The 56,780-nt window shown below is 52.6% G+C and carries 57 protein-coding genes (1 of these 57 running past the window's edge); 21 read left to right on the forward strand and 36 right to left on the reverse strand.

All coding sequences use genetic code 11. The annotated features are described in order from the left end of the window. Positions 1-99 precede the first annotated feature (99 nt). From C0081_RS06055 to gcvA, 9 genes are all read right to left on the reverse strand, one after another. Positions 100-1,746 (reverse strand): ABC transporter ATP-binding protein, encoded by a 1,647-nt coding sequence (locus C0081_RS06055; RefSeq protein ID WP_101532924.1) that lies wholly within the window; start codon positions 1,744-1,746, stop codon positions 100-102. After that, on the reverse strand, positions 1,743-2,648 hold the full coding sequence (locus C0081_RS06060; RefSeq protein WP_245417867.1) for an ABC transporter permease: 906 nt from the start codon (positions 2,646-2,648) through the stop codon (positions 1,743-1,745). The genes C0081_RS06055 and C0081_RS06060 overlap by 4 nt, the downstream gene beginning before the upstream one ends. After that, positions 2,645-3,598 carry an ABC transporter permease gene (locus C0081_RS06065; protein WP_101532925.1) on the reverse strand — a complete coding sequence of 318 codons (954 nt, stop codon included), beginning with the start codon at positions 3,596-3,598 and terminating at the stop codon, positions 2,645-2,647. Before C0081_RS06065 ends, C0081_RS06060 begins: the two co-directional genes overlap by 4 nt. An 88-nt stretch (positions 3,599-3,686) precedes the next feature. Continuing rightward, positions 3,687-5,174, reverse strand: coding sequence for an ABC transporter substrate-binding protein (locus C0081_RS06070; RefSeq protein WP_101532926.1), 1,488 nt, complete (start codon positions 5,172-5,174; stop codon positions 3,687-3,689). 85 nt (positions 5,175-5,259) lie between these two features. Beyond that, positions 5,260-6,534 (reverse strand): acetylornithine deacetylase/succinyl-diaminopimelate desuccinylase family protein, encoded by a 1,275-nt coding sequence (locus tag C0081_RS06075; RefSeq protein ID WP_101533017.1) that lies wholly within the window; start codon positions 6,532-6,534, stop codon positions 5,260-5,262. Positions 6,535-6,614: 80 nt separating this feature from the next. Continuing rightward, entirely contained in the window at positions 6,615-8,282 is a 1,668-nt protein-coding gene (locus C0081_RS06080) for a thiamine pyrophosphate-binding protein (protein WP_101532927.1), read from the reverse strand. Positions 8,283-8,317: 35 nt separating this feature from the next. After that, the gene (locus C0081_RS06085) at positions 8,318-9,559 is read right to left on the reverse strand and encodes a CaiB/BaiF CoA transferase family protein (RefSeq protein ID WP_101532928.1); all 1,242 of its coding nucleotides are present in this window, start codon (positions 9,557-9,559) and stop codon (positions 8,318-8,320) included. Positions 9,560-9,589: 30 nt separating this feature from the next. Continuing rightward, entirely contained in the window at positions 9,590-10,777 is a 1,188-nt protein-coding gene (locus tag C0081_RS06090) for an acyl-CoA dehydrogenase (protein ID WP_101533018.1), read from the reverse strand. Positions 10,778-10,951: 174 nt separating this feature from the next. Further along, the gene (gene gcvA / locus C0081_RS06095; RefSeq protein WP_101532929.1) at positions 10,952-11,872 is read right to left on the reverse strand and encodes a transcriptional regulator GcvA; all 921 of its coding nucleotides are present in this window, start codon (positions 11,870-11,872) and stop codon (positions 10,952-10,954) included. A gap of 404 nt (positions 11,873-12,276) precedes the next feature. Between gcvA and C0081_RS06100 the strand changes: the two genes are divergently transcribed. Then, complete coding sequence (locus C0081_RS06100) at positions 12,277-12,744, forward strand: Rrf2 family transcriptional regulator (RefSeq protein ID WP_101532930.1); 468 nt, start codon at positions 12,277-12,279, stop codon at positions 12,742-12,744. A gap of 88 nt (positions 12,745-12,832) precedes the next feature. On the opposite strand, the gene C0081_RS06105 is transcribed toward C0081_RS06100, so the two are convergent. Next, positions 12,833-13,627, reverse strand: a complete 795-nt coding sequence (locus tag C0081_RS06105) for a 3-hydroxybutyrate dehydrogenase (protein ID WP_101532931.1) — start codon at positions 13,625-13,627, stop codon at positions 12,833-12,835. Between the two features lie 186 nt (positions 13,628-13,813). On the opposite strand from C0081_RS06105, the gene C0081_RS06110 reads away from it, so the two are divergent. Next, positions 13,814-14,317: a Fur family transcriptional regulator gene (locus tag C0081_RS06110; protein ID WP_101532932.1), complete on the forward strand. Its 504-nt coding sequence runs from the start codon at positions 13,814-13,816 to the stop codon at positions 14,315-14,317. Between the two features lie 127 nt (positions 14,318-14,444). Then, positions 14,445-15,671, forward strand: coding sequence for a flavodoxin-dependent (E)-4-hydroxy-3-methylbut-2-enyl-diphosphate synthase (gene ispG / locus C0081_RS06115; protein WP_101532933.1), 1,227 nt, complete (start codon positions 14,445-14,447; stop codon positions 15,669-15,671). 22 nt (positions 15,672-15,693) lie between these two features. Here the strand turns inward: ispG and C0081_RS06120 are convergent, their stop codons facing one another. The 3 genes from C0081_RS06120 to C0081_RS06130 all read right to left on the reverse strand — a co-directional run bounded on the left by C0081_RS06120 (position 15,694) and on the right by C0081_RS06130 (position 18,014). After that, entirely contained in the window at positions 15,694-16,629 is a 936-nt protein-coding gene (locus C0081_RS06120; protein WP_101532934.1) for a polyprenyl synthetase family protein, read from the reverse strand. A 166-nt stretch (positions 16,630-16,795) separates the two neighbouring features. Further along, a complete protein-coding gene (gene ahpD, locus C0081_RS06125; protein ID WP_101532935.1) occupies positions 16,796-17,314 on the reverse strand; it encodes an alkylhydroperoxidase, AhpD family in 519 nt (172 codons plus the stop codon). Positions 17,315-17,465: 151 nt separating this feature from the next. Then, complete coding sequence (locus C0081_RS06130; protein ID WP_101532936.1) at positions 17,466-18,014, reverse strand: peroxiredoxin; 549 nt, start codon at positions 18,012-18,014, stop codon at positions 17,466-17,468. A gap of 185 nt (positions 18,015-18,199) precedes the next feature. Here C0081_RS06130 and C0081_RS06135 point away from each other — a divergent pair, with 185 nt between their 5' ends. The 4 genes from C0081_RS06135 to ggt all read left to right on the forward strand — a co-directional run bounded on the left by C0081_RS06135 (position 18,200) and on the right by ggt (position 21,897). Beyond that, positions 18,200-19,108, forward strand: a complete 909-nt coding sequence (locus C0081_RS06135; RefSeq protein WP_101532937.1) for a hydrogen peroxide-inducible genes activator — start codon at positions 18,200-18,202, stop codon at positions 19,106-19,108. Between the two features lie 250 nt (positions 19,109-19,358). Beyond that, positions 19,359-19,541: a 50S ribosomal protein L32 gene (gene rpmF, locus C0081_RS06140; protein ID WP_101532938.1), complete on the forward strand. Its 183-nt coding sequence runs from the start codon at positions 19,359-19,361 to the stop codon at positions 19,539-19,541. A gap of 194 nt (positions 19,542-19,735) precedes the next feature. Next, entirely contained in the window at positions 19,736-20,155 is a 420-nt protein-coding gene (locus C0081_RS06145) for a hypothetical protein (RefSeq protein WP_101532939.1), read from the forward strand. A 155-nt stretch (positions 20,156-20,310) separates the two neighbouring features. Beyond that, positions 20,311-21,897, forward strand: a complete 1,587-nt coding sequence (gene ggt / locus C0081_RS06150) for a gamma-glutamyltransferase (RefSeq protein WP_101532940.1) — start codon at positions 20,311-20,313, stop codon at positions 21,895-21,897. Positions 21,898-21,940: 43 nt separating this feature from the next. On the opposite strand, the gene C0081_RS06155 is transcribed toward ggt, so the two are convergent. Next, positions 21,941-22,267, reverse strand: coding sequence for a hypothetical protein (locus C0081_RS06155; protein WP_101532941.1), 327 nt, complete (start codon positions 22,265-22,267; stop codon positions 21,941-21,943). Positions 22,268-22,618: 351 nt separating this feature from the next. Here C0081_RS06155 and C0081_RS06160 point away from each other — a divergent pair, with 351 nt between their 5' ends. Further along, positions 22,619-24,307 (forward strand): phosphodiesterase, encoded by a 1,689-nt coding sequence (locus C0081_RS06160; protein ID WP_180966778.1) that lies wholly within the window; start codon positions 22,619-22,621, stop codon positions 24,305-24,307. A 103-nt stretch (positions 24,308-24,410) separates the two neighbouring features. On the opposite strand, the gene phaR is transcribed toward C0081_RS06160, so the two are convergent. Beyond that, the gene (gene phaR / locus C0081_RS06165) at positions 24,411-24,983 is read right to left on the reverse strand and encodes a polyhydroxyalkanoate synthesis repressor PhaR (RefSeq protein ID WP_101532943.1); all 573 of its coding nucleotides are present in this window, start codon (positions 24,981-24,983) and stop codon (positions 24,411-24,413) included. A gap of 336 nt (positions 24,984-25,319) precedes the next feature. Between phaR and C0081_RS06170 the strand changes: the two genes are divergently transcribed. The 3 genes from C0081_RS06170 to yddG all read left to right on the forward strand — a co-directional run bounded on the left by C0081_RS06170 (position 25,320) and on the right by yddG (position 28,531). Next, entirely contained in the window at positions 25,320-26,504 is a 1,185-nt protein-coding gene (locus tag C0081_RS06170) for an acetyl-CoA C-acetyltransferase (RefSeq protein ID WP_101532944.1), read from the forward strand. A 248-nt stretch (positions 26,505-26,752) separates the two neighbouring features. Continuing rightward, a complete protein-coding gene (gene phbB, locus C0081_RS06175) occupies positions 26,753-27,481 on the forward strand; it encodes an acetoacetyl-CoA reductase (RefSeq protein WP_101532945.1) in 729 nt (242 codons plus the stop codon). Positions 27,482-27,646: 165 nt separating this feature from the next. Further along, positions 27,647-28,531, forward strand: a complete 885-nt coding sequence (gene yddG, locus C0081_RS06180; protein WP_101532946.1) for an aromatic amino acid exporter YddG — start codon at positions 27,647-27,649, stop codon at positions 28,529-28,531. A 4-nt stretch (positions 28,532-28,535) separates the two neighbouring features. Here the strand turns inward: yddG and C0081_RS06185 are convergent, their stop codons facing one another. From C0081_RS06185 to amaB, 3 genes are all read right to left on the reverse strand, one after another. Then, positions 28,536-29,342, reverse strand: coding sequence for a metal ABC transporter permease (locus C0081_RS06185; protein ID WP_101532947.1), 807 nt, complete (start codon positions 29,340-29,342; stop codon positions 28,536-28,538). Next, the gene (locus tag C0081_RS06190; RefSeq protein ID WP_180966779.1) at positions 29,335-30,129 is read right to left on the reverse strand and encodes a metal ABC transporter ATP-binding protein; all 795 of its coding nucleotides are present in this window, start codon (positions 30,127-30,129) and stop codon (positions 29,335-29,337) included. The genes C0081_RS06185 and C0081_RS06190 overlap by 8 nt, the downstream gene beginning before the upstream one ends. A 140-nt stretch (positions 30,130-30,269) precedes the next feature. Beyond that, complete coding sequence (amaB, locus tag C0081_RS06195) at positions 30,270-31,781, reverse strand: L-piperidine-6-carboxylate dehydrogenase (RefSeq protein ID WP_425349449.1); 1,512 nt, start codon at positions 31,779-31,781, stop codon at positions 30,270-30,272. A gap of 345 nt (positions 31,782-32,126) precedes the next feature. Between amaB and C0081_RS06200 the strand changes: the two genes are divergently transcribed. After that, the gene (locus tag C0081_RS06200; RefSeq protein WP_101532950.1) at positions 32,127-32,618 is read left to right on the forward strand and encodes an Lrp/AsnC family transcriptional regulator; all 492 of its coding nucleotides are present in this window, start codon (positions 32,127-32,129) and stop codon (positions 32,616-32,618) included. Between the two features lie 26 nt (positions 32,619-32,644). Here C0081_RS06200 and gloB read toward each other — a convergent pair whose 3' ends face one another. Next, positions 32,645-33,421 (reverse strand): hydroxyacylglutathione hydrolase, encoded by a 777-nt coding sequence (gloB, locus tag C0081_RS06205; protein ID WP_101532951.1) that lies wholly within the window; start codon positions 33,419-33,421, stop codon positions 32,645-32,647. A 259-nt stretch (positions 33,422-33,680) separates the two neighbouring features. Here gloB and C0081_RS06210 point away from each other — a divergent pair, with 259 nt between their 5' ends. Then, on the forward strand, positions 33,681-34,487 hold the full coding sequence (locus C0081_RS06210; RefSeq protein ID WP_101532952.1) for a class I SAM-dependent methyltransferase: 807 nt from the start codon (positions 33,681-33,683) through the stop codon (positions 34,485-34,487). On the opposite strand, the gene metW is transcribed toward C0081_RS06210, so the two are convergent. Then, on the reverse strand, positions 34,484-35,140 hold the full coding sequence (gene metW / locus C0081_RS06215) for a methionine biosynthesis protein MetW (RefSeq protein ID WP_101532953.1): 657 nt from the start codon (positions 35,138-35,140) through the stop codon (positions 34,484-34,486). The two genes, C0081_RS06210 and metW, sit on opposite strands and share 4 nt — an antisense overlap. Continuing rightward, on the reverse strand, positions 35,137-36,372 hold the full coding sequence (metX, locus tag C0081_RS06220; RefSeq protein WP_101532954.1) for a homoserine O-acetyltransferase MetX: 1,236 nt from the start codon (positions 36,370-36,372) through the stop codon (positions 35,137-35,139). The genes metW and metX overlap by 4 nt, the downstream gene beginning before the upstream one ends. A 267-nt stretch (positions 36,373-36,639) precedes the next feature. Between metX and C0081_RS06225 the strand changes: the two genes are divergently transcribed. The 3 genes from C0081_RS06225 to C0081_RS06235 all read left to right on the forward strand — a co-directional run bounded on the left by C0081_RS06225 (position 36,640) and on the right by C0081_RS06235 (position 39,722). Next, the gene (locus tag C0081_RS06225; protein WP_180966780.1) at positions 36,640-37,482 is read left to right on the forward strand and encodes a chorismate mutase; all 843 of its coding nucleotides are present in this window, start codon (positions 36,640-36,642) and stop codon (positions 37,480-37,482) included. A gap of 147 nt (positions 37,483-37,629) precedes the next feature. After that, entirely contained in the window at positions 37,630-38,742 is a 1,113-nt protein-coding gene (gene hisC / locus C0081_RS06230) for a histidinol-phosphate transaminase (RefSeq protein WP_101532956.1), read from the forward strand. Positions 38,743-38,744: 2 nt separating this feature from the next. Then, positions 38,745-39,722 carry a prephenate/arogenate dehydrogenase family protein gene (locus C0081_RS06235; RefSeq protein ID WP_101532957.1) on the forward strand — a complete coding sequence of 326 codons (978 nt, stop codon included), beginning with the start codon at positions 38,745-38,747 and terminating at the stop codon, positions 39,720-39,722. Positions 39,723-39,769: 47 nt separating this feature from the next. On the opposite strand, the gene C0081_RS06240 is transcribed toward C0081_RS06235, so the two are convergent. Further along, positions 39,770-40,813, reverse strand: a complete 1,044-nt coding sequence (locus tag C0081_RS06240; protein WP_180966781.1) for a DUF2125 domain-containing protein — start codon at positions 40,811-40,813, stop codon at positions 39,770-39,772. A gap of 139 nt (positions 40,814-40,952) precedes the next feature. Between C0081_RS06240 and C0081_RS06245 the strand changes: the two genes are divergently transcribed. Next, positions 40,953-41,519, forward strand: coding sequence for a gamma-glutamylcyclotransferase (locus tag C0081_RS06245; RefSeq protein ID WP_210200412.1), 567 nt, complete (start codon positions 40,953-40,955; stop codon positions 41,517-41,519). A 24-nt stretch (positions 41,520-41,543) separates the two neighbouring features. Here the strand turns inward: C0081_RS06245 and C0081_RS06250 are convergent, their stop codons facing one another. The 5 genes from C0081_RS06250 to ftsE all read right to left on the reverse strand — a co-directional run bounded on the left by C0081_RS06250 (position 41,544) and on the right by ftsE (position 45,695). Beyond that, a complete protein-coding gene (locus tag C0081_RS06250; protein WP_101532960.1) occupies positions 41,544-41,900 on the reverse strand; it encodes a hypothetical protein in 357 nt (118 codons plus the stop codon). Between the two features lie 133 nt (positions 41,901-42,033). Then, on the reverse strand, positions 42,034-42,789 hold the full coding sequence (locus tag C0081_RS06255; RefSeq protein ID WP_101532961.1) for a lysophospholipid acyltransferase family protein: 756 nt from the start codon (positions 42,787-42,789) through the stop codon (positions 42,034-42,036). 137 nt (positions 42,790-42,926) lie between these two features. Beyond that, positions 42,927-43,682: a YdcF family protein gene (locus C0081_RS06260; protein ID WP_101532962.1), complete on the reverse strand. Its 756-nt coding sequence runs from the start codon at positions 43,680-43,682 to the stop codon at positions 42,927-42,929. 28 nt (positions 43,683-43,710) lie between these two features. Beyond that, positions 43,711-45,018, reverse strand: coding sequence for a cell division protein FtsX (locus tag C0081_RS06265; protein ID WP_101532963.1), 1,308 nt, complete (start codon positions 45,016-45,018; stop codon positions 43,711-43,713). Between the two features lie 17 nt (positions 45,019-45,035). Next, entirely contained in the window at positions 45,036-45,695 is a 660-nt protein-coding gene (gene ftsE, locus C0081_RS06270; RefSeq protein ID WP_101533019.1) for a cell division ATP-binding protein FtsE, read from the reverse strand. Between the two features lie 235 nt (positions 45,696-45,930). On the opposite strand from ftsE, the gene C0081_RS06275 reads away from it, so the two are divergent. From C0081_RS06275 to C0081_RS06285, 3 genes are all read left to right on the forward strand, one after another. After that, positions 45,931-47,049, forward strand: coding sequence for a zinc-ribbon domain-containing protein (locus C0081_RS06275; protein WP_180966782.1), 1,119 nt, complete (start codon positions 45,931-45,933; stop codon positions 47,047-47,049). Between the two features lie 63 nt (positions 47,050-47,112). Beyond that, the gene (gene hpt / locus C0081_RS06280; RefSeq protein WP_101532965.1) at positions 47,113-47,637 is read left to right on the forward strand and encodes a hypoxanthine phosphoribosyltransferase; all 525 of its coding nucleotides are present in this window, start codon (positions 47,113-47,115) and stop codon (positions 47,635-47,637) included. Between the two features lie 165 nt (positions 47,638-47,802). Next, on the forward strand, positions 47,803-48,213 hold the full coding sequence (locus C0081_RS06285; protein WP_101532966.1) for a response regulator: 411 nt from the start codon (positions 47,803-47,805) through the stop codon (positions 48,211-48,213). A gap of 88 nt (positions 48,214-48,301) precedes the next feature. Here the strand turns inward: C0081_RS06285 and lysA are convergent, their stop codons facing one another. The 3 genes from lysA to argH form a co-directional block, all read right to left on the reverse strand. Beyond that, positions 48,302-49,573 carry a diaminopimelate decarboxylase gene (gene lysA / locus C0081_RS06290; protein WP_101532967.1) on the reverse strand — a complete coding sequence of 424 codons (1,272 nt, stop codon included), beginning with the start codon at positions 49,571-49,573 and terminating at the stop codon, positions 48,302-48,304. Between the two features lie 84 nt (positions 49,574-49,657). Next, positions 49,658-49,906, reverse strand: a complete 249-nt coding sequence (gene lptM, locus C0081_RS06295) for an LPS translocon maturation chaperone LptM (protein WP_101532968.1) — start codon at positions 49,904-49,906, stop codon at positions 49,658-49,660. A 119-nt stretch (positions 49,907-50,025) separates the two neighbouring features. Further along, a complete protein-coding gene (argH, locus tag C0081_RS06300; RefSeq protein ID WP_101532969.1) occupies positions 50,026-51,426 on the reverse strand; it encodes an argininosuccinate lyase in 1,401 nt (466 codons plus the stop codon). Between the two features lie 159 nt (positions 51,427-51,585). On the opposite strand from argH, the gene tlpA reads away from it, so the two are divergent. Beyond that, on the forward strand, positions 51,586-52,215 hold the full coding sequence (tlpA, locus tag C0081_RS06305; protein WP_101532970.1) for a thiol:disulfide interchange protein TlpA: 630 nt from the start codon (positions 51,586-51,588) through the stop codon (positions 52,213-52,215). Between the two features lie 143 nt (positions 52,216-52,358). Here tlpA and C0081_RS06310 read toward each other — a convergent pair whose 3' ends face one another. From C0081_RS06310 to C0081_RS06335, 6 genes are all read right to left on the reverse strand, one after another. Continuing rightward, on the reverse strand, positions 52,359-52,565 hold the full coding sequence (locus C0081_RS06310) for a hypothetical protein (protein ID WP_101532971.1): 207 nt from the start codon (positions 52,563-52,565) through the stop codon (positions 52,359-52,361). Between the two features lie 228 nt (positions 52,566-52,793). Beyond that, on the reverse strand, positions 52,794-53,675 hold the full coding sequence (locus C0081_RS06315; RefSeq protein WP_101533020.1) for a 3-hydroxybutyryl-CoA dehydrogenase: 882 nt from the start codon (positions 53,673-53,675) through the stop codon (positions 52,794-52,796). A gap of 249 nt (positions 53,676-53,924) precedes the next feature. Continuing rightward, on the reverse strand, positions 53,925-54,854 hold the full coding sequence (locus C0081_RS06320; RefSeq protein WP_101532972.1) for an electron transfer flavoprotein subunit alpha/FixB family protein: 930 nt from the start codon (positions 54,852-54,854) through the stop codon (positions 53,925-53,927). 20 nt (positions 54,855-54,874) lie between these two features. Then, the gene (locus tag C0081_RS06325) at positions 54,875-55,624 is read right to left on the reverse strand and encodes an electron transfer flavoprotein subunit beta/FixA family protein (protein WP_101533021.1); all 750 of its coding nucleotides are present in this window, start codon (positions 55,622-55,624) and stop codon (positions 54,875-54,877) included. A 234-nt stretch (positions 55,625-55,858) separates the two neighbouring features. Next, positions 55,859-56,542 (reverse strand): rhomboid family intramembrane serine protease, encoded by a 684-nt coding sequence (locus tag C0081_RS06330; protein ID WP_101532973.1) that lies wholly within the window; start codon positions 56,540-56,542, stop codon positions 55,859-55,861. Positions 56,543-56,669: 127 nt separating this feature from the next. Then, a protein-coding gene (locus tag C0081_RS06335; RefSeq protein WP_101532974.1) for a cob(I)yrinic acid a,c-diamide adenosyltransferase crosses the window boundary here: on the reverse strand, positions 56,670-56,780 show its final stretch. 468 nt of this gene lie beyond the right edge of the window; only the last 111 of its 579 coding nucleotides appear in the window; its start codon lies off the right edge, out of view — the gene reads right to left on this strand; the stop codon is at positions 56,670-56,672.

Consider the following 56,780-nt stretch of genomic DNA (forward strand, 5'->3'; position numbering starts at 1 on the left):
ACGCAGCATGCGTCACAATGGGCTCTATCCGGACCTTTGTTCATCGTAGGGTTTGATCTCGAATTTAGCCAATCCACCTGCAAACCGCATGGCGGGCATTTATTGATGCCTGGTCGCTGCTTGCCGTCTTTTAATGGTGCTGTGCAGGTCAGGGGCGGCGTTGATGAGGGTGCGGGTGTAGGCCTGTTTCGGTTTGTTAAAGATGTCTTCGGTCCGGCCGCGCTCTATGATGCTGCCGCGATACATCACCAACACTTCGTCAGTGATCGCGCGGACGACGGACAGGTCGTGGGAAATGAACAAATAGGCCAGATCCAACCGGTCGCGCAAGTCGGTCAACAGGTCCAGAATCTGGGCGCGGATGGAAACATCTAGCGCCGACACTGGCTCATCCGCGATGATGATTTTGGGTCGGGTGATCAGGGCGCGGGCAATGGCAAGCCGCTGACGCTCGCCACCGGAAAACTCATGTGGGTAACGCTCGGCAATATCTGGATCAAGACCCACCTGTTTTAAACTGTCTGCAATGCGTTTGTTTTTCTCGTCTTTGTCGAGGCCGTGCCGATACAGATGCAGCGGTTCGGCAACCGACCGGCCGACCTTGTGGCGCGGATTAAAAGAGCCGTTGGGGTCTTGAAAGACAATCTGGATATCCTTGCGTACATCCAACAAATCGGTGCGATTGGCTGAATAGGGATCATGTGCCCCGATGGTGATGTTGCCTTCTTGCGGCGCTTCCAGTCCCAACAGAGCGCGGGCCAAGGTGGATTTACCACAGCCGGACTCCCCAACCAAACCAATGCTTTGGCCTGCATGAATGGTCAGGTCGATATGCTTAACAGCGCGAAACCACTGTTTCTCAATATAGGGGAACTGGCGCGGCATGGGATAATCGCGCGCCACATCACGGGTCACCAAAATCGGCTTTTGGGCCTTGAGAACGGGATCATCGCTGTAAAGCGCCGGTTTTTTGCGGGCCGGTCTGTGGGTGGAGGCATCGAACAGGCTCAGGCTATAGGGGTGGGAAAGGCTGTCAAATGCTGCCGGCAGCGGACCTTGTTCTACGATCCTGCCTTCTTTCATAATGGCGATGCTGTCGGCCATATCTGCGACCACTGCCAGATCATGGGATATCAGCATGAGGGCGGATTGTTCTTCGGCCATCAGATCACGCAGCAGGGATAAGATCTCGGCCTGACTGGTGACGTCCAGCGCCGTTGTTGGTTCATCGGCAATGATCAGTGCGGGATGCATGGCGATGGCAATGGCAATCACGACCCGTTGGCGTTGGCCTCCTGATAATTGATGGGGGAAGCGGTCTGGCGAAATACGGGCGGGGGGAAGGCCAACCCGTTCGAGCAGCTGCTTGGTTTTTTGTTCCGCTTCCTTGCGCGTCAGTGGGCTGTGCAGCAACAGGCTTTCGCTGATCTGGGCCTTGATGCTCTTGAGCGGATTAAGTGCGGTCATGGGCTCTTGAAAGACCATGCCCATGACATTGCCACGCCGATTGCACAACTGGGGTTCTGTCAGGCCGACCAGATTGTCTCCAGCCAGATTGATGGTGCCAGAGAGGCGGGACTGGCGTGGTAGCAAGCGCATGATGGACAGAGCTGTAAGGCTTTTGCCAGAGCCGGATTCACCCACCAGTCCCAGACATTGGCTTGCTTCAATCGAGAAGGAAATATTTTTCAGGATTTGCGTATCGCCGATTGACAGGTTGACCCTGTCTAGTTCGAGCAGGCTCATGATGGTTTGCTCCCGCCGATATCCAGACTGGTGCGCGTTTTGGGGTCAAGCATATCGCGCAAGCCATCGCCTAGCAGATTAAGCCCGAGTACGGTGAAGATGATGGCAAGGCCGGGAATGATTGCCAGTTGCGGGGCTATGATCATCCAGGTTTGGGCGTCAGATAGCATTTGCCCCCAGCTTGGCATGGGTGGTTGGGTGCCAAGGCCGACATACGACAAACCAGCTTCAGCCAGAATGCCCAGCGAGAATTGGATGGTGCCCTGTACGATCAGCAGGTTGGTGATGTTGGGCAAAATATGCTCGATGGTTATGCGAGCTGCACCCTTGCCGGATAGCCGTGCGGCCAGAATATAGTCTCGTGCCCACAGGCTGAGAGCCGCGCCGCGCGACAGGCGGGCAAAGACGGGGATGTTGAAAATGCCGATCGCTATGATGGCATTTATCGCTCCCGGTCCGGCGATGGCGGTGATCATGATGGCTGAAATGATGGCGGGAAACGCAAAGATAAAATCGCCGGTGCGCATCAGGGCTTCATCCAGCCAGCCGCCTTTGGCCGCGGCCCATGTGCCGATTGGGACGCCCAGCCCCATGCCGATGCCAACCGCGACCAGCGCCACCGCGATCGAGTTGCGAGCGCCCAACATGATCATCGAAGCGAGATCGTGGCCAAAATGGTCAGTCCCTAGCCAATAGACGCTGCTAATGGGTTTGAGCCGCTCCATGATGTTGACCGAAAGAGCATCATGAGGTGTCCAGACAAACGAAATGAGTGCAATGGAGACAAAAAACAGCGTGATCAATCCACCCAATACAAAGGAGGGAGATCGCAGGGCACGCGCCAGATAGCTTGGTTCTTTGTTATGCACTTTAGACGCGGAGGAGAGATTGAGTTCGGTCACGACGCTCTCCTTTTGTGCAGGCGTGGGTCAATGATGGCGTAGGTCAGGTCTACCAAAAAGTTGACGGTGATCACCGTGGCAACGAGCAGCACGATCACGGCTTTGACGGTGATCAGGTCGCGTTGATTGATGGCTTGGAATACCAGACGGCCAAGGCCGGGCAGCGAAAAGACATTCTCAATAATCACAGTGCCCGCCAACAGAAAGGAAAATTGCAGCCCCAGAATGGTAACCACCGGAATGAGCGCATTGCGCAAGCCGTGGCGGTTGAGGGTTTGATTGAAGGTGAGGCCTTTAGCACGGGCGGTACGCATATAATCTTCATGCATCACTTCCAACATTGACGAGCGCATGATGCGCACCAATATCGAAGCCTGTGGCAAAGCCAGAGCTATGGCTGGCAGAAGCAAGGCTTTGAGGCTGGGTAGTAGCCCCGCATCCCAACCGGGAAAGCCGCCAGAAGGAAACCAGCGCAAGGTAACGGCAAAGACCATCACCAGCAACATGGCAAACCAGAAGTTGGGAATTGCGATCCCCAGTTGGGTTGCGCCAATCAAGCTGATGTCTGGCCATTTGTTGTGATTGCTGGCGGCCAGGATTCCTAGGGGAATGGCGATCAGAGTGGACAGCAGCAGGGCTATCAAGGCCAAGGGCAAAGATACACTCAGACGCTCACCGATCAGTTCTGTCACGGGGACGGAATAGGTGTAGCTGGTACCAAAATCTCCCGCCAACATACCGGTAATCCAGATCCAATAGCGCTCGACAAGTGGCGCGTTGAGCCCCAATTGCTCGCGCAGGGCGGCGAGTGTGTCTTCTTGTCCATTGATGCCGAGGATCAATTCAGCGGGATCGCCGGGTAAGACTTCCATGACGGCAAACACGAAGAGCGATGCCGCGATAAGCGTCAAGCATAGTGAGGCAAGGCGGCGCAGGGTGTAGATGATCATGAGGAGTTGTCTGCCGGTCCGTCAGGCACGAAATTGAAAAGGCATGGTGCCAAATGCCATGCCTTTTCTTTTAACGAGGTCGTAAGAGTTAGTCCATCCACTCCACTTTGGTCAGGTCGGTGGCCTGTACCGGAGCGTTGGCCCATAGGCCCTTGATTTTTGCGTTCCATACACCGGTTTTGGCCAGTTGGAACAGGAAACCATTGACGGCATCCTCGTTGAGTTTGACTTGGGCTTTTTGCAATAGTTCTGTGCGCTTGGCTTCATCCGATGTGGCGTTCAGCGCGGTGATTATCGCTTTGAAGTCGGTGTCTTTATATTGGAAGTAATAATCGTCACGGGCATAGATGTTGATGTCCATCGGCTCTGTGTGGGAGACAATGGTCAGGTCATAATCTTTGCCTTTGAAGACTTGTTTTAGCCACTGCCCCCATTCGACATTGATGATTTCCAACTCAATGCCGATCTTCTTTAAATCGGACGCAATGATCAGTCCAGATCGGCGTGCATAGTCCGTCGGTGGCAGGTGCAGGCGTGCCTTGAATCCCTTTTCCAAACCGGCTTCTTTGAGCAATGCTTTGGCTTTGTCCAAATCATAATCATAGACCGCTGACAGGTCTATATATGCCGGGTGATGCGGTGCGAAGTGAGACCCGATCAGGGTGCCGTAACCGAACATGGCGCCATCGATGATGGATTGGCGGTTGATGGCATGGGCCATCGCCTTGCGCACCCGCACGTCATCAAACGGCTTTTGCGCATTGTTGGTCGCAAGCACCGTTTCGCCCTCTGTTGTGCCAATGACAACAGCAAAGCGGTCATCTGCTTCGAATTGGGGCAGCATTTCCGGTGCTGAGAAGATCGGAAATGCGTCAACGTCTCCTGCCAGAAGAGAGGAAAGCTGGGCAGTGGCGTCTCCGACGATTTTGAAGGTCGCTTTATCCAGCTTGGCAGGCTCTCCCCAATAGGTGTCGCTTTTTGTCAGCGAGAGCGAATCGCCTTTGGTCCATTTGGTCAGCTTGAAGGGGCCGGTGCCGACGGGCTTGGTTTTGTTGGTTTCTGCGCTTTCGGGTGCGACCATCACAGCGTCACCCCACCCTAAATTGAACAGCATGTTGCCGGTCGGGCGCTTGAGGGTGATGACGACGGTGTGAGCATCCTTGGCGGTCACTGTTTCAATTGGCTCGAACAGGGCTTTTTGGGCGTTGATCGACTCTTCTCCTCGCGCACGGTCTAGCGAAAAGACGACGTCCTTGGCATCAAAATCAGTGCCGTCATGAAATTTGACGCCCTGATGCAGGGTGAATGTGTAGGTCTTGCCATCGTCGGAAATGGTCCAGCTTCTCGCCAGAGCTGGTTTGACCGCTCCGGTCTCGTCAATGCGGGTCAGGCCCTCAAAAATATTGGCATAGACCACTTCATCGATAGCGGCTGCGGCGCCAGCGGTGGGATCAAGATGGGGGGGCTCCAAGCGGACACCAACGATCAGATCCGTTCGGGCTGCCAGTGCGCTGGAGGCAAGAAGCGAGGTGGCAATTGATAGGGCGGCCGTCCATTTCAGTGCTGTTTTGATCATAAAGGTCTCCCCAACCTTGTGGTTGCTTTGATATCTAGTCAGCTGATTAAGCCAGAATTTTGATTGTTCGGCTATAGACCGAATTTTATGATGGGTTTGTATTGCCCAGAAGTGTTTGGATGGCAAGGGCCATGATCTTAGTAGAATCGACCATATCCTTTATGCCTACATACTCATCTGGCTGATGGGCGAGGTCTAGGATGCCCGGCCCGTAGGCTATGCAATCCTTCAGTTTGCCAATGCGATCGATATGCTTTTGGTCATAGGTGCCCGGTGATATGACATAGTCTGGTTGGGTGCCCAATATCTGCGAAATTGCACCGCTGACGGCTTTGACGACCGGCTGATCCTTGTCTGTCATGGTTGGCAACACTTCAAACAATTCGCGCAAGTCATAGGTAAAAGAAGGGCGCTTGGCTTTCAGCGTGTCGAGCAAATGGGAGATCTCGCGTTTGACTGCACCGATGTCTTCTTCGATGAGGAACCGCCGGTCAATGATCATCCGGCAGCTGTCGGGAACGCAAGGGCTGGGCAGACCGTCTGCCCCTTCGGTTTGGCCGCCATGGATGGAGTTGATGTTGAGGGTGGATTGTTTTGCGCCTTCGGGCACCACCGGCATGTCTGTGCGTTTGAGAGCCAAAGCGGGGAACAGGGTGGTCTCGAATGCGTCCAGCACCGCACCCATGTGGCGGATTGCACAATCGCCCAAAAAGGGCATAGAGCCATGGGCAATGTGGCCGTGTGTTTCAATCTCGGCCCACCAGACACCTCGGTGTCCAAGGCAAATGCGATCTTTGTTTAGTGGTTCGGGAATGATCACGTGATCGACGCGGTCTGGATCAAAAAAGCCCCGTTTTGCAAGATAGGCAACGCCGCCAAAACCACCGGATTCTTCATCGCAAGTGCCCGATATTTCTATCGCTCCGGCAAAGTCGGGGTTGCATTCGATATAGGCCTCGGCAGCAATGATTGAGGCTGCCAATCCGCCCTTCATGTCACAGGCGCCGCGGCCGTAGATATTGTCGCCTTCAATCACGCCTTCAAAGGGAGGGCGCGTCCAGCCTTTGCCGACCTCAACCACATCAATGTGAGAATTGAAATGCACACAAGGTCCCGGTCTTTTGCCTTCATAACGGGCGATGACATTCAGGCGCGGGTAGGTGTCGCTGTCGCCGGGGGTGTTGAAGGCGCGGATATACTGGACCGAAAAACCACGATAGGCCAACCTTTCGCCGATGAAGCGGGCGCAGGGAGCATAAGCCTCACCCGGCGGGTTGATGGTGGGAAAGCGAATCAGATCCTGTGTCAAGGCGACAAGGTCGTCCCGTTTGCTTTCTATTCGTTTGATGAGCTCTTCCAACGTTGATGCCCCCGCAGCGTAGAATGGTTTGTCAGCATGGGACGAAAAGTCGGCGCTGTCGAGGGCTGCAAGGGTGAATGTCAACCACCGTCGCGAATTTCATCCAAGCTTTTTGCTGGTGTCAGGGCTTGCGGGTCGATGCGTATTTCAATCAGCGACGGGCCGTCATGGGCCATCATGCGTGCAAAAGCGTCGGGGAATTGGCTGGTTTCAGATACGGTTTCACCCAATCCACCCATAGCGCGGGCCATGGCGGCAAAATCAGGGTTGGACAGATTGGTGCCAGACACACGGGCAGGATAGTGGCGTTCCTGATGCATGCGAATGGTGCCATACATGGAATTGTTGACCACGATAACCTTGATGGGTGCGCCTTCTTGCGTGGCGGTGGCGAACTCTTGGCAGGTCATTTGAAAACAGCCGTCGCCAGCAAAACAGATTACCGTGCGGCTCGGGTCCTCAACAGATGCGGCCACAGCGGCAGGCAGGCCGTAGCCCATGGAGCCAGAGGTCGGGGCCAATTGCGTGCGCCATGCACCATAGGTCAAAAAGCGGTGCACCCAGATGGCATAATTGCCTGCGCCATTGGTGTAGACCACATTATCCGGCGTATGGGCGTCGATATGCTTCATCACCTCTGCCATCTGCACCATGCCGGGGTTTTTCTTTGGTGGAATTGCAAAAAAATCGTCGTAGCCAGCATGGATGTCGCGGACCCAATCCATTGTCTTGTCTTGTCGCACCGTGCCCAAGGAAGCCAGCGTTAGAGCCATGGTTTCATGGCGCGCCGCGATAGCCAATGTTGGCGAATAGACGCGGCCCAGCTCTTCAGGGTCTGCGTGAATATGGATTAGTGGCTGCGCAGGGATCGGACAACCAATCAGACTGTACCCCGATGTGGTGATCTCGCCCAGTCGTGCGCCGAGCACAAGCAACAAATCGCTTTCTTTCACCCGTTTTGCCAGAGCGGGGTCAATGCCAATGCCGACGTGGCCTGCATAGTTGGGATGGGTATTGGGGAAATAATCCTGACAACGAAAGGACACGCCGACGGGGATGGCATTGGTCTCTGCGAATTGGGTGACGGCCTCGCGTGCGGCTTGAGACCAACCTCCGCCGCCGACAATCATGAAGGGGCGCTGTGATGTGCCAAGCATGCTTTTGAGCTGGTCAATGGCTTGTTGGCTGGGGGCGCTGTCCGCAGGCGTCGCCTTGGCGGGCAATTGAGCGGGTGCCGTGACTTCATCGGTGAGCATGTCTTCGGGCAGGGCCAGAACGACGGGACCGGGACGGCCGGACAAGGCTGTGCGATAGGCGCGGGCGATAAATTCTGGCACGCGAGCGGCATCATCTATCTGGGCGACCCATTTGGCCATTTGGCCGAACATGCGGCGATAGTCGATTTCCTGAAAAGCTTCGCGCTCGATCTGATCACGGGCGACTTGCCCGATGAAGAGGATCATTGGAGTGGAGTCCTGGAATGCGACATGCACACCAGCGCTGGCGTTGGTGGCGCCGGGACCGCGGGTGACCATGCAAATGCCGACGCCGCCGGTTAGTTTTGCGTGGGCGTCCGCCATCATAGCGGCTCCGCCCTCTTGTCGTGCGTTGACATAGCGCAAAGACGGCGCGTCATGCATGGCATCAAGCACTGCGAGATAGCTCTCGCCGGGAACGCCAAAAATTGTCGAGGCGCCTTGTTTTACAAGACTATCAACCAGAAGGGTTGCACCAGTTGTCGGCTTCATGGCTCTGTCCTTTGCCTTTCAAACGTTCCGCTTGTTTAGTTGGCGATGATCTGACGCTGTATCAGCGTATCTATTTCTTTTTCACTCAGCTTAAGTTCACTTGCAAGGATGGCTCGGCTGTGCTCTCCCAATTTGGGGGGAGCCGTGCGATATGTCACGGGTGTGTCGCTGAATTTGATCGGGTTGGCCACGCCGGGGATCGATGCGCCGTCGGAGCGTTGGAGGTCAACTTTCATGCCGCGATGCTGAACCTGTGGCTCTTTGAACACCTGTTCAATATCGTTGATTGGCCCGCATGGAATGCCTGCTCCGCTGCAAGCCAACAACCAATGGTCAACCGGCTTGTCCGCTGTGACTGCTGTTATTTTGGCCGACAGGATGTCGCGATTTTCAACACGGGCGCGGTTGGTTTTGAAACGAAGATCGCCGGGCAAATTATCCAGTCCGGCAATGGCGCAGAATTTGGCGAATTGTGTGTCATTGCCGACGGCCAAAATAAAAGGCCCATCGCTGGCTGAAAAACTTTGATAAGGCACAAGGTTGGGGTGGGCATTGCCCATTTGGGTCGGAATCTTGCCACTGACCAGATAATTGGTTGCCTGATTGGCAAGCGTCGCAACTTGAACATCCAGCAGGGCAAGGTCAATATATTGCCCCTTGCCGGTTTCGCCACGATGAGCCAACGCTGCCAATATGGCCGATGTGGCATAAAGCCCTGTCAGGATATCAGCCAAGGCAACACCGACCTTGATCGGCCCGCCACCTGCCGTATCCTGTGGTTGTCCGGTAACACTCATCAAACCGCCCATAGCCTGAATCATGAAATCATATCCGGCCTTGTGCGCGTCTGGGCCGGTTTGGCCAAACCCTGTTATCGAGCAATAAACCAGATCGGGTTTGATCGCAGATAGGCTTGCATAATCCAAACCGTATTTGGCAAGGCCACCGACCTTGAAATTTTCTAGCACTACGTCGCTTTGTTTGACCAATTCGCGCACCAGTGCCTGACCCTCAGGCGCGGTGATATCAAGGGCCAGTGAGCGTTTGTTGCGATTGGTACAGGCAAAATAGGCTGCGTCCGGCTGCGTGTTTTCTTGTGCACTGTCCTCGAAGGCCGGCAAATAGGGCGGTCCCCAGCCACGGGTGTCGTCGCCGGTAACGGGTCGTTCAATCTTAATGATGTCCGCACCCATATCCCCCAAAATCTGACTGGCCCAAGGGCCGGCCAGAATGCGGGAGAGATCAAGAACGCGAATGTGAGACAGAGCGCCCGTCATGATGCATGCCTTGGGTTCAATTTTACAGGATCAACAGAAGGCTTGCAGACCAGTTTGCGCGCGGCCCAAAATCAGTGCGTGAATGTCGTGGGTGCCTTCATAAGTGTTGACGGTTTCCAGGTTGACCATATGGCGGATGACGTGGAACTCATCGGAGATGCCATTGCCGCCATGCATATCGCGTGACAACCGCGCCACCGTGAGGGCTTTGCCGCAGTTGTTGCGTTTGATCATCGAGACATTTTCAACTGCACAAGTGCCTTCATCCATCATTCGCGCCACGCGCAGGGCTGCTTGTAGACTCAGAGTGATTTCGGTTTGCATGTCAGCCAATTTGAGCTGGACCAGTTGGGTTTGTGCCAGTGGGCGTCCAAACTGTTTTCGGTCAAGGGTATATTGCCGTGCTGCGTGCCAACAGAATTCAGCCGCTCCAACCACGCCCCAAGCGATGCCGAAACGGGCTTTGTTGAGGCAGCCAAAAGGACCGGCGAGGCCCTGCGTGTTTGGCAACAGATTTTCATCCGGCACAAAGGCGTCATCGAGCACAATTTCACCGGTGATCGAGCTGCGCAGGCTCATTTTTCCGTCAATCTTGGGTGTGGTAAAGCCTTCTGTGCCACGCTCGACGATGAAGCCCTTTATTTTACCATCATGGGCGTCTGACTTGGCCCAGACGATGGCAATGTCGGCAATCGGGCTGTTGGTGATCCACATTTTAGCGCCAGTCAGACGATAGCCGCCGTCGACTTTTGTGGCGCGGGTCACCATTGATCCGGGGTCGGACCCATGGTCCGGTTCGGTCAGGCCAAAGCAGCCGATCTTTTCTCCTGTGGCCAGTTTGGGTAGGAATTTATGCTTTTGCTCTTCTGTGCCATAGGCAAAAATGGGATGCATGACCAGAGATGACTGAACCGACATAGCAGATCGATACCCAGAATCGACCCGTTCGACTTCGCGGGCGATGAGACCATAGGCAACATGATTGACGCCAGCGCCACCATATTCTTCCGGAATGGTCGAGCCGAGAAAACCCTGTTCACCCAATTCGCGCATGATGGCCGTATCAAAGGTCTCGTTGCGGTTGGCTTCGAGAATGCGCGGCATTAATTTGTCATCACAAAAAGCGCGGGCGCTGTCCATGATCATGCGCTCTTCTTCGCTCAGTTGCTCCGCAACAAGGAAGGGGTCATCCCAGATAAAAGTTGGTTTGGCGCACATGACGGTCAGCTCCTTGATGGCCCTTGGGTTGGGCGTGTCGATATTTTGACTGTAGTTTAAACGCACCATGAGCCAGCGAACAGCGATGATAAATCAGACTTGCATGAGATATTGTTATGCTGGATGGGCAATGTTTGGCTGAATTGGTGTTTGGTCATGATCTCGGGTAATGGTTCAGCCATACAGTTTATTCAGTTGTTTCTTGGTGGTGAGTGCTTCACGCATCACCCATGTGCGGAAGGTTTGGAGATTGGGATTGGCGCGTTTGGCCTGAGGGTAGGCAAAATAATAATCGCCGTTCGATTGAACCACTCGGTCATCGAGTGCAACCAGATTGCCGGCCGAGATTTCTTCTTCGACCAGGAAGCGGGGCAGTAGAGCAATGCCCATTTTGGACGCGGCGGCGCGAATGACCATGTGGAAATGCTCAAACCGCGGCCCGACGTGCGGACTTGGATGCTGGACGTCGGATTCATTGAACCAATGCGCCCACAAAGTTGGGCGCGACGTTGCCTGTAGCAGGGGATAGTGCAGCAAGAGCTGTTGCAGGCCCATTTTGTTTTTTTCTTGCAGCAGATCAGGGTGCCCCAGAGGCACGATATATTCGGGCATCAGTGTGTCGGTCAGGGCATTGGCCCAAGAATGCTCACCGAAATGGAAGGCGGCATCAATATCAATATCGCCAAATTCGAATGGTTCAATCTTTGTGACAATATGGATCAGAATTTCCGGGTGAGCGGTTGTGAATTTATTGAGGCGTGGTACCAACCAACGAGCGCCCAAAGTTGGCAGGCAAGCGATCGTCAGCTCTCCACCTTGACCGCGATAGGCCAACAATTCCAGCGTTGCTGTTTCAATGTCTTGCAGTTTGGTGCGGATTTTTTCCGCATAGACTGCGCCTGCTTCCGTCAGGATCAAACCATGTCCGGTGCGTTCGAACAATCGCAAGCCAAGCAAATCTTCCATGGATCGCATTTGCCGCGATATGGCGCTTTGCGTCACACCCAGTTCGCTGGCCGCTTTGGTGAAGCTGAGATGCCGCGCTGCAGCTTCAAAGGCGCGCAGAGCGGAAAGTGACGGAAGATAATTGAGCATGTCTATGAGCTTTTGTTATGTGTGATTTTGAGACGCTAGTCTCATTTGTCAGGGATTTCTACATTCTTGCCCCAATTTTTGCTTAAAAGGACGGATGGGGGTTATCGACGGGGAAAAAAGCCATTTTTGTCATGCGAAAATGTTGAGCTGAATTTTTTTAAAATAGAGATTATCGATATGATGAAAGGCAAATGAAGATATTTGACCTATGCTATAGTAAAGGGTGAGCGATTGGCCCATATATAAGACTTCCTGCAATTTCGATGAATGCATCATCGGGATCGGGATTGAAGATTTTGCCTAAAAGCAGTAAAAGACTATTCATCATGAATTGGTGAGTGTAATTTACCAAAATTCGCCAAACCATGTCCCTTAACAGTTGATCTAGAATAGGTGATGAGACTATGAGACTGACCCAACAGGCCAACTATTCTGTCCGCATTCTGATGTATTGCGCCACCAAGCGGGACGAGTTTGCAAAGGTCAGTGAAATAGCTCGGGTCTATGATATTTCTGAATATCACTTGTTCAAGATTCTGCCGATTCTGGTCTCAAATGGTTTTATCACCACCCACCGCGGCCGTAATGGTGGGCTACGCCTTGCCAAAGAACCTGCCGATATTACACTTGGGCAGGTCATTCGTGCGGCGGAAGAGAATTTTCATCTGGCCGATTGCTTCGATGAAGGCAGCTATGACTGTCCGCTGTTGTCGATGTGCGATTTTAATCAGGCGCTGAATGATGCTTTGGAAGCCTTTTTGCAGGCGCTGGATAAATATACGCTGGCTGATCTGACCTCCAAACAGGGTGATATGCGCAGCCTGCTGCATATCGGTGAAATTGCCCCAATAGCGCCTTCAACAACCAACTGATCGCCTGCTGGTCTCAAATCTATAGATATGCTGGTGTTATGAGCGCGGTGGGAGATTTACCCGGACCGCGCTGTGTCTGTATTTCGTTTTATTTGGCGGTCCAGCCGCCATCCATGGAGATGGTGGTGCCGGTGATGGCTGATGCCGCATCACTGGCCAGATAAAGCGCCAGTTGCGCCACCTGTTCGATGGTCACAAATTCCTTTGTGGGTTGCGCCGCTAACAGGACGTCGCGCTTGACTTCTTCTTCGGTCATGCCGCGGGCTGCCATCGTGTCGGGGATTTGGCTTTCCACCAATGGGGTCCAGACATATCCCGGTGCAATAGCGTTGACGGTGATGCCTTGTTCAGCCACTTCCAGCGCCACGGTCTTTGTCAATCCGGCAACGCCATGTTTAGCGGCGACATAGGCCGACTTGAATGGCGATGCGACCAGCGAGTGGGCGGATGAGATGTTGATGATGCGGCCGCGCCCGGTTTGTTTCATTTTTGGCAGAGCGGTGCGGATGGTGTGGAAATTGGACGTCAGATTGATGGCGATGATGGCATCCCATTTGTCGACCGGGAACTCTTCTATCGGCGAGACAAATTGAATGCCAGCATTGTTGACCAGAATGTCGATGGGGCCGATATTTTCCTCGGTTTGCCGCACCATGGCTGCGATGTCTTCGGGCTTGAGCATGTTGGCCGAATCATAGAGAGCCCGGACACCAAAGTCTTTTTCTATGGCGGCGCGATGGGTTTCTATTTCGTCTGGATTACCCAAACCATTGAGAACAACATTGGCACCATGTTCAGCAAAAATGCGGGCCACGCCCAAACCGATGCCGCTGGTTGAGCCTGTCACAAGTGCTGTTCGGCCTTCATGTTGTCTGGCGACCATGGTCTTCCCCTCATGCTTTGGTTGAATTTCTATGTGGCCTATTGTTGCAAGGCAGCATAATTGCCCCGCGAGACTTGGCAAGCCCTTATGGATGTGCATAGTCCGAAAGTGCAGTGCTCCCGTATCGCGTCAAGTGTCGCACCAAGCACGGCGCCGGTCGGGTTAGACGAGCAGAGGATATGAGCGATGATAGAACTTGAGTCACATGACCATAGCCATTGCATTGATCAGGTTCTCGGTGCTGCCGAGGCGGTTTGCAAGGAAAAGGGGCTGCGTCTGACGGATCAACGCAAATCTGTGTTGAAAATTCTCGCCGCTAGCCATGTGCCCGCCAGCGCCTATGATATTCTGGACCGCCTCAATTCTGCGCGTAAAGAGCATGCCGAGGCAATGCTGGCCCCTGTGTCGATCTATCGGGCGCTGGACTTCCTCCTGCAAAATGGCATGATTCATCGCATCGAGAGTCGCAATGCTTATGTGGCCTGCAGTCACACAATGAGTCCGCATAGTGAAATCACCATTTTTATGCTGTGTGATCAATGTGGGCGGGCCGGAGAATTTCAATCTGAATCCCTGGGTGGACTGATTGAGCGTATTGCTGCAACGGCCCAGTTTCTGCCCCATGCACCGGTGATGGAAATCCGTGGGATTTGTGCCGAGTGTCGCCAAATCAAGACTGAAAGCTCATAATCTCCTCTAGGCTCGGGTGTGTGGTTGCACCCTTTGATTTGATTTGCCATATAAAGCTTGCTGATTACCCTACGGCCGGACTGTTGCGTTCGGGTACATACCCGCTTGATCGGGAAAGTGAGGATCCATGTCGTTTTTGACCGCTCCATTGCCCCGCCGCATCACCAAAGCGGTGAAAGTTGGCTCTGTGACTGTCGGTGGCGGAGCGCCCATCGTTGTGCAATCCATGACCAACACTGATACCGCCGATATCGACGGGACCGTTGCTCAAGTTGCTGCTTTGCATAAGGCGGGTTCCGAGCTGGTGCGTATCACCGTGGATCGGGACGAAGCAGCAAAGGCCGTGCCGCGCATCAAGGAACGTTTGTTGCGTCTTGGTGTGGATGTGCCGTTGGTGGGGGATTTTCATTATATCGGCCACAAGCTGTTGGGCGAAAATCCCGACTGCGCCGCAGCCCTGGACAAATATCGCATCAATCCGGGCAACGTTGGTTTTAAAGCTCGACGCGACAAACAATTCTCCACTTTGATCGAGCTGGCGATACAACATGACAAGCCGGTTCGGATCGGGGTTAATTGGGGGTCGCTTGATGAAGAACTGCTGACGCGTTTGATGGACGAAAACTCTGCCAGTGATGCGCCTAGATCAGCTCAAATGGTTATGCATGAAGCGATTATCCAGTCTGCCTTGCTGTCTGCTGCGCGCGCGGAGGAGCTGGGGCTAGGCGCAGACAAGATCATTCTGTCCGCCAAAGTATCTCAGGTTCAGGATCTGATTGCCGTGAACACCGAATTGGCTTCACGCTCTGACTATGCGTTGCATTTGGGCCTGACTGAAGCGGGCATGGGCACCAAAGGCATCGTGGCATCCTCTGCCGCCATGGGGATGGTGTTGCAACAGGGCATTGGCGATACCATCCGCGTGTCACTGACCCCCGAGCCAAACGGGGATCGCACCCGTGAAGTTCAGGTGGCGCAGGAACTATTGCAGAGCATGGGCTTTCGCTCTTTCATCCCCATTGTTGCTGCTTGTCCAGGCTGTGGTCGCACCACCTCGACGGTGTTTCAGGAATTGGCGCAGGATATTCAAAATGATATCCGAACCAATATGCCGATTTGGCGCGAGAAATACCCCGGAGTGGAAGCCCTCAATGTTGCGGTGATGGGCTGTATCGTCAATGGGCCGGGGGAGTCCAAGCATGCTGATATCGGCATTTCTCTGCCCGGTACTGGCGAGACACCTGCCGCGCCTGTTTTCATTGATGGAGAAAAAGCAGGAACCTTGCGCGGTGAGACAATCGCTGCGGATTTCCACACAATGGTGCGGGACTATATCGAGAAGCGCTTCGGGTAATTCAATCCCAGGCTGACGCTGCTTAATGCTGGCGGTTGGCGATGAAGCGGGCCGTGGCGATTAGCACATCTGCTTTGTTTGCAAAGGGGGCCAGAGTTTCTTCGGCCTCAAGGATCAGGCTATTGAGCGTTTCTCGCGTTGCGTCCACCCCATTCAGGCTGACCAATGTGGCCTTGTGGGACTGCAAATCCTTGCCAGCTGTTTTGCCCAATTGCGCGGATGTGGCGGTGACGTCAAGAAGATCGTCGGCGAGCTGAAAAGCCAAGCCGATGATGGTGCCAAAGCGGGTGACAGCAGCTTGTTCTTTTGCTGAGGCCTCAGCAAGTATCGCGCCTGCTTCACAGGCATAGCGCAACAGAGCTCCGGTTTTCATGGCTTGCATTTGGCGGATTTCAGCCTCGGTCCTATCGCGGCCTTCTGCTTCGATATCGAGGCTCTGACCACCTGCCATGCCGCCGATGCCTGCATTTTGAGCCAGACCTAATACCAAGGCTGCTCGAACTTCTGCCTTTTGATGGGTCGCCTCGTCTGCCAATATGTCAAAGGCAAGGGTGAGCAGACTGTCGCCAGCTAAAATGGCGGTGGCTTCATCAAAGGCGACATGCACGGTTGGTTTGCCGCGGCGTAGATCGTCATCATCCATGGCTGGTAGGTCGTCATGGATCAGGCTGTAACAATGCACGCATTCCAGTGCTGATGCGGCGCGCAATACACCGGCTTGGTCATATCCCAACATGCGGGCCACTTCGACGATCAGGAAGGGGCGAATGCGCTTGCCACCATTGAGCACACCGTGTTGCATGGCGGCTAGTAATTTGGGCGGGCGCAATTGCTCGGTGCCTCTGGGCGCGTCTGTTAATAAGCTGCGCAAGGTAGTCTCGATCTGATCTGCGCTGTTTTGCAAGCGCTCCTCAAAGTTTGCTGTTTGAGTTTTTTCAGGCTGAGACTCTTGAGACATGGCTTCCTGATTTCCCTGCCTCATAGCTGGCAGGTTTTATGGCGGTAGGATCGGCTTTTGTTATGCATAGCCGATGCCCGTTTTTTGCCGAGGCGTCAAGTTATTTGTCTGATAAACGGCTTGGTAAAGGACCGCCTGATGCCTCAACTGCCCACCGTATGTCAGATCAAGCTGCTTCCAGTGCGATGGCTGCTGACTGAATGATCGCGGCAAACCGAATAGCGGTTTGTACCTGTTCGGTTGTCAGTCCGGCCTGACGCAGGATGCCTTCATGGGAGTCAATGCACATACCGCAGCCATTCATGGCAGAAACAGCAAGGCTCCAAAGTTCAAAATCGACTTTGTCAACGCCGGGGCGGGCGATAAAATTCATGCGTAGTTTGGCGGGCATCGAGCTATAGTCTTTGTTACTGGCCAAATGCACAAAGCGATAATAGATGTTGTTCATACCCATCAAAGTTGCGGCCCCTTTGGCAGCGGTGAGCGCTTCGGCTGAGAGCTTGTCGGCGGCTTCGGCAATAAAAGCTTCGCGCACAGTGGTATTGCGGCTGGCAATGGCACAGGCGACCATCAGGCCGTATTTTTGTTGCTCGGTCAGCCCTTCTTCACCGGACATGTTGGAAAGATTGAGTTTCACATCTTTGGCAAAGTCTGGCATTTGCGCTTTGAGGCTATCAATGGACATCTGAATTTCCTGATCAATTGGGCATGACCGGTCGTTTCCGCGCCAAAGGGCGCTGGAGCGGGTGGCCGCTGTAATGGGAATGGATTGGAGCCTTCGGGAGGCGAATGAGAAGGCGGGATGGCCGCCTCCTCGAGGTTTCTTGATGTGGGGCTTAGCCCAGAACGTCGCCGCCAACTTCGCGGTTGCAAGGGCAGAGTTCGTCCGTCTGCAAAGCATCCAGAACGCGCAGGGTGTCTTTTGGATTGCGGCCAACATTGAGGTTGGTTGCATAGACATGCTGGATGGTGTTGTCGGGATCAACAACATAGGTGTAGCGGTATGCAACACCATCAGGGTGACGTACACCAAGGCCATCAACCAGCGACCCGTTGGTGTCAGCAAACATCCAGATTGGCAGTTTGTTGAGATCCGGGTGATCGCGGCGCCATGCCAGTTTGCAGAATTCGTTGTCGGTGGAGCCGCCCATAACAACGGCATCACGGTCTTCGAACTCGTCTTTCAGACGAGCGAATTCAGCGATTTCGGTTGGACAAACAAAGGTGAAGTCTTTTGGGTAGAAAAAGATGATCTTCCATTTGCCTTCAAAGCTTTTCTCGTTGATGGCTTCAAAGGCGCTTTCGCCATTTTCTACAATGTCGTTGAAACCGGGCTTTACACCTGTGACCGAAAATTCTGGAAGTTTATCGCCAATGCCGTGCATGTCATGTCTCCAAAGCTTTGGATGTCGGGAGGGCACCCAATTTAGAATGATTCAAAATTCGATAAGGTGTTAAACCATAATCGAGGTGATCAATCAAACCTCAAATTTCGAATTTGCCAATCGATTTTTTCGATTGTAAGATCTATCCGGAATTTGTCGTCGTCTCTTTTTGACCGAGTGCAGATATGACCATTCGTCCGACCTTGCGCCAGCTGCAATATTTGTGCGCTTTGGCTGAGAAAAAATCCTTCCGTGGAGCAGCGGAGGCCTGCTCTGTGTCGCAATCCACCCTGAGTGCGGGTATTGGCCAGCTTGAAGAAATTCTGCAAGCGGGATTGGTGGACCGCGAAAGTGACGGGTTTCGGCTGACCAGGCTTGGGTCCGAGATTTTGGTGCGGGCGGAAAGTTTGTTGAGCGATGCCGATGATCTGGTGGCCTTGGCGCAACGCCAAGACGCGCCTTTGTCAGGCCAGATGCGCCTTGGGGTCATTCCCTCTATCGGGCCCTTTCTGCTGCCGCGTGCATTGCCGGGGTTGCGGCGGCATTATCCTGATCTGAAACTCTATTTACGCGAAACCCTGACCCGTGCCCTTTTGGACGATGTGCGGGCGGGGCGATTGGACGCTGCCATTGTGGCATTGCCTTATCAAGTGTCCGCCTTTGCTTGTCAAACGCTGGGTACCGACCGGTTTCAAGTGGCCTTGCCCTTGCGTCATCCATTGGTTCGTAAAGAAAAAGTATCGGTACGCGATTTGCACAGTCAGGCGCTGATCTTGTTGGGAGATGGGCATTGCATCCGCGACCATGCGCTGTCCAGTTTGAAGCGAATGGATTCAACTCCCGGGGCCAAGATGGGGGAAGAGATTGAGGCGACCAGCATAATCACCATTGTTCAAATGGTGGCCAATGGTCTGGGGGTGACGCTGTTGCCACAAATTGCGTTGCGGACGGGGCTGGTTGATGGCCTCGATATTGTGATCCGCGATTTGAAGGAACAGCCTGCTGAAAGAGAACTGGCAATGGTATGGCGCAAGAAATCAGCGATGGAGCCCAATGTGCGGCTTTTGGCTGACTATCTGTCGAGCTTTATTTGATTGGAAGCTGGGCTTGCGAAAAAGGCTGAATGTGTGATTCAGTCCTTTGAATCTTTCCCTGTTTGCGATAAGACAGGTGATAAGCATCGTGCTTTGATCAAAGAATCTCGAAAAAGCGCTTTTTTTTGAAAGATTGCTCTGGTCAAGCGCGGTAGGGTTCTGTATAAGGCCCGCAATCTCTTACAATAGAGTTGTTCCCATATCGGGGTTTGTCCCTGAACGGTTGGGTATTGACAACGGAGTTTTGACCATGGCTGTGCCAAAGAAAAAAGTGACCCGCATGAAGCGTGGCTTTCGCCGCTCTGTGGACGCGCTGAAACAGTCGGTCTATGTCGAAGACAAGGATTCTGGCGAGCTGCGCCGTCCTCATCATATCGACCTGAAGACCGGTATCTATCGTGGTCGTCAGATTTTGGAAGCCAAAGACGCTTAAGTGTTTGCTTCTTGACGATACAAATTAAAAGGTCGGACTTGTCCGGCCTTTTTTTGTGCCCATTTTTACAGCTATTGTGGCGGTTGCTATAGTGTGAGATATCGAGCCGTGAGCCCGTGTTTCAAGCCGCTGTCATATTTGTGTGCTGGCTTTGATCCTGCTCATGTTGACCCAAGCCCCTACGGAGACGCCCAATGCTTTTCAATATTCCCCTGCTGATTGCGCCGTTGATTGTTTATAATGCCTTTGCTTTTGGGATTATGGGCGTCGTCGTTGGTGATCCATGGAGCGCACCGATTTTTACCATCGAAATGGTGTCCAATGCGCGCTGGACTTTGACATTGGGCGACGTGATGATCGTGGCGTCTTTGTTTCTGTTGTTTATTGAAATCCTCAAAGCCACGCGCACAGGAGTCGGGTCTATTGTCGATCATATATTGTCGACACTATTGTTCGTGGCCTATCTCATTGAATTTTTGTTGGTGCGCGAAACCGCAACTTCGGTCTTTTTTATTCTGATGGTGATTTCTCTCATTGATGTGATTGCTGGATACTCGGTCACTATCCGTGGAGCACGGCGGGATATGACTTTCGGGCCGGGCATGCAGCCCTAATAAAGGCTTCGAGACACGGTTGAATTTATCACGACATAAGACCTTTTTGAGCGTTTGACAGCCATTGCGCTGAATGCTTTTTTCAGTAATGGTCGCGGGTGGGGTTTTTTGCCAATTCCGTCTATTAATATCTATCTGGATCAGGAGGGTTTCCCATGCGGGATTTTCAGTTGCCGGGGCGTTCCCCTGTTTATGGCGAGCGCGGCATTTGTGCGACCTCTCATCCGATTGCCAGCAGCGTGGCCCTGTCAGTGCTGCAAAAGGGTGGCAATGCTGTGGATGCTGCTGTGGCGGCAGGCGCGGTTTTGTGCGTGGTCGAGCCGCATATGACCGGTATTGGCGGGGATTGCTTTGCCATTGTCAGTGAGCCCGACGGACAAATCCATGGCTACAATGGATCTGGCCTGTCTGCGGCGGCGGCCAAGCCGGATTGGTTCCTTGAACGCGGCATCACCGAAATTTCCGAGGACAGTATTCATGCGGTTACTGTCCCCGGAGCGCTCAAATGCTGGGACCGCTTGGTTCGAGATCATGGCCGCTTGGGTCTTGATGCGGTGCTGGCTCCTGCTGTCGATTATGCTGAGCGCGGTGTTGCGATTACCGCCCGTGTGGCGTTTGACTGGCAGGATTTGGTTTCTGATCTTAAAAAAGATCCCGGTGCCGCCCTGCATTATCTGATCAAAGGGCGGGCCCCAAAAGTCGGTGAGCGGCATGCGGCGCCAGCGTTGGCGCAAACCTTGCGCGCAGTGGCTGCACATGGTCCCGATGCTTTTTATCATGGTGCTGTTGCCGCGGAAATTGCCGCCCTTGTGCAGAGCTATGGAGGATTGCTCACTGAGGAAGATCTGGCGGGCGTGACTTGTGAGCAGATGGAACCGGTGATTGCCTCCTATCGTGGTGTCGATGTTGTCGAGCTTCCCCCCAACGGGCAAGGCATCACCGCACTTACCTTGCTGAAAATTCTTGAGCAGTTTGATATGGCAGGGCTGGAGCCGCATGGAGCGGAACGGCATCATATTCAGCTGGAGGCCGGCCGGTTGGCCTATGGCATGCGGGATCAGCATATTGCGGATATCGAGCATATGCGGGAGTCAATCCAGACTTTGACGTCCGAGCAATATGCTCGGCAATTGGCGGCGAGCATCTCGCCGGAGCGCCGCAATGATACGTTGCCTAGTTTTGTCCCGTCTCAATCTGATACAGTCTATTTGACGGTAGCTGACGAGGACGGGCGCAGCGTTTCTTTCATCAATTCAGTGTATCGCGGTTTTGGTGCGCGACGTTGTACCCAGAAAGGTGGCGTTATGCTGCAAAATCGGGGCGCGTGTTTTGTTGTCGAGCCGGGGCATCCCAACTGTATTGATGGCGGCAAACGTCCGCTGCATACCATTATTCCCGCAATGGTGCGCAAAGACGGCAGGACGTGGTTATCCTTCGGGGTAATGGGCGGGGCCTATCAGGCGCAGGGGCATGCGCAAGTGATTGTTAACATGGTCGACTATGGCATGGACCCGCAAGAGGCTCTGGATTGCGAGCGGCTGTTTTGGAATGAAGCTGGCGATGCGCTGGCCGAACGGAGCTTTGATCCGGACGTTTTTGAGGCGCTAAAGGCAAAAGGCCATGTCATGCGATGGGCTGAAAAACCTCAAGGTGGTGGACAAATTATCCAGATCGATAGGGAAAGCGGGCTTTATTGCGCCGCATCGGATTGTCGCAAAGATGGCTTAGCCATCGGATACTGACCAATTTTGCTGTCGTATCGGCGTTTTTGTCCGGACGCTGTCTTTAAACAACATTCTGAAGGCGTGGTTGATCTGAAACCATTTGTGGACGGCGGCGCGCCTGACCATAAGCGCGTGCGGCGTCTCGTGGGCTGTTGGCCGAGGGGCGACGGAAGGTGCGCTGGCTGTTTCCTGCCAATATTTGTGCTTCAATTTGGCTATAACTTCCAATTGGCATGGACGGATACATGGGCGCCGCTGCTTTGGCAACGGTAACTTTGTTGATTGGGTCGTCGTTTGTGGACCTGCGCTCATCGGTCAGTAAATGTGGATTATACGGACTACTACCTATCGAGATTGCCAGCGATGGAGTGACGTTGAAATGTGTCATTGGTTGCGCCTTCCCGAAAATCTGTTTCAAAGTGGTACAGATACGTTGATTTCTGATCGATCTACAGGAAGACGACGCAAGAAGCGGGCCATCTGTTAACACTCTGTTAAGAGTTTGGTTAACGGCTGAGAAGGGCTTTCGTGGCGGGATTTGGAAAAAATTAACCTTGTTGGCTTCTAATCAAGAGAAAGTGATCTACACATGCGGAGGAGCGTGTTGCGGACCGGGGTTTGGAGACGCACCGATGGTGCGTCTTTTAGGGATTTCTCCTGTTCGGAGTGGTCTGGGCGAAGTGAACGATCATTTGCGAGAAAGATGGGTTGGGGTGTCACGAGCACTCTGGACAAGGCCATGGTAATAAAAGCGCGCGATATTCTGACCTCAATCGGTGAAGTGATCTATGACTGGCAAGCCAGCGGTGATCAGCTGCGCTGGAGCAGTAATGCTGCTGAGGTCATGCAGGCCAATGTTGTTGCCTCTTGCCCGACAGGGCAGGCGTTTGCGGACCGTGTTACGCCTGATACAATCGGTGCCCGTTATCGCTCTATTTTTGGATCTGGGCGCACTGATAACGGCAGTGGTGTTCCGTTCGAATGCATCTATTGTCTGGCGCCAAACGGATTTGAATCCGAGGTTCGCTTGTGGGTGGAAGAGAGTGGTCGTTGGTTTGCTGGTAGTGATGGGCGTGCTGAGCGTGTTCATGGCATTATGCGGGTGGTCAACGAGCGGCACCATCGCGAGCAACGCCAGCGCTTCTTGTCCCAGTTTGATGAGCTGACGGGTCTCTATAACCGTTCTATTTTTCTCGATCAGTTGAGCCAGAATTTAGAATGTCGGGCGCAATCAGATCAGGTTTCCTGCTATTTGGTTGCGCATATTGATAATTTTCGCGTCGTCAATGAGGCTTATGGCTTCGATATTGCCGATCAGGTTATTCGCGAAGTGGCTGGGCGCATTTCGCGCCGGTTGCGCGATGGCGATCTGGTCGGGCGAATTTCCGGCACCAAATTTGGTTTGCTGATCAATAATTGCTCCGAGGCCGAAATGGCTGCGACAGCCGAGCGGTTTTTGGAGGCTACGCGCGACGACCTCATCCAGACCGATGTGGGGCCGGTGCATGTGACCATGACAATGGGTGGGGTGTATTTGGGCAAGGATGTGCCAGATCTGCGTACCGCCGAAGTCTGTGCGTTGGACGCTTTGGATCGAGCCAAACATCACAATCGTGGGTCCTTTCGATCTTTCAATGCGGTTCCCTTTGCGCTGGATGAGCGTGAAAAGACCATCAAAATGGCCGATGAAGTCATTTCATGCCTCAATGACCGCCGTATAGATCTGGCGTTCCAGCCAATCGTTGAGGCGCAAAGTGGGGAGCCTGCCTATTATGAAGTCCTGATGCGGGTGGATGACCAAGAAGGCAATGCTATTCCGGCGGCAACCTTCGTGGATTTTGCTGAGCAGTTGGGGTTGGCGGCTATGCTTGACCATCGCATTCTGGAAATGACGCTTGATGTGTTGTTCAGCTATCCAGAAGCGCGCCTGAGTATCAATGTTTCGCCAGATGTTGCAATGGACAAGGACTGGAATGCCTATTTGCAGGCCAGAGTCGCTAATTATCCCGACGTGGCAGAGCGACTTGTGGTGGAAATCACCGAAAAAGCTGCGATACGGAATATGGAAGGCGCCATCGCCTTTGTTCAAAGTTTGCGTTCGCTTGGTGCCAAGGTTGCGATTGATGATTTTGGTGCCGGATATACATCGTTTCGCAATCTGCAGCGACTTGATGTCAATCTGGTGAAAATCGATGGGTCTTTTGTGCAAGACATCGACACCAACGCACAGAATCGCGCCTTTGTGCGGATGTTTTCAGAGCTGGCTAAAGAGTTGGAAATCGAAGTGGTGGCTGAATGGGTTGAGACAGAGCAAGTTGCCCAAGTGCTGTCCTCGATGGACGTGGCCTATTATCAGGGGTATCACTACGGCAAGGCCAGCAAGGATCTTCCATGGGCCAAAGCCGGGGATCACAGTTTGGTGGTCTAAAGTCGGGCGGTTGGAATTTCCGATTTTGCGGCGCACAAATAGGCGCGTAATAATAAAGGCGGGTTCTGGACCCGCCTTTTTGTCGTCGATAGGGCTTTGGGCATCAGTCGCGGTTTTTATCAGCCAGTTCCGAGATCTTCTTTTGCATATCCGCGATCTGGTCTTTGAGCGTATCCAGTTCATTGGCCGGCTTTTCTGGCGCGGGCTGTGTTGTGTCACTCACGGGTTGACTGAAGGGCATGAACATTTTCATGGCATTTTCAAACATATCGGTGTTGCGGCGAACATGGTCTTCCATCGCACCGAATGCGGAATTCCCGAAAGAATCTGTCAGTTGTTTGCGCAGGGCATCCTGATCATTGGTCAGGTTCTGCATGGCAAATTCCAGATAGCTGGGTACCAGCGTTTGCATCGAATCGTCATAAAAACGGATTAACTGACGCAAAAACGCAATTGGTAGCAGGTTTTGACCTTTGTTTTCATGTTCAAAAATAATTTGGGTTAGAACCGATCGAGTGATGTCGGCACCGCTCTTGGCATCGAAAACGACAAAATCATCATCGGCCTTGACCATCTCAGACAAGTCTTCGAGCGTCACATATGTGCTAGTGCCAGTGTTGTAGAGTCTGCGATTGGCGTATTTTTTAATAACCGTTTGATCAGACTTTTTTGTCATTTGCGCTTGGCCTCGTCATGAAGTCGGAGCGGCACGATACCCCCCGCGCTAGATAGGTTGTCAATCAGCTTAAATTGTTCATGCTGCATTGCCAACCCTTTGTCTCTCGCTCTTTCGCATGTGCGGTCTGGCTGTCTGGATTGCGAACAACAAGGGCGACGTGTCATTGGCCTTTCTGACTAGGTCCATGGCGTAATTGACTAAGTGCGCCTTTCTGACCGATTTATCATAAGGAAGCTGCCCGTTAACAGCGATGTTGACGATTGCCTGCTTTCTGTTGTGCAATGGGAACGCGAAACCGGTTGGATTATTTGTCAAACATACAGGGATAAAATTATGACTTCAGGCACTGACATCGTCATCGTCGCTGCTGCGCGGACGCCCGTGGGATCATTCCTCGGCTCCTTTGCAAATATGCCCGCGTCCGATCTGGGCGCTCTTGCCATCAAAGGAGCTCTGGCTCAGGCCAACGTCGATGCCGCTGATGTTGATGAAGTGATTTTGGGTCAGGTCTTGACGGCAGGTCAGGGGCAGAACCCAGGGCGCCAGGCCGCGCTCAAGGCTGGCGTTGGCGAGCGGGCTCCAGCTTGGATCATCAATCAGGTTTGTGGTTCGGGCTTGCGATCTGTTGCGCTTGGTATGCAACAGATTGCCATGGGCGATGCCAATATCGTTGTTGCCGGTGGTCAGGAAAGCATGTCCATCTCGATGCACGCGTCCCAAATGCGCAGCGGCACAAAAATGGGGGATGCGAAATTCACCGACACCATGGTTAAAGACGGTCTGTGGTGTGCATTCAACGATTATCACATGGGGCAGACTGCGGAAAATATTGCCAACCAGTGGCAGATCAGCCGTGAGGCGCAGGATGCGTTTGCTGTTGCTTCACAAAATAAAGCAGAAACCGCGCAGAAAGCCGGCAAATTCAAGGATGAAATTGTGCCGGTTACGGTTATCGAACGCCGCAAGGAACGTGTGGTCGAGGATGACGAGTATATTCGCATCGGAGCCAATATCGAAGGCATGCAGAAGCTGCGTCCGGCCTTTGTCAAAGATGGCTCCGTCACGGCAGGCAATGCTTCTGGCTTGAATGACGGTGCTGCCGTTGTCGTGATGATGAGCGCTGAAGAAGCCAAAAAAAGGGGTCTCACACCACTGGCAACAATTAAATCATGGGCCTCTGTTGGTGTCGATCCCGCGATCATGGGCACCGGTCCAATTCCTGCGTCAACCAAAGCACTGGAAAAAGCCGGTTGGTCTGTATCCGATCTTGATCTGGTTGAAGCCAACGAAGCGTTCGCTGCCCAGGCTTTTGCCGTCAATTCGGACATGGGGTGGGATGTTGAGAAGGTGAATGTCAACGGCGGTGCGATCGCTATCGGCCATCCGATTGGCGCGTCCGGCTGTCGTGTTCTTGTCACCCTTTTGCATGAAATGAAACGCCGCGATGCCAAAAAGGGCCTTGCTACTCTATGTATCGGTGGCGGCATGGGCGTGGCTCTGTGCGTTGAACGCGCATAAAGACCATTCGTCAGTGACAAAATAGTTGTGCGGGGCGGTTTTCTGCCCTGTACCAAGTGTCCCAAAATGGGCCGGAGAGTTCGTTATGCAGGGTCAAAAAAGAAATTAGGGGTAAATTGTGCGGCCTAAAATGCATGAATTGCTCGATCAATAAGTCGTAAGGGTCTGCGTTGGCCCTGGGGGTATTCCAGTGCCGGTTCTATGCAATGAGGAAGGCGGATCCGGTGACTGACTAGAGGAGGAATTCCATGTCGAAAGTCGCAGTTGTAACCGGTGGTACCCGCGGAATCGGAGAAGCCATTTCTATCGCTCTCAAGGAGGCTGGATATGTTGTTGCCGCCAATTATGCAGGCAATGACGAGCGGGCGCAGGCCTTTTCTGAGCGGACGGGCATTAAAGCTTTCAAGTGGGATGTGGGTGACTATGAAGCCTGTCAGGCGGGCATCAAGCAGGTTGAAGACGTGCTCGGCCCTATTGATTTGGTTGTCAACAATGCAGGCATCACACGCGATGGCATGCTGCACAAGTTGGCTGTCGATCAGTGGCATGAGGTGATCAATGTCAATCTCAACTCGATGTATTACATGACCAAGCCGATCATCGATGGCATGCGTGAGCGCGGTCATGGCCGTATCATCAATATCTCTTCGATCAATGGCCAGAAGGGCCAAATGGGCCAAACCAACTATTCCGCGGCCAAAGCCGGAGTGATCGGGTTTACCAAGGCAATGGCGCAGGAGACGGCCCGCAAGGGCATTACAGTCAATTGCATTTGCCCCGGTTATATTGACACGGATATGGTTGCTGCAGTGCCAGAGAAAGTTCTGGAAAGCATTATTGCAGGCATCCCGGTTGGTCGTTTGGGGCAGGCGGATGAAATTGCTGCCATGGTCGCCTTCCTTGCTTCAGACAAAGCCGCTTTTGTTACCGGTTCTGTCATGACCGTCAATGGTGGTCAGTATATAGCCAACGGTTAGGAATTGGTGCTGCAGGCTGTTCGACTGTACCCGGAAGAACAGGCGCCCGCCAAGTTTGACTGATAAAGATTGAAAATCCTTGGATAACAAGCCGCAAGCGCTTTCCACTCGCGGCTTGTTTGTTGTTAGGTGCTGGTCTGAGTCTTCATTCTGATCGGACCCTTTATGCCTAAACGACTGTTTGCCACTCTGATCGGTTTTACCGCCATTTTGATGTGGGCCTTGCTGGCGCTTTTTACTGCGGCAAGCGGCACCGTTCCACCATTTCAGTTGACGGCAATGACTTTTCTGATCGGGGGATCGTTAGGGCTTGTCAGTTGGCTGTTTCGTCCCGGAGCCGCTAAGGCACTGAGGCAGCCATGGCAGGTTTGGGCATTGGGTGTCATTGGGCTGTTCGGTTACCATTTTTTCTACTATACCGCCCTGAGGCTGGCCCCACCCGTCGAAGCGGGTTTGATTGCCTATCTTTGGCCTTTGCTGATTGTCGTGATGTCCGCGTTGCTACCTGGAGAGAAACTTCGTTGGTACCACGGGGCTGGGGCGCTGTTGGGGCTGGTCGGCACCTTTGTTATTGTCTCAAAAGGGCAAGGCATATCGATCGATACGCGCTATGCCAATGGATATTTTGCGGCGATTGTCTGTGCTTTTACATGGACGGGTTATTCCATTCTATCGCGCAAATTTTCATCAGTGCCAACCGATATCGTTGTCGGATTTTGCCTTGTGACTGCTGTTTTGAGCGGTGTTGCGCATATGGTTTTTGAAACCACTGTTTGGCCCGCAAATTGGCAGGAATGGGCGGCAGTTTTGGGCTTGGGCCTGATGCCGGTCGGGGCTGCATTCTATGTCTGGGATTTTGGTGTCAAGCATGGCGATATTCAGGTTCTGGGGGCGGCGTCCTATGTTGCGCCGCTTCTGTCAACGGCAGTGCTCATCGTTGCTGGGTTTGCCAGTTTTAGTTGGATGATCGCAATGGCAGCAGTGCTGATTACTGCTGGTGCTGCTTTGGCGTCAAAAGATCTGATTATGCGGTCTAAATCCAAGACTTAAGGGGCTATGGCTTGCGCAGTTTCCTGACATAGGGCGCAAGGAGCAAAGATGTCAGAAATAGCAAAAACGCTCCCAGAACAATCGATGGCCCCGGACTGGAGTCCCAGATTAAGGAGCCATTGAGACCCAGAACGATAGCCAGACAGGCGACCCCTGCAGCCATCGCCGCCATGCTTTCAGGACTGCGGGCAAATTGTCGGGCGGTTGCAGCTGGAATAATCAGCAGCGATGTGATCAACAGCACGCCAATGAGTTTCATTGCCACGGCAATGACCAAGGCGATGAGCAAGATAAACACCAAATTGGCGCGCTTGGTTGGCAGGCCCTCAGCCGCTGCGATATCCGGACTGATGGTGGTTGCCAACAAACTGCGCCAATGGCTAAACAGCAGGGCGAGCACAATAAAACCGCCACCCCAAATGGTTATCAGGTCCGTTTTGTTGACTGACAATATGTCGCCAAACAGCAGAGACAGAATGTCGACCCGTATCCATGTCATGAAGCCCAAAGCAAGCAGGCCAATAGCGAGTGAGGCGTGGGATAGGATGCCGAGCAGGGTGTCGCTGGAAAGACGATCGAGTTTTTCCAAGCCATAAAGTGCCATTGCAATGGTGATGGAAACCGTGAAGACACCCCAAATAGGCAGGGTTTCGAGAAGCAGGCTGAGGGCAATGCCCAAAAGGGCTGCGTGAGCCATGGTTTCGCCAAAGTAGGCCATGCGACGCCAAACGATGAAACATCCCAGTGGGCCAGAGACCAGGGCAATGCCGATGCCACCAACAATGGCGCGCATGAAAAAATCATCAAACATGCGGATGTCCTTCTGGATGATCGTCGCCGCAGCTGCAATCTGTGTCGAGAATGCCGGCGTCCAACGGGTCGTGACTGTGGCTGTGGTGGTGGCTGTAAGGCACCATGGTTTGAAGGCTTTTGCCGCCGAATAGCCGTTGGTAATCGGGGCTTTTTTCAACATCAGCAGGCTGACCAGAGCAACAAACATGGGTGTTGAGGCAAATAACACGGGTCGAGGCCCGCATCACCATATGCAGATCATGGGAGACCAAAAGAATGCCGCATTGGTGTTTGTCTCGAATTGTTTCAATCAAGCTGTACAAGGCTAATTCCCCTACATAATCGACGCCTTGTACTGGTTCATCCAAGACCATCATATCCGGTTTCCCGATCAGTGCGCGGGCCAACAGAACCCGCTGCATTTCACCGCCGGATAATGTATGGATATTGTCTTTGTATTTTTGTGCAACACCGGTTTCGTTGAGTGCCTGTTTGATCGCGTCGTGACTGTGTGTTTGTGTCAAATTCATCAACCGCTCGACGGTCAAAGGCAAAGTGCGGTCAATGACCAATTTTTGTGGGACGTAACCGATTTTTAGTCCTGTGCGGCGTTGCACAGTGCCCGATGTAATAGGCCGTAGGCCGAGCAAAGCTTTGATCAGTGTGGTTTTTCCCCCTCCGTTAGGGCCAATAATTGTGACGATTTCACCCGCCGCAATTGAGAGGGACACTTTGTCTAGGAGTGTTTTACCGTCACTGTGAACGGATATGTCGTTGCCGACAAGGAGAGGGTTTTTGCTGTTCACGTCTTTGCCATGGCTGAAAATTAGGGAATGGTACAATATAACATTTTCTTGCGGACGCAAGCATGTGAAGAGGTGGAAACACAAAAAAGGGCCGTCTCCGGCCCTTAATTCTTTTGCATGTTTGTGTTGTGCTGGTTGCGTTAAACGTCGAACGAGACACCCTGTGCGAGTGGCAGTTCTGTAGAATAGTTGATGGTGTTTGTGGCGCGACGCATATAGCCTTGCCATGCATCAGAACCGGACTCTCGGCCACCACCGGTTTCTTTTTCGCCGCCAAAGGCTCCGCCAATTTCTGCGCCGGATGGGCCAATGTTGACGTTGCAGATACCGCAGTCAGACCCTGCTGCGCTCATGAAGCGCTCTGCTTCACGCATATCCAGCGTGAAGATGCAGGACGACAGGCCTTGCGGGACGTCATTATGCATCGCGATGGCTTCATCCATGTTGGAATAGCGCATCACATAGAGGATCGGTGCGAAGGTCTCTGTTTTGACGGTCGCCGATTGCTCGGGCATTTCCACAATGGCCGGATGGACATAAAACCCGTTTTTGTTGCCTCCGTCCGCGCGGGCTCCGCCTGTGATGATACCGCCTTCTTGTTTGGCATTTGCCAGTGATGCCTGCATGCCCTCAAAAGAGGCTTGGTCAATAAGCGGCCCTACCAGGGTGTTGGCCTCCAGAGGAGACCCCACTGGTAAGCTGTTGTAGGCTTTCTTGAGCTGTTCGATCAGTGTGTCGGCGATGCTCTCATGCACAATGACGCGGCGCAAAGAGGTGCAGCGCTGTCCTGCAGTGCCAACGGCGGAGAAGCAAATCGCACGGATTGCCATATCAAGGTCCGCGCTTGGGGCGACGATCATGGCGTTGTTGCCACCAAGCTCCAGTATGGACCGTCCAAAACGACTGGCGACACGTGGACCAACGGCCTTGCCCATGCGGGTGGAACCGGTGGCGGAGAGAATGGAGATAAGAGGGTTGTCGACCAATGCTTCGCCAACGGCTGGGCCGCCGACGACCAATTGATGCAAGCCAGCTGGCGCGTCATCGAACTCCTCAATAACGCGCTGGATGATTGCATTGCAGGCAAGTGCGGTCAGTGGCGTTTTTTCTGATGGCTTCCACACCACGCTGTCGCCGCAAACCAAAGCGAGGCAGGTGTTCCACGACCAGACTGCAACGGGGAAGTTGAAGGCGGAGATCACGCCACACACACCCATTGGATGCCAACTTTCCATCATGCGGTGACCCGGGCGTTCTGAGGCAATGGTTTTACCATAAAGCTGACGGGAGAGACCAACCGCAAAATCGCAAATGTCGATCATTTCCTGCACTTCACCCAGGCCTTCCGACAGGATCTTGCCTGCTTCGATTGTTACCAGTTTGCCGAGGGCTTTTTTATGGGTGCGCAATTCTTCGCCCAACAGTCGGACAAGCTCGCCGCGCACAGGGGCTGGTACAGACCGCCAAGATAAAAAGGCTTGATGGGCGGCGGTGACGGCTTTGTCCATGTCAGCCGCACCCTGCTCTGCGACCTGTCCGATTACTGAGCCATCAATCGGGCTGGCAACACTGAGGGTGCCTGCGAGCGTGTCTATGTCGACGCCCATTTCTTGCAATAGGGATTGGGCCTCTGTGACGAGAACGTTACTCATAGTGATTTCTCCGAAGGAAGGTGAGGAGCGATGAACTGTTTGGGAGGCTTTTATGTTTCATCGCTAAGACATTGATTTTGATTGCTAAATTATTATTGCGGCGCCTACTATAGGACGCCGTTTTCGCTAACCATAGAGGCTGTAAACGCGGGCACTATAAAATGCCGGTCATTTTCGGCAAAATGCTGGACAAAGGTGATAAAATGTCAAAATGTTGTTGGCCTTGGTCGTAAATATATGAATAACTGCCCCTTGATGAGATTGTCTTTTCAGAATCAATCTGGATCGGTATGAGCGCTCCTGAAGGAATGGCTCGATATGAATATGAATATGAGGAGAGGCGGCATGCGGCGTACACTGGATGATTTGGATCGCCAACTGATCCGTTTTTTGCAAGCGGACGCGCGGATGTCCACGTCCGAAATCGGTCGCAAACTGTCCGTTGCGCGTTCCACTGTTCATGAACGGATTGAACGCCTCAAGCGTGAGGGCGTGATCGATGGTTTTACCGTTTTGCTGAACAGTGATCCGTTGGAATCGCTCAATCGGGCAATTGTGTTTGTTGAAATTGACCCCAAGCTGCAAGGGGCTATTGTTGAGAAGCTTGAAGGGTTTCCTGAAATTTCGTCTTGTTTTACGGTCAACGGCGCGTTTGATTTGGCGCTCATCGTCGAGATGCCTCAGCTGGAGGATCTCGACGCCTTGCTAGACGAAATAGGGGAGATTGCTGGTGTCGCGCGCACCATGACCAACATTATTCTGGCCAAAAAATTTGACCGCCGTCACACTCTGATCAATGAGACGGCCAAGAAGATGTTTGGTCAAGAACCCTTCTAGTGGTTTGAAATGTCCTATTTAAACCACTAAAAACTGTCTTTGCGGGTGCGGAGTTCCGCAAACACTTCCGGATCAGTTGCATCGGCCATGCCAAGAGAGGTCTTAATGTCCTGATTGTTGGCGCGGACAAAACTGTTGGTGGTGAGCTCTTCCAGAATTGTGAAGGGAATTGTAGGAAGCCCTTGAGCGCGCAGAGCTTTGATTTCAGCCACTCTTTGCTGTAGCAATTCATTGTCCGGCTCAATAGAGAGGCAGAAATCGCCGTTGGCTTCTGTATATTCATGGCCGCAAAATACGGTTGTTTCGGGCGGCAGCTTTGCCAATTTGTCCACTGAGAACCACATATCGCGCAGTGTGCCCTCAAAGACACGCCCACATCCCATGGCAAATAATGTGTCACCGGTGAAGGCCAGCTGGGCGTCGGGTATCCAATAGCTGATATGATCCAGCGTATGTCCCGGAGTGCCAAGCGCATAGACCGAAAGATCCCCAAAAGTAAATTCATCACCGTCTTCAACGCATTTGTCGATTGATGGGACACGGTCTTTGCTGCTGGCGGGTCCATAGACCGTTGCGCCTGTGGCAGCTTTGACCGCTTCCAGGCCGTCTACATGATCAAAATGGTGGTGGGTGATCAGAATATGCGTAAGGGACCAATCGGTTTCCTCTAGCGCGGACAGGACCGCTTCAGCGTCTGGCACGTCAACCAGAAGTGTGATTTTGTCTTCTGGATCGTGCGCAAGAACGGCGTAATTGTCAGATCGGCACGGGATGAGCTTTGTTTCGAGCGCATGTGGTGGCATGTCGTCACCTCTCCTTTTGGCAGCAGCAGCCTTTTGTTGGGGAGTTTGGCACACTTGATGGGTAAGATATAGTGAAAATTACTGAGTCATGTGATCGCTGAGCGCTTTTTTGACATCTGGGTTTATAATTGATTTTCCGTCGGTAATTTCTTGGTTTTGCGTCTTGGAATTGCGGCTCGTGAATGCCACATTAGATCTGTATCCGGATCTGTAATAAGCCGGTGGGATCGTCCTGCTGCAAAGGCAAAGGCGGTTATGTATGTTTCTTGATGTTCTCGACTTGCGCAATTTTTACGCTCAGTCTTTGGGTCGCATTACCGCGCATTATATCTACCAGCGGATTCGACAGCATTGGCCCAATGTCAATGGCTTGAGTATTTTGGGCGTCGGATATGCGCTGCCTTATATTCGCAGCATGCGCACGGGGGCCGAGCGAACGCTGGTTTTTATGCCTGCCAGGCAAGGAGCCGTCTATTGGCCCTCCGACGGTGCATCGTTGACAAGTCTGGTCGATCCGGATCGTTTGCCTCTGCCTGATTCCTGTATGGACCGGATCATATTGGTGCATATGCTGGAGCTGGTTGACAGCCCTGCTGACCATTTGCGTGAAATTTGGCGTGTGTTGACGCCGGGGGGGCGGTTGCTGATTGTTGTGCCCAACCGGCGTGGTGTTTGGGCGCGAATGGAGCATACTCCTTTTGCCTATGGGCGCCCATTTTCCAAAGGTCAGCTGACGCATTTGCTGCGCGATACCATGTTCACCCCAGTGCGTTGGAGCGAAGCGCTTCATTTTGGCCCTTTCAAAGGCAAGTCGTGGTTTGGTCCAGCCCGTTGGTGGGAGAAAATCGGTGCGCGGCTGTGGCCCGCTTTTTCAGGGGTTTTGATCGTGGAAGCAACAAAGTTGCTGCGGCAGGGCTTGCCGAGCAAGGAAGCCAATTTGATGCAATCCAGTTTTCGTCCGGTTTTTCTACCGGTGCCAAATTTGCCCAACTCTGCAGCCAAAATGCCGATGCGCAATCCGTTCTTTGATTGGCAGGGAGACGATCATTGGATCGATGAAGATTAAGGCTTGCGGCTGAGTAGAAAAATGGCTTGCTCGGCAAAAATATTCCAGAACCACCAAGGGGCATTAAACGAAATCCGTTCGCCGTTTGCCTGCAAACCGTGGGCTTTTTCTATGGTGGCGTTGGTTTCGCCACACAATCCGACAAAGTCTCGCACCGTACAAAAATGTATGTTGGGCGTGTCGTGCCAACTGTAAGGCAGATAGTCGTTTACGGGCATGCGGCCCTTCAAAAGCAGGTCTTTGCGCACGCGCCAATGGCCAAAGTTGGGGAAAGAGACAATGGCTCTGCGGCCGATGCGCAAAAGATGTTCCAGCACCGCTTTGGGGTTGTGGGTTGCCTGAATTGTTTGGCTTAAAATGACATAGTCAAAGCTGTCATCGGGATAGTAGATGAGATCTTCGTCTGCATCCCCTTGGATAACAGACAGACCTCTGGCGACACATTTGTTGACGCCTTTTTGCGACAGCTCGATGCCGCGGCCTTCAACCTTGCGATCATCGCGCAACAGTTCCAGCAAAGCCCCATCGTCGCTGCCCACATCCAGGATCTTGGTGCCGGGTGCAACCATGTCTTTGACCAACTGGAAGTCAATACGGGTATTGTCTGCTCTTCCTTCTGCGATAAGGGGGGGCGTCTTCTCGACGTTGCTCATGTTTGAGTCCCTTGGTTGCCTGCGGCTTCATCCAAATTCATGTTGCGTGCGGCGGATTTCAGAAACCCGTTGATGGCATCAAAAAATTCTGGTTCTTCCAACAAAAAGGCATCGTGGCCTTTGTCGCTGTCAATTTCTACAAAGCTGACAGATGCTCCTGCAGCATTGAGGGCATGCACAATCGTCCGGCTTGCTGTCGTTGGGAAATGCCAGTCAGAGGTAAAAGAAACCACACAAAACCGGGTTTTTGTTCCCATGAAAGCCTTGGCCAATTGTCCATTATAATCTGCTGATAAATCATAATAATCCATTGCTCGAGTGACATACAGATAGGAGTTGGCGTCAAAGCGATCAACAAAGGTCATGCCTTGATGGCGCAAATAGCTCTCGATCTGGAAATCCGCATCGAACGAGAAGGTTTTCTCAGCGCGGTTTTGCAAGTTGCGGCCAAACTTGCTTTGTAGCGATTGCTCGGACATATAGGTCACATGGGCGGCCATACGAGCAACGGAGAGCCCTTTGCGCGGGGTTGTGTCGTGGTCGTAATAGCGCCCGCCATGCCAGTCCGGATCAGCCATGACTGCCTGCCTGCCGACTTCATAAAAGGCAATATTCTGCGACGAATGGTGGGCCGCTGTGGCGATGAGCACTGCGGAATTGACGCGCTCTGGATATTCCGACGCCCATTGAATGGCCTGCATGCCCCCCATTGATCCACCGACAACACTAAATAGTTTTTCGATGCCCAAATGATCGATCAACATGGTCTGCGCTCGGACCATGTCCGGGATGGTAATAACTGGCAGGTCCAGACCATAGGCCTTGCCTGTCTCCGGATTGATCGAGGCGGGCCCCGTGGAGCCGGAACAGCCACCCAGAACGTTGGAGCAAATGACAAAATAGCGGTCTGTGTCGATGGGTTTGCCCGAACCGATCATCGTCGACCACCAGCCAGTCTTGCCTGTAACAGGTGATGGGGATGCCGCATATTGATCGCCCGTTAGTGCATGGCAGATGATGATCGCGTTGGAGCGGTCATCATTGAGTGTTCCATAGGTCTCATAGGCAATGGTAAAGGGTGACAGCTGCACTCCCGCATCCAGATGAAGCGGTTTATCCGGACCAAAGGTTACGCTCAAACTGGATGGGGACTGCGCCTCATGTAGCGCAAGATGGTCATCATCATGTTTGATGCTGACCTCTGGTTCGTTGCTGTCTACTGGGCCGGTCATGGGTGTTTCCTCAATCACTTCTTGTTTGTGGCAGGTGTACAGGAGCCACATAATGCCCTGCAGCAAGAGGCTGCGGACATTTTATTCTTTGTTCGTAGCTAGGCACGATAGTGGGGGGTGTCAAATGTTTTCTTTGCTTTTGTGACCTTGCCTTTTTAAGAATGGTCCATGATCCTTTTTGCAGATAGGATCTGCGATCATCAGATTTTGCGCCACTTTTTGTGTGTTTGGCGCGCGTTAGCCGCTCTGGAATACAGGAATGACTTCATGAATGACACCCCGATAGGTTCGGACGAAAAAGCAGTGCCGACACTTGATGAATTGCGTCAGCGGATTGACCGGATTGATGAGTCAATCCATCTCAATTTGATTGAGCGCAGCGAGATTGTCGAAGCTTTGATTGCTGTCAAGCGGACCGATAAGCCGGGGGCTGCCTTCAGGCCCGGTCGTGAGATGGATATGATGCGCCGCTTGGTCGGTCGGCATCGGGGTATTTTGCCGATTACTGCCGTTGAACATCTGTGGCGCGAAATCATTGCCACCTTCACACATATGCAGGCTCCTTACGAAGTGGTTGTTGAGCCGGGTGCGGATCTGCGCGATATGGCGCGGTTTTATTTTGGCTTTACAGTTGGATTTACCCAAGCGCAGACCCGTGATCAGGTGATCGAACAGGTACGTACGGGGCAAGGCAGGGTGTTGGGTGTTGCTGGCAATGAGCCTGATGCCCAAAAGGCATGGTGGATCCCCCTTTCTGACAAAGGGGTGCAAGTGATTGCGCGGTTGCCGGTTATTGCGCAGGCGGGTCGACCTGCGGCGAAAGACTGTTTTGTGTTGTCCATGCCGCTGATGGATACGACCGTGCCCGATATACGGCTTGTGGCGCTTTCTGCGCCATCTGGTAGCGGGGTGGATGATGCCATTACCAGTGTTGGTGGCGGAATTCTGTCGCGGGTGATGGAAGAGGGGCATTGTGAGATTTTGGCTGCGATGCCATTTTCGGTGTCGAATGTGGAGATCGAAAGCCTGACACGACTTGCTGACAACCCGATGGTGATCCGGGGCAATGTTGGTGGTTATTGGAGCCCGATCGCGCTTTCCTCCTTATGAGTGCATCTGGCGCTCGATTTTAATGCAAATAACATCTGGCTTGTCGGATTCTCGCGGTTCGCAAGCCTTTTTGCTTGAATGGGTCGAGAGCTTGGCTGTAGAAGTGGCCAAGCAATGAAAAAGTATAGATATTTCAGGAGTGGTCTTATGTCTGTGTCAGGTCAACCGGTGCGTCCCAAGCCTCGTGATGGGGTGATGAATATCCCTCTCTATGTGCCCGGGAAATCCAAGAGCTATTCCACCGGCCCTGTTTACAAACTGTCGTCCAATGAAACGCCCCTTGGTGCCAGCAGCAAGGCGATTGATGCCTATCGTCAGGTTGCCGGTCAGCTTGAACTCTATCCAGACGGCGGCTGCAGCGAGCTCCGCGAGGCAATCGGGGAGGTGCATGGCATTCATCCTGAACGTATTTTGTGCGGTGCTGGTTCAGACGAAGTTCTCAGCTTGCTTGCCTACACCTTCTTGGAAAAAGGCGATGAAGCCATCTATTGCGAGCATGGCTTTTTGGTTTATCCGATTGCTATTCAGGCGGCTGGTGCGACGCCGGTTGTTGTTAAAGAACAGAATTGCGTGGCGGATGTGGACGCTATCCTGGCGGCCGTGACGGACAAAACCAAAATGGTGTTCCTCGCCAACCCGAATAATCCCACCGGTACCTATTTGCCATTTTCTGAAATCCGCAGGTTGCACGCTGGTCTGCCGGGCGATGTGGTTTTGGTTCTGGATGCAGCCTATGCCGAATATGTGAGCAAAAACGACTATGAATCCGGGATCGAGCTTGCTGGATCTTCTGAGAATGTCGTTATGAGCCGCACTTTTTCAAAGATTTATGGCTTGGCCAGTTTGCGTTTGGGATGGTGTTTTGCACCAGAGGCGATCATCAACGCCATGCACCGCATTCGCGGGCCTTTCAATGTTTCTGGTGCCGCGCAGTCTGCTGGTATATCTGCTATTCGCGATCAGGACTTTGTTCGCAGAGCAGTGGCCCATAATGATGAATGGCTGCCCAAGCTGACCAAAGGGTTGGAAAGCTTGGGGCTCGAAGTTACGCCAAGTGTCGGCAATTTTGTGTTGATGCATTTCCCTGATGTTCCGGGGAAGGGGGCCGTGGAAGCCGATGCCTATTTGTTGAAACATGGATGCGTCTTGCGGCTTGTCGGTAATTATGGTTTTCCCAATGGTTTGAGGATGACCGTCGGTTCGGCAGATGCATGCGAAGCTGTGTTAACACATTTAGAAGATTTTCTCAAAGGCGCGTGACCATGTCTGACTTCCTATTCAAGCGCATGACCCTGATCGGGATTGGCCTTTTGGGCTCATCCATAGCGCTGGCGGCTCGTCAGAAAGGGCTTGTTGAACATATTGCCATTCATACACGCTCGCAGGCCACTTTGGCGCGGGCCGAAGAATTGTCGCTGGGTGATAGTTACCATAAGGACGTGGCTGACAGCGTCAAGGATGCTGATCTGGTGATCGTCTGCACACCAGTCGGTGCCTGTGAAGCGGTGGCCAAAGCCATTGCTCCTTATTTGGCAGAAGGGGCGATCGTCACCGATGTGGGCTCGGTTAAAGCCTCCATCATTCGCCAGATGCAGCCTTATTTGCCCAAGACAGTGCATTTTATTCCCGGGCATCCGATTGCCGGCACAGAACAATCAGGCCCTGATTCCGGCTTTGCGGAACTGTTCATCAATCGTTGGTGTATCCTGACACCACCGGAAGGCACGGATGCGGCTGCTGTCGACAAGTTGGCACAATTCTGGACTGTGCTCGGTTCGAACGTTGAGACAATGGATGCCAACCACCATGATCATGTGTTGGCCATTACGTCGCATTTGCCGCATTTGATTGCTTACAATATTGTCGGAACGGCCTCTGATCTGGAAATGGTGACCAATTCAGAAGTGATCAAATATTCCGCCGGTGGTTTCAGGGATTCCACGCGTTTGGCTGCGTCTGATCCGACTATGTGGCGAGATGTCTTCTTGCATAATAAAGAAGCGACGCTCGAGATGCTGGGACGGTTTACCGAGGATCTGACGGCGCTGCAACGGGCCATCCGCTGGGGAGATGGGGATACGTTGTATGAGTTGTTTTCGCGTACTCGATCCATCCGCCGCAGCATTATTGACGCGGGCCAAGAAGTGGATGCCTCTGACTTTGGTCGCCATATTGTTGAAGGCGGAGAGACGCGTGCAGAGCAACTGAAATCAGATGATCACAAAGATACCGGCAGTTAGAGCGCTTTAATTTGCGCCTTTGCTGCCGATGCCAATGAAGTAAGATTCTACTGAATGGCGGGTAGACGGCCCAAGGGCAGGAATCCTGCTTGAATGTTGCCGCCTTTCAACTTGATATCAACTTCCGAGCCGATCAGATCGCCGTCTTTGACGGGTTTGCCCATCAATTGCAAAGCGGTTAGTGGCCCATTGAGGCCATCCCGTTTTGCACTGAGTGTTTTGCCCGCTGTTGCGGCATCTACGCTTGGATTGAGGATCTTCAGCTTTACCAACCCATTGGCTAGACCTTGCTGATCAAACGACACATCCCCGTTCAATTTTAGCGTCTTCTGGCCGATGTCTACGTGACCGTTGATATCCTTGACCTCGCCGGACTGTTGCAGCCATGCGCGGGCTGGATTGCCTTGATTGCGAATGGAAGCGGATAGGCCTTCAATCAAGGTGACACCAAACTGGCCGGAGACAATCGGAAAACTCCCTGCGGCGAGTTCTGTGGCTGTCATGGATAGATCTAGATCGTTGGACTCGTCAGGGTTGGGCCGCGCATGGAAGGCGAGAGAGTCAGCCTTGATTTCGCCTAGCATGTTTGAAAAGGCCGGATTGTTCGAGGTAACCGTTGGGTTGGCTGCCTCAAATGAAGCGCGGGAGATAATTTCCGTGGGGCTGAACCGAACCGAGCCGCGCATCAGGCTGGAGACCATATCAAAGGTCTGGCCAGAAGGTTGATGGCTGATGGTGAGACGGGTGTCTGACTCAATCAATGCCAGATTGGGCGTGTAGATCTGCCATATGGCGCGGAATGCTCCCCCTTCCACACGCCAGCCATTTTGAGCGTTTTGGGCCGTATAGGATGAGCAGGTTAAAAGAAGCCTGAAAGGATACCCGCCCAGAGTCTGGTTCTGGCACTGCAAAACAGGGGTGCCGTTGATTTGCCGCGCCATCAAACGATCAATCAGGCTTTGGGTCTTGGTGTAGCTGACATACCAGAAGGCGGACCAGCCAGCGATGACCAGCAATACAAAAAGTCCAAGAAAAACATACTTGCGGTGGTTGGGTCGGCTTTTCGCGAGGGCTTGGTCGTGTGCTGACATTGGACGGCTCATTCTCTTGCAAATCAAAGGGCAGGTTGATATCCAAGGCCCTTGTCGCCTGTTCTTGTGGCGCAATCAAGGCTTTGTTGATTGAGATATCCAACTTTGAAATTGGTCGCAAGGCGCATTTGGAGAATGAATGATGAGTGATCTTTGGGTCTTTGGTTATGGCTCCTTAATGTGGCGTCCCGGTTTTGAATATGAAGAATGCTTCGTTGGCGAGTTGCAAGGTTATCATCGGGCTTTGTGTGTCTATTCTTATGTTCATCGCGGGACAGAAGAAACCCCTGGCCTCGTGCTTGGTTTGGATGATGGCGGCAGCAGTATGGGAATGGTGTTTCGTGTGGCAGCGGAGAATCGCGATGCTGTGTTGCAATATTTGCGTGAGCGCGAACAAGTGACCATGGTGTATCTGGAACGCTCTGGACCTGTGACCATAAGCGATGAGCAGGGCAATCGCGACGGACAGATTGTGGAAGCGGTCACTTATGTAGCCGATCATCAGCATATTCAATATGCGGGCAAACTGCCGATGGATGAACAAGTGCGGATTGTATCGGCTGGCCATGGCAAAGCTGGCCCCAATATCGACTATGTGCTCAACACTGTTGATCACCTTAGAGATATCGAGATTGAAGACACCGAGCTGTTCAAACTCGCAGGGCGTCTGCGTGCCCCGACGCGATTTTCAGAGCACTTTGAATGAAATGAAGGCGGTGTCGCGGAGCGATTAAGCACTAAGGAGGCAGGCTGCCCTGCCAGCATCGTCACCGAGATCTGCGATGACTTTTTGCCGTGCGTCTTTGTTGCCTGCGAGCAAATGTACATAAATCGTGAGATGTTTTAGGTCTTCGGATGCAATGTCTTCAAATGCGAGAGGCGATAGATCAGATATTTCACCAATCCACTGAACGTTTAGCTGGGTGCCTGTTTCGGTCGCCAATAGCAAAACACAGTCTTCAAAAATGCTGATGTCATCCAATGCAATTTGGGAAAAGAGATAGCGTATACCGGCATCGCCTTGCCAATAGCAAAAGCGATTGCTTATGCTGTCTATCGTCAAATCTCCGACAGGTTTTGATGCCATTGATTTTCCCCCAAATTCAAGCGGCGCTACTCTTGAGAACAAAAGTAGAACAAAATAGGCGTCTTTGCAAACGCTAATTCTTCTACATAATGTAGGGAATTCTCCGTCGAATACAACATATAGATTTTGTTGCTCAGATATTTCTTGCTGGCGGCAATTTGCTATTGCCCTCACGCGCTTCTTTGATCAATCGATCACTGTTTTCTTCAATTGTGGTGCTGATTCTCTCGAAAAACTCGTTTGGTTCCAATCCGGGAGGAATCGGGGGTAGAATTTCAACGATGATCTTGCCTGGATACAGGATGAACGACTGCCGCCCCCAGAACAAGCCGGTGTTCAATGCCACCGGATAGCAAGGGACTTCCAAGGCTTTGTAAACATGGGTGATGCCAAATTTATAATGCGGTTTCAGATCGCGCAGGCGGCGTGTGCCTTCTGGGAAGATGATCAGTTGACGCTTGTTCTCCGCCATCTTCTGTTTGGCACGGGCCAACATGCTTCTCAATGTTTTGGCGCGTGCTCCGCGGTCAATTGGGATCATGCTGCCTTTGGCAACGGCCCAGCCAAACAGAGGGATCCATGTCAATTCTCGTTTGAGAATGAACAGGGGGTCATCGACCAGTGGCACAAGAGAAAATGTTTCGAAGACACTCATATGCTTGGAGGCAAGAATAAGACGTTCACCGGATGGCAGGTTTTCTTTGCCCCGTACTTCGTAGGTACCACCGACAATAAGGGTGAAAAGGCGGGTGCAGCTCAAACCCCACTGACGGGCGAAATACATGACTACAGCGCGGGGTAGTACCAAGGCAAAAACGCAAAGCGACGCCCAGAATGCCGTGACCAGATAAAAGGCAATGTGAAAGAGCACTGATCGAATCAACAGCATTAAAGCTTCTCCTGCCGAAATTGACACACAAAATAGTTCGAGCAAATCTAAGGGTGATCTGGCTGCTCTTGCCAATGGTGGGCTTATAATTTGCTTGGACACAAGTGATGATGTGCCAGATATAGGTTCAATGGCAGTTATTGACCAATTCTGCTTGCCTGTCCAGTATTCAGTGGGGCTTTCACGGTGTCTGCCGCATCAGCAAAGCCCCTGTTTTTTTGGGGATTCAAACGCTCGGATGTGCCGTGTAATATCGAAGCGAGCAATTTGCCATATTCTTTGGTCAGCAGATGCATGTTGTTCCAGTTGAAAAGCCGCGATAGCACGGAGTGCTGGTTTGACGGGGTGACCAGATTGCTCTGCAGTTGAATATCTGGTGCCGCGCGGCGCATTTCCAGCATTGTACGGGGCATGTGATAGGCGCTGGTGACGATAATCAGACTCTTGAAACCGTTTTGTTGTGCCCAAACGGCTGTTTGTGTTGCGTTGGCAACTGTATTGAGGGCTTGACTATCAAGATCAATACAACAATTGATCTGGCTGGATGTCAGATCAAAACGGTTCAGCAGCGTGCGATTGGAATAGCGTGGATGGACGCCGGATATTAGCAATTTTTTGCCCATTCCGTCTTGCAACAAAGCCACAGCGCGATCAAGCCGCCCGGCTCCGCCTGTCACCACAACGATGGCATCGGCCTTTGCCGGGGGGTGTTCATTGGCAAACAACACATAGCCTGTGAACATCGCCAATCCGGTCGCCGCCAGCGTTGAGGTGAAAAAAACCACCAAGGCAACAGCAATCAGCACTTTGCGCCAAGGAAAGAACGATTTCCGGGCAGAAGTTGGTGCGTCTGGTTTGATGCTTATGCTGGACGTGGTGCTTTGTTCGGACATTCAAGCCTGTAGGGTTGTGATTCGGATTTTACGACAGTTTGCTCAGTGTATTCATAACCGTCAATCTTGTTGTTATTGCGGTGAACACGGCGATGACCACAACCAGAGCAAATGTTCCGATGTAAGCGGCAAGTCCAAGATCAACCACGCCAAGCAATGCCTGCATTTGGTCCAGCGTCGCGGAGCCTTCGTCTTCGCGTACCAGCAATTGCATAATAAGGAAGATAAAAATGGCCGCGCCACCACCGGCCAATGCCCCCTTAAATCCGAGGGTGAAGAATTTGCGTTGAAATTCCCCCGCAATGAATTTGTTGCTAGCCCCGACAAAGTGCAGCACTTCGATGGTTTCCTTGTTGCCAGACATGGCGGAACGGGTGGCAAAAACCACGGTGAGCACCGTGGCGGCGATGACCAGTAAGAGGATGGTAAAGCCGACGAGAATGGCGGTTTCTGCCATAGAGCGCAGGCGTTCAACCCAAAAGCGATGATTGTCGAGTATCGCACCGGTTACCTGTTGTTGCAGGGATTTGCTCAAGGTCACAAAATCGACCGCCGAGGGATTGTCTATGGTCAGTTCAATCAATCGTGGGATGGGCAGGTCGTCAAAGGACAGATCAAGCCCGAGCCATGGCTCCAGCAGGGCGCCAGACTCGCTGGCCGAGAGCACCGTTGCGCTGCTGATACCCGGTGACTGTCGGGCGATTGTGATGGCTTTGGCCAACTCTGTTTCGATGTCTATGCCATCGACTTGCCGGATCTGAATGGTGGCACCACGGGAAATATCCGATTGCCAATCGCGCGTGGCGTCCGAAATGATGGTGACCGCCGCAACCGTGAGAGCGGCCAGAAAACTCATAATCGCGATGACCAGCATGAGCGAGTGCCCTGCGATTGTGCCCTTGGGTACAATTGGACCCGGCCGCTTGCCAACGGCGAAACTGGCCGCTTGTGTCATGGCCTTGGCTTTGAGTGATTTTCGTTTGCCTCTGGGCTGTTTGTCTTTTGGTTCGGCGGTCGGGATGTGTTGGGGCTGTTTGGCTTGGGGTTGGACGGTTGTGTCTTCAGGCCATGTGAGTTGATCTTGTGGGCCTTGGGTGTTGTGGGATATATCGCTGGGGGCTGTGTTGGTTGACGAGGCTTTATCCCAATATTCCTGTGGCAGCAGCTCTTCAAAATTCTCACGCTCCGTATGGCCCAGATAGGAGCCCACGTGTGGCGTGCTTGTCGGCATGGGCGCAAGGGGAGGTTGAGAGGTTTCTTTGTCGCGATTGTCGATAGTATTGCGTTCGATTGCACGCAGATAAGGGTTTTCTTGATCAACTGGTTTTTCGGTCATGATCGCTCTCCCTTCGCTCAATCATAAATAAATAGGGCGCCGTCATTCAGAACGATCCTGCGTGCATCGATTTGATCCATGAGGCCGGTATCGTGGGTCGCGATTACGATAGATGTGCCCGATCTGTGTAATTCGATGAACAGGCGCAACAGGCGGCGGGCCAGAATGGGATCAACGTTACCGGTTGGTTCATCGGCGAGCAAAAGTTTGGGACGAGAAATCAGCGCTCTGGCGATCGCTGCGCGTTGCTTTTCTCCACCAGACATGACCGGCGGGTAGACATGCATGCGGTGGCCCAGACCGACCCATTGCAACAATTCGGCAACGTCCGTCCGATAGTCGCTTTCAGACAAGCCCTTAACGCGCAACGGCAACGCAACATTTTCAAACGTTGTCAGGTGGTTGAGCAGGCGAAATTCCTGAAAGACAAAACCGATGTTGCGGCGTAACTCGGAAAGCTCATCATGGTCCAGTCGCGCTGTGTCCTTGCCAAAGATCTTGATCAGACCCCGGTTGGGCTTGATGGAGAGAAACATCAGCTGCAGCAGCGAGGTTTTGCCCGCCCCGGATGGTCCGGAAAGAAACTGAAACGATTTGGGCGGGATATGAAAGGATACATCACGCAGCACTTCCTGCCCCATGCCATATCTCAGTCCTACATTCTCAAAACGAATCAATCCGGTCGTTCCTTTTGTTGATTGGGTGAGCTTGCATGATTTTGTTACCAAGTTCATCCGATTTGTGCTCGCAGAGGTCGATCTTTCAGGAGGCCTTGGCAAACTATTAAGGGCTGGTATCCTATGTGTGGATGATTCGCCCAGTTTCAATCATGTGTTCGACCTTATGTGCCTTTGCTGGTGGTCGTGCTATAAAGGGCGATCTGTTAATTCGGATCAAAGCACTGAAGCGCCGATGAAAATTACCTGCCCCAATTGTTCAACAAGTTATCAGGTGCCCGATGATTATATTGGCACCGATGGCCGCGCTGTGCGTTGCGCCAATTGCAGCGAAACTTGGCATGCCGAACCGGTCGCTCCCATTCCTGAAGCCGCCAATCCGGTGCAGGAGGCCCCTGCAGAGGGTCCTGAGGGCGGGGCAGAAAATTCGCAAGATGATATCGATAGCTTGTTTGATTCCCCCGGTGATGAGGAACAAAGTCAGGATGACATTGATGCCTTGTTCGATTCTCCCGCTGCTGGCGAGGAACAGGATCAGGACGGTATTGACGCGCTTTTTGATTCTCCCTCTGCTGGTGAGGAGCAAGATCAAGATGGTATTGATGCGCTTTTTGATGCTCCCTCTGCTGGCGAGGAGCAAGATCAAGATCAAGATGGTATTGATGCTCTGTTTGACAGCCCTGCTGCTGACACACCGCAACCGGATAAAGCCACAGCTGGCAATTTAGCCAAAAGCAATGATCCATTTGTCATCAAAGGAGGCGTCGACGAAGGGTATGAGTCCCCTGTGGTTGATCTTATGGACGCTGCTGCCTTTGAAGCGCAAAAAGTGGTCGCGCGGGGCAAGGACATAGAAACAAGCGTGCGCCGCAGACGGCGCAAACGGAGAAGACCCGAGCCTGCGCATCAAGATAGTGCTCAATTGATTGCGAAGCGAGAATGGATGTTGGGCGGTGGCGCTCTGGGAATGTGCCTTGTAGTGTTGATCACATTGTTTTCCGCACCAAAATTCTGGGTCCGGACCTTGCCTGATCTTGCCTCGCTTTATGGGCTAGTGGGAATGGACGTCAATGTGGCTGGCGTTGATTTTGATATGGTGGATGTCAAGTTTCTACAGCAAGGAGGGGCTCCCGTGATCAGCGTCGAAACCGAGCTTGTTAATCCCGGTTTAGATCCTGTACTCCTTCCCTCTGTGCAATTTTCTGTGCTTGGCAACAATGATACAGAACTTTATTCATGGGCCATTGGGCCAGATCATGTCGGTTTGGGCCCCGGAGAGCGTAAACGGATCGAGACTTCTATTGCAGCGCCCTCGCAAGCCAAATATATATCGCTCAGAGTGTTTCATCAGTAGAGCATGTGATCTGGGCATGTCGCTGTGATCCCATCCGCGCAAACAGGAACCCGGAAAAAAAGCATGACTGAAACCATCCACGTTCTTTATGACGAGGCCACCCTTGAAAAACGCAATCAGGAACTGGCTGCGTCTATAGCTGCTGGCGGCTATAAAAATCTTTTGGTGATTGCCGTTTTGAAGGGCAGCTTCGTTTTCGCTGCTGACTTGCTGCGTGCACTTTACCGTGCTGGCGTGCCGTTGGAAGTGGAGTTTATGTCTTTGTCCAGCTACGGCTCAGGCACCAAATCCACAGGGCATGTGAAAGTCGTGCGGGACATCGAGACTATTGTTGAGGGACGGGATGTCCTGTTGATCGATGATATTCTGGAATCTGGGCGGACTCTGGCTTATGCCAAGGGTTTGTTGACCGACCGTGGGGCATCTCGCGTCGATATAGCCGTTTTGCTCGATAAACCCGGCAAGCGAGTCGCTGATATTCAGGGTGAATTTGTTGGGTTTGAGTGCCCGGACAAATTTGTAGTAGGCTATGGAATGGACAAAGCGCATTCCTACCGCGAAGTGCCATTTGTTGGATATCTCACTTGATTTAGGGATGGTTCTGGCGCCGTTCTAGACATCTTCCGTTTGCTAATTTCACTTTTCGTTCTCCCTTTCGCTTTTGGTAAACCTTTTACCTGTCAAATAGAGAGGTAAGGTCGGCAAAAGACCTTGGTGTGACTAAAAAGAGTAAAAGTAAGTGGGAGTGGGTAAATGGCCCGAATTCTTCTGACTGAAGACGACGACGGGGTGCGTTTGTTTGTTCAACGGGCTTTGATGATGGACGGACATGATGTCAAAACGGCCGAAGATGGCAGTTATGCGATGGACGTTTTGTCTGAACATGACGGGTCTTTTGATCTGCTGTTGACCGACATCAAGATGCCAATGATGGACGGGATTGCCTTGGCGCAATCAGCAGCGAAAGACTGGCCTGATATCACCATCTTGATGATGACCGGATTTGCCGATCAACGTGAGCGTTGTGACAGCCTGAACGCGATTGTTCACGATGTGGTATCCAAACCTTTCTCGCTGGCTGAAATTCGTGGTGCCGTGAAAGACGCTTTGTCTGGCGAGGCTGCGATTGCACCGCCGTCTATGGTGCGGTCTTTGTATGGTTAGTGATGGTTTTGGCTGTCCTTAATCGAGATCAGAAATGCAAAAGGGATGGCAAGTGCCATCCCTTTGTTATTTTTACCCTATTAAGGTTTTAATCCTCTAGCCAATCGGGAATGGTATCGAGCCCTAGCAAGTCTTCATAAGAAGGGCGGGGGCGAATCACTGACCACTGGTCCCCGTGGACCATGACTTCGGGCACCAAAAGACGGCTGTTATAGGTGCCAGACTGCACAGCGCCGTAGGCGCCAGCAGACATGATTGCGACGAGATCGCCGGACTCTAGCTGAGGCAGTGAGCGGTTCTGAGCGAGGAAATCCCCTGTTTCACATACAGGCCCAACAATGTCGACGGTAGCAACGGGTGTGTTGAAGGACGGCTCTTTAATCGGGCGCACATCATGCCAGGCCTCATAGAGGGTTGGCCGGATGAGGTCATTCATTGCGCCATCGACGATGACGAAGGTTTTGCCTTCACCTTCTTTGCGATAGATGACTTGGGTGACTAAGATGCCTGCATTGCCGGCAATCAGGCGACCGGGTTCAAAATAGACTTTGCAATCCAGATTCTGAACGTGTTTTTTGACTGTTTGTGCATAGTCGCGTGGCAATGGGGGAGGGGATTGATCGGCATGATAGGGAATGCCGAGACCTCCGCCCAGATCGACATGGTCGATGTCATGGCCGTCTTCACGCAATTGGCGCACCAGATCGCCCAGTCGCTCAAAGGCCGCGTCGAAAGGTTCAAGTTCGGTGATCTGGCTGCCAATGTGCATGTCGATGCCAGTGACTTTGATACCCGGTAAATTTTCAGCGCGATTGTAAACGTCGCGGGCTCGTTTCCAAGGAATGCCGAATTTATTTTCGGATTTACCTGTGGCGATTTTAGCGTGGGTTTTAGCGTCGACATCCGGATTGATGCGAATGGAAATACGTGCCACACGGCCGAGTTCGGACGCAATGAGGCTTAGATGTTCCAGCTCGGGTTCGGACTCGACATTGAAGCAAAGAATGTCCTGTTCGAGCGCAAAGGTGAGTTCGCGGCGGGTTTTTCCAACACCGGAGAATAGGATCTTGGAGGCGGGAATTCCTGCCGCTAATGCCCGGCGCAATTCACCTTCGGAGACTACATCGGCCCCTGCACCTAGACGGGCAAGGGTTTTGAGAACAGCCTGATTGGAATTGGCTTTCATGGCATAACATACGAGTGAAGAAACCCCGCCGAAAGCTTCGGAAAAAACTTTGAAATGCCGCTCAAATGTCGCTGTGGAATAGACATAGAAGGGCGTGCCCACTTGCTTGGCGATCTCGGCAATGGAAACGGCTTCGGCATGCATGACGCCGTCGATATAGTCAAAATGATGCATGATTGCCTCGTAGATCAGTCAGCCCGGCACCGGGGAAACGGGCAAGGCGGAGCACGATGGACTTTAAAGGAAATATGGCCGGGATTAGAGCAGCGGGTCCAAAATAAAACCCTCATCCGGTGCCTTGGTTCGCGAATCAGTCTGTTCGTCTGAATCCGAGATGCCGTCTTTTACCGATGGGTCCTGCACATCTGTGCTCATATTGGTGTTCGCTGTTGGCGCGACCAGCGGGCCGCGCTGCCCGCAGGCTGTCAGACCTGTTGCCAGAGCAAATAGGATCAACAGCTTAACACCTGTTTTTGTGATTGCCAGATGGGATGTCTGAAAGAGCATCGCTTCACGTCCTTATGCCTTACACGCTGTGTCGGCGAAATGATTCTGGACATTGGACCTGTCGTCCGCTGATCCAAACAGCCCAAGGGGCATAGCCCCTGAGCGTTGCTTTGGGTGAACTATTGCTTGGCTGATCTCTCTTTTTCAAGCGTTTTCAACCAGCTTCTTGCCTGTTTCTTGACATTCACAGGAGATGTTCCCCCGTAAGAGGTGCGACTGCGGACCGATTTGTCAACCGAAAGGACCGAGAAAACATCTTCGGTGATTTTCGGTTCTACTGACTGCATATCTTCAAGGCTCAGTCTATGGAGCTCGATATTGCGGTCTGAGGCCATGCCAACAAGCGTTCCCGTTACGTGATGGGCATTGCGGAACGGCATGTCGAGGCTGCGCACGAGCCAATCGGCCAGATCGGTGGCCGTTGAATAACCCGAGCCCGCTGCTTTTTTTAGTTCTTTCAGGTTTGGTTCCAGATCGCCAACCATACCGGTCATGGCCGCCACGCAAAGAGACAGGTTTTGAAGGGCATCAAAGGTTTGCTCTTTGTCTTCCTGCATGTCTTTGGAATAAGTGAGTGGCAGACCCTTCATAACAATCAGCAGGGCATTCATCGCACCGATGATGCGGCCTGCCTTGGCGCGGACCAATTCGGCGGCGTCGGGATTGCGTTTTTGCGGCATAATGGAGGAGCCGGTGGAGAATTTGTCTGACAGTTTCACAAACCGGAATTGGGCTGATGACCAGATGACCAATTCTTCGGCAAACCGTGACAGATGCACAGCGCAGATCGAAGCCGCAGACAGCGCCTCCAGTGCAAAGTCGCGGTCAGACACACTGTCGAGCGAGTTGGCCGTGGGGCGATCAAAGCCGAGGCTTTCTGCTGTCATGTGCCGATCAATCGGAAACGATGTCCCGGCAAGAGCGGCAGCGCCCAGCGGACTTTCATTCATGCGTTTGCGGGCATCCTGAATCCGGCCGCGATCGCGGGACAGCATTTCCACATAGGCCAGCATGTGGTGACCAAATGTCACTGGCTGGGCGCTTTGCAAATGCGTGAAGCCGGGCATAACCGCAGAAGAAAATTCAACTGCTTTGAATGCAAAGGCATGCTGTAAGCCGCCAAGCTGGTCATCAAGCCCATCAAGGGTTTCACGGACCCAGAGGCGGAAATCCGTCGCGACCTGATCGTTGCGCGAGCGTGCGGTGTGCAGGCGACCGGCACTTGGGCCAAGCAATTCGGCAAGGCGGCTTTCCACATTCATGTGGATGTCTTCCAGTGCGCGCGAAAAAGTGAAGGTGCCTGCCTCAATTTCTCCCGCGATTGTGTCTAGACCTTGTTCGATTGCTTTGGCATCATCGGCGGAAACAATGTCCTGTTGAGCCAACATGCGGACATGAGCTTTGGAACCGGCAATATCTTGCGCGTAAAGAATCTTGTCAAAGTCTATGGAGGCGTTGATTTCTTCCATGATGGCGTCAGGGCCCTCGGAAAAACGGCCGCCCCACATTTTATTGCTCATGATGCATGTTCCAATTGGTGAGTTCTCGTTGAGGTGCTTTATGCCACAACAAAATAAGGCTGTCAGCGCCTTAAGGTGGAAAAAGCGATAGAGTTGATATCAGAATCAAGATGTCCCATCAGATCGGGACCTGAAAAGCAGAATGAAGGGAAGAGCGGGATGTCGCCTTTGGACGGATTGAAGAATGTGCAGACCAGGCTGGTTCATTGCTCGGTCGCTGTTGCGGTTGTTTTGGCAACGCCCTTTGCGGCGGCAGCAGCGGAGGTTTGCAGTGCTTCCAAGACGCGGATGGAAGCAATCGATCCTCATATCAAGGGAGAGATTGCCGCGTTGCAATTCACCGGCCATCCGTCCGATATGAGTGGCCTTGCGTTTAAACGCGAAGATGGCACCGATATAACGATTGCTGATTTTAAGGGCAAAACAGTTTTGTTGAATTTGTGGGCCACATGGTGTGCACCGTGTCGGACGGAAATGCCTGACCTCGATGAATTACAGGCTGATTTGGGCGGGGGTGATTTCGAAGTGGTGACCGTCAGCCTTGATCGTAAGGCGCCGGGGAAGGCGCGTATGTTTTTTGACGAGATCGAACTAAAGCATCTCGCGCTCTATTATGACAAGGGAATGGCTCTGTTTCCAGCGTTGAGAAGCCGTGGCATGGCCTTCGGCATGCCGACGACCGTTATTCTTGACAGCGATGGCTGTTCTTTGGCGCATATGTCCGGCCCTGCTGCTTGGGGAGGCGATCAGGCGAAGGTGATGATCAAAGCTGCCATGATGGCTGATTAGTGCAGGTTGCCCAATAATAAATTTACCAATGTGCGCCATGCATTGGTGTTGGTGTCAGTTTCGATCGGATAAACAAAAAGCCCGGAACAATTCGGGCTTTTTTGTGTATGTGGTGCTGTGGAATGCTGATCGCGGCAATGATGTCAGGCTTTTATGTCGAGATTCTGGCCCATGCCTTGTGGTGCTGAGCCACCGCTCTCCATACCCTTCTGTACAAGGCTGTCGAGAAGACCTGCCATTGCTGTATCCGAGTTGTGCGCCATTTTTGTCAATGTTGCACCAAGCTCCATTTTGCCTTGAGCGGCATTTGTATAAGCGAGGGCTGACCCTAAGGTAGCGACATTTGACATTGGACTCTCCTGTATTCCCAGATACCCGAGTTTGATTGTCTCAGCTATTTCTTAAGGCAGAGTAAACAAGTCCTTAAAATGATTTCTGATTGTTTCTGATGCCGGGTTAGACTGTGCTAATGGAGGGTGCCGCCAATGTTTGCAGGTGTCAAACTGATACCACCAATAGAAAAACCGAGATCCATATGGCCTCGGTTTTGATGCGTATTGGTTGATTGCCGGGGTGCCTTAGCGGGTAGGTATCGGCACTTCGCCACGATAATCGTAAAAGCCGCGTTGGCTTTTGCGACCCAGCCAACCTGCTTCGACATATTTAACCAGCAGAGGACAAGGGCGATATTTGGTGTCGGCAAGGCCTTCGTAAAGCACCTGCATGATGGATAAACAGGTATCCAGACCAATAAAGTCGGCCAATTGTAATGGCCCCATTGGATGATTGGCACCAAGACGCATGGCGGTATCAATGGATTGAACGTTGCCGACGCCTTCATACAGGGTGTAAACGGCTTCATTGATCATGGGCAGCAGAATACGGTTGACCATGAAGGCCGGGAAATCTTCAGATACTGCGACCGTTTTGCCTAGATTGTCAGCAAACTGTTTGGCTGTTTTGAAGGTGTTTTCATCCGTGGCAATGCCGCGCACCAGCTCGATCAGTTTCATCACGGGAACCGGATTCATAAAGTGAATGCCGATAAATTGCTCTGCACGATCTGTGGCTGCCGCAAGACGTGTGATGGACAGGGACGATGTGTTCGAAGCGATCAGGGCTTCGGGGCGTAGGATTGGTGTGACCGCGGAAAAGATTTTGCGTTTGGTTTCTTCGTGTTCGGTGGCTGCTTCGATAACCAGATCAACCTCTGACATGCTGTCAAGCGCAAGTGAGGGTGTGATGTTGTCCAGTGCAGCCTGCATTTGCTCTTCAGAGATAGCCCCTTTGGAAACTTGGCGTGCCATATTGCCCTGAATGGTGGCCATGCCCTTGTCCAGATTGTCTTTATCCAGATCATTCAGGATCACTTCATATTTGGACAAGCTGCATACATGTGCAATACCGTTGCCCATCTGGCCGGCGCCAATGATGCCAATTTTCTTGATTTCTGAAATCACTTTGCTCACCGATTTCCGCCATTTGCGGCTATTTTTATGGTTTGTCTATTTGAAGGCAGCAGCTCACGTTAATGAGGACTGTCCTGATGCGGATGGAAAGTGTGGCAGATAATTTGCCGTTTCGCAAATGCGAAAAAAGCCAAAGGATGCGAGCAGTACACCCTTTGGCTTGCTTTTTTGCAGACGGTAAGACCCTGCGCATCTGACACAACGCTCTTCTTTGAAAAGCAGAAGCTGTATTGAAATGCGTTACAGTGCTTTTTCCAGCTCAGGCAGAACATCAAACAAATCGCCGACGATGCCATAATCCGCGACCTGGAAGATCGGAGCTTCTTCGTCTTTGTTGATGGCAACGATCACCTTGGAGTCCTTCATGCCGGCCAGATGCTGGATCGCGCCGGAAATGCCGCAAGCAATATAAAGCTCAGGGGCAACCACTTTTCCGGTCTGGCCAACTTGCAGATCATTTGGTGCATAGCCTGCATCAACGGCGGCACGGGAAGCGCCGATGGCAGCCCCTAGCTTGTCAGCAAGAGGTGTCAGGACCGCATTGAACTGCTCTTCGGAGGCCATGCCGCGACCACCAGAGATGATGACACGCGCACCGGACAGCTCAGGGCGGTCAGAAGCGGACAATTCCTGGCCGATGTAGCTGGTGCCAGCGGGGGCATCAACAGCTGCGATGGTTTCAACCGGCGCAGAGCCACCGGTTGCCGTTGCGGCAAAGGTGGAGGTGCGTACGGTGATGACTTTTGTGGCGTCAGAGCTTTTGACCGTCTGCATCGCGTTGCCCGCATAGGTGGGGCGCTCAAACGTGTCTGCTGAGATAACTTTTGTGATCTCGGAAAGCTGCATCACATCCAGCAATGCGGCGACGCGCGGCATATAGTTCTTGCCATTTGAGGTGGCAGGAGCAACCAAAGCATCATAGTCGCCAGCGATGGATAGGATCTGTGCTGCCATGGCTTCGGCCAATTGGTGCTCCATGGCGTCGCTTTCTGCGATGAGCACTTTGCTTGCGCCGGTCAGCGTTGCTGCTTCAGCTGCTGCATCGGCACAGCCTTTGCCAGCAACAAGAATATGCACCTCAGAGCCCAGTTCAACAGCGGCTGTGAGCGCCTTGTGGGTGGCTTCATTTAAAGCCGTATTGTTGTGTTCGGCAATCAGAAGGGTTGTCATGGTCTATCTCCACTTTTGCCTTAAAGCACACCGGCTTCGTTTTTGAGTTTATCGACCAGCTCGGCCACGGTCTCAACCTTGATGCCGGCTTTACGCGCAGCGGGTTCTGCGGTTGAAAGCACCTCAAGACGCGGCGCGATATCCAGGCCGTAATCCGCTGCTTCTTTGGTGTCGAGTGGTTTTTTCTTGGCTTTCATGATGTTGGGCAGTGATGCATACCGTGGCTCATTGAGGCGTAGATCAGCGGTCATGACCGCTGGCAATGTCACTTTAATAGTCTGTGAACCGCCGTCGATCTCACGAGTGATGGTTGCTTCGTCACCTTCGACTTCTATTTTTGAGGCGAAAGCAGCCTGTGGCCAGCCCAGAAGAGCGGCAAGCATTTGACCGGTCTGGTTGCTGTCGTCATCAATGGCCTGCTTGCCAACAATCACCAGCCCTGGCTGTTCTTCATCAACCACAGCTTTGAGCAGCTTGGCGACGCCGAGAGGCTCTACCGTTTCATCGGTTTTGATCAGCAGCGCACGGTCTGCGCCCATGGCCAAGCTGGTGCGAAGGGTTTCCTGTGCCTGCTGCGGGCCAATGGAGACCACAACGATCTCGGTGGCAATACCGGCTTCTTTCAGGCGAACCGCTTCTTCGACGGAAATTTCGTCAAACGGGTTCATGGACATTTTGACATTGGCCAGATCAACGCCTGATCCATCTGCTTTGACACGGATTTTGACGTTATAATCTACAACCCGTTTTACGGGTACGAGGATCTTCATGGATTGTGTCTCCCATGTGAACCAATTGATTGGTTCCATCGTAATTTCAAATGCACAGCCCTATGGGCCCTTTGGCTGAATGAGAGTGTTCTCTTTGTACGTCACAATCAGCTTTAGGCGCCCGGCGAGCGTCGTTGGTCGAGGTGGACGGTAATGGGCTGACGAAGGGCTGTCAACAATCCCGAAGTCGGAGATCCATGACTTTCGGTTATGATGACGTTACGTATACGGAATTTATCCGCCGCGCTGGAAAAGAGGCACTGATCGCCGTTTCATAAAGGGAATAAGCAGCGCGCCGGTCAAGGCTCCCCCGACATGGGCCCACCAAGCAACCGTATCGCCATCACTGGTCACAGAGTTGAATATTTGCAACAGGATCCATGCGCCCAGACAATACATGGCGGGAATGGGCAAAGGGATGCGGCCAAGGAACAGAACCCAGACCCGAACGTCTGGATGCAAAAGCAAATAGGCAGCGATAATCCCCGCCATTGCGCCCGAGGCGCCAACCAAAGGCACGGGAGAGCCCCAATTTGCAAGCATGTGCACCAGAGCGGCCCCCATCGCACAAAGGCAATAGAACAGCAAATACCGGAAATGGCCCATGGCGTCTTCTATATTGTCGCCAAAAACCCAAAGGAAAGCCATGTTGCCGATAAGGTGCATCCAGTCGGCATGCAGGAATGCATAGGAAATGGGTGCTGTGAGCAGGATGGGGTCAGAGATCGCAATTGCACCGGCATTTGAATATTGGTCTGGAATGAGGCCAAAGGCGATGGCATAATCCTGAAGCACCAAGCCTCCCGCTCCGGACTCTGTGATCAGGAAAATGATGACATTGAGCACGATGAGACTGATTGTCACATACTGCCAGCGCACATGAACAAGCTTGTTCTTGTCATGTAGAGGGATGAACATGGAGCAACCTTTCCCATCGTGGAACGTTGTGAGCGACTGTCGGGCTTAATCGGGTGACTGTCCAGAGCCGTATGGACTTATGATCAGTGCCAAAAGTCATGGGCATGGACAGCTTGTCAGTCTCGATTTACCGATTTTGACCGGGTACCCACAGCACGTCTTTTTCCCCTTTGCCATTGGTCCAACGGGCCGCAACAAAGAAGAAATCGGACAAGCGATTCATATATTGGATGCATTG

The sequence above is a fragment of the Cohaesibacter celericrescens genome (assembly GCF_002866925.1).
Taxonomy (GTDB): domain Bacteria; phylum Pseudomonadota; class Alphaproteobacteria; order Rhizobiales; family Cohaesibacteraceae; genus Cohaesibacter; species Cohaesibacter celericrescens.

Bases quoted from the DNA above. Each gene is read 5' to 3' on its own strand.
- argH (WP_101532969.1), bottom strand. From the start codon at position 51,426: ATGAGCAATAAAATGTGGGGCGGCCGTTTTTCCGAGGGCCCTGACGCC.
- C0081_RS06245 (WP_210200412.1), top strand. From the start codon at position 40,953: ATGATGAGTGATCTTTGGGTCTTTGGTTATGGCTCCTTAATGTGGCGT.
- lptM (WP_101532968.1), bottom strand. From the start codon at position 49,906: ATGCTCTTTCAGACATCCCATCTGGCAATCACAAAAACAGGTGTTAAG.
- lysA (WP_101532967.1), bottom strand. From the start codon at position 49,573: ATGCATCATTTTGACTATATCGACGGCGTCATGCATGCCGAAGCCGTT.
- C0081_RS06250 (WP_101532960.1), bottom strand. From the start codon at position 41,900: ATGGCATCAAAACCTGTCGGAGATTTGACGATAGACAGCATAAGCAAT.
- C0081_RS06275 (WP_180966782.1), top strand. From the start codon at position 45,931: ATGAAAATTACCTGCCCCAATTGTTCAACAAGTTATCAGGTGCCCGAT.
- C0081_RS06070 (WP_101532926.1), bottom strand. From the start codon at position 5,174: ATGATCAAAACAGCACTGAAATGGACGGCCGCCCTATCAATTGCCACC.
- C0081_RS06260 (WP_101532962.1), bottom strand. From the start codon at position 43,682: ATGTCCGAACAAAGCACCACGTCCAGCATAAGCATCAAACCAGACGCA.
- hpt (WP_101532965.1), top strand. From the start codon at position 47,113: ATGACTGAAACCATCCACGTTCTTTATGACGAGGCCACCCTTGAAAAA.
- C0081_RS06105 (WP_101532931.1), bottom strand. From the start codon at position 13,627: ATGGTCGCCAGACAACATGAAGGCCGAACAGCACTTGTGACAGGCTCA.
- C0081_RS06170 (WP_101532944.1), top strand. From the start codon at position 25,320: ATGACTTCAGGCACTGACATCGTCATCGTCGCTGCTGCGCGGACGCCC.
- C0081_RS06325 (WP_101533021.1), bottom strand. From the start codon at position 55,624: ATGAAGATCCTCGTACCCGTAAAACGGGTTGTAGATTATAACGTCAAA.
- gcvA (WP_101532929.1), bottom strand. From the start codon at position 11,872: ATGCTCAATTATCTTCCGTCACTTTCCGCTCTGCGCGCCTTTGAAGCT.
- hisC (WP_101532956.1), top strand. From the start codon at position 37,630: ATGTCTGTGTCAGGTCAACCGGTGCGTCCCAAGCCTCGTGATGGGGTG.
- C0081_RS06110 (WP_101532932.1), top strand. From the start codon at position 13,814: ATGATAGAACTTGAGTCACATGACCATAGCCATTGCATTGATCAGGTT.
- C0081_RS06210 (WP_101532952.1), top strand. From the start codon at position 33,681: ATGTTTCTTGATGTTCTCGACTTGCGCAATTTTTACGCTCAGTCTTTG.
- C0081_RS06310 (WP_101532971.1), bottom strand. From the start codon at position 52,565: ATGTCAAATGTCGCTACCTTAGGGTCAGCCCTCGCTTATACAAATGCC.
- C0081_RS06320 (WP_101532972.1), bottom strand. From the start codon at position 54,854: ATGACAACCCTTCTGATTGCCGAACACAACAATACGGCTTTAAATGAA.
- C0081_RS06225 (WP_180966780.1), top strand. From the start codon at position 36,640: ATGAATGACACCCCGATAGGTTCGGACGAAAAAGCAGTGCCGACACTT.
- C0081_RS06155 (WP_101532941.1), bottom strand. From the start codon at position 22,267: ATGACACATTTCAACGTCACTCCATCGCTGGCAATCTCGATAGGTAGT.
- C0081_RS06080 (WP_101532927.1), bottom strand. From the start codon at position 8,282: ATGAAGCCGACAACTGGTGCAACCCTTCTGGTTGATAGTCTTGTAAAA.
- metX (WP_101532954.1), bottom strand. From the start codon at position 36,372: ATGACCGGCCCAGTAGACAGCAACGAACCAGAGGTCAGCATCAAACAT.
- C0081_RS06120 (WP_101532934.1), bottom strand. From the start codon at position 16,629: ATGTCTCAAGAGTCTCAGCCTGAAAAAACTCAAACAGCAAACTTTGAG.
- C0081_RS06100 (WP_101532930.1), top strand. From the start codon at position 12,277: ATGAGACTGACCCAACAGGCCAACTATTCTGTCCGCATTCTGATGTAT.
- yddG (WP_101532946.1), top strand. From the start codon at position 27,647: ATGCCTAAACGACTGTTTGCCACTCTGATCGGTTTTACCGCCATTTTG.
- C0081_RS06285 (WP_101532966.1), top strand. From the start codon at position 47,803: ATGGCCCGAATTCTTCTGACTGAAGACGACGACGGGGTGCGTTTGTTT.
- C0081_RS06235 (WP_101532957.1), top strand. From the start codon at position 38,745: ATGTCTGACTTCCTATTCAAGCGCATGACCCTGATCGGGATTGGCCTT.
- ggt (WP_101532940.1), top strand. From the start codon at position 20,311: ATGCGGGATTTTCAGTTGCCGGGGCGTTCCCCTGTTTATGGCGAGCGC.
- C0081_RS06065 (WP_101532925.1), bottom strand. From the start codon at position 3,598: ATGATCATCTACACCCTGCGCCGCCTTGCCTCACTATGCTTGACGCTT.
- ahpD (WP_101532935.1), bottom strand. From the start codon at position 17,314: ATGTCCATTGATAGCCTCAAAGCGCAAATGCCAGACTTTGCCAAAGAT.
- ispG (WP_101532933.1), top strand. From the start codon at position 14,445: ATGTCGTTTTTGACCGCTCCATTGCCCCGCCGCATCACCAAAGCGGTG.
- C0081_RS06145 (WP_101532939.1), top strand. From the start codon at position 19,736: ATGCTTTTCAATATTCCCCTGCTGATTGCGCCGTTGATTGTTTATAAT.
- phbB (WP_101532945.1), top strand. From the start codon at position 26,753: ATGTCGAAAGTCGCAGTTGTAACCGGTGGTACCCGCGGAATCGGAGAA.
- rpmF (WP_101532938.1), top strand. From the start codon at position 19,359: ATGGCTGTGCCAAAGAAAAAAGTGACCCGCATGAAGCGTGGCTTTCGC.
- metW (WP_101532953.1), bottom strand. From the start codon at position 35,140: ATGAGCAACGTCGAGAAGACGCCCCCCCTTATCGCAGAAGGAAGAGCA.
- gloB (WP_101532951.1), bottom strand. From the start codon at position 33,421: ATGCCACCACATGCGCTCGAAACAAAGCTCATCCCGTGCCGATCTGAC.
- C0081_RS06135 (WP_101532937.1), top strand. From the start codon at position 18,200: ATGACCATTCGTCCGACCTTGCGCCAGCTGCAATATTTGTGCGCTTTG.
- C0081_RS06090 (WP_101533018.1), bottom strand. From the start codon at position 10,777: ATGTGCGCCAAACCAACTTTTATCTGGGATGACCCCTTCCTTGTTGCG.
- phaR (WP_101532943.1), bottom strand. From the start codon at position 24,983: ATGACAAAAAAGTCTGATCAAACGGTTATTAAAAAATACGCCAATCGC.
- C0081_RS06160 (WP_180966778.1), top strand. From the start codon at position 22,619: ATGGTAATAAAAGCGCGCGATATTCTGACCTCAATCGGTGAAGTGATC.
- C0081_RS06130 (WP_101532936.1), bottom strand. From the start codon at position 18,014: ATGCACGGCATTGGCGATAAACTTCCAGAATTTTCGGTCACAGGTGTA.
- amaB (WP_425349449.1), bottom strand. From the start codon at position 31,781: ATGAGTAACGTTCTCGTCACAGAGGCCCAATCCCTATTGCAAGAAATG.
- C0081_RS06055 (WP_101532924.1), bottom strand. From the start codon at position 1,746: ATGAGCCTGCTCGAACTAGACAGGGTCAACCTGTCAATCGGCGATACG.
- C0081_RS06330 (WP_101532973.1), bottom strand. From the start codon at position 56,542: ATGTTCATCCCTCTACATGACAAGAACAAGCTTGTTCATGTGCGCTGG.
- C0081_RS06085 (WP_101532928.1), bottom strand. From the start codon at position 9,559: ATGACGGGCGCTCTGTCTCACATTCGCGTTCTTGATCTCTCCCGCATT.
- C0081_RS06265 (WP_101532963.1), bottom strand. From the start codon at position 45,018: ATGACCGAAAAACCAGTTGATCAAGAAAACCCTTATCTGCGTGCAATC.
- tlpA (WP_101532970.1), top strand. From the start codon at position 51,586: ATGTCGCCTTTGGACGGATTGAAGAATGTGCAGACCAGGCTGGTTCAT.
- C0081_RS06255 (WP_101532961.1), bottom strand. From the start codon at position 42,789: ATGCTGTTGATTCGATCAGTGCTCTTTCACATTGCCTTTTATCTGGTC.
- C0081_RS06185 (WP_101532947.1), bottom strand. From the start codon at position 29,342: ATGTTTGATGATTTTTTCATGCGCGCCATTGTTGGTGGCATCGGCATT.
- C0081_RS06200 (WP_101532950.1), top strand. From the start codon at position 32,127: ATGCGGCGTACACTGGATGATTTGGATCGCCAACTGATCCGTTTTTTG.
- C0081_RS06240 (WP_180966781.1), bottom strand. From the start codon at position 40,813: ATGTCAGCACACGACCAAGCCCTCGCGAAAAGCCGACCCAACCACCGC.